Below are 57,671 nucleotides of genomic sequence, written 5' to 3'. Positions count from 1 at the left end.
GATGTGCTTCAACTATCTCATTTTGATCCATAATAAAACGAATAAACGAATCGTGATTTGCTGTTTTCATATGAATAATAACAAATGCTGTATAAGCAAGCCCTAATCTCATTTCATCGATGATTAGGGAATAGGCTGTAATTACACCGCTTTCCTCAAGTTTTTTGATACGATTGCCTACTGCTTGTCCAGTCATATGAATTTGTTTCCCTAAGTCTTTCCATTGAATCCTTGAATTTTCGGTTAGTAACCGAAGGATCTGATAATCCGTTTGATCAAGTTGCATACCATAATCCTTTCACCGTGAAATGATTTGATGTAAAAGCGTTTCATCGAAGCATCGATTAAATTCAAGATGTCCTTTATCATTTTACTATACAGTAACCCTTATCCCAAAGTGGACAAAGGGAACCTGTATTGGTTACTTGGCCGCTGAGTAAACTATATCCAAATCAAAAAAGGAGTCTATTGCCATGAAAATACAACTCATTCGAAATGCGACACTTGTTGTCCAATATGCAGGGAAGAAGTTTTTAATCGACCCTTTTTTGGGAGAAAAAGATGCGTATCCGCCTTTCCCTAATTCGTTACGCCAAGATCGAAACAATCCTTTGGTTGGCTTGCCAACCTCGGTTGACCATATTATCAGCAACTTGGATGCTGTGATAGTCACTCATCTACATTTAGACCATTGGGACGATACGGCTAAAGAGGCGCTGCCAAAAGATATTAAAATGTTTGTACAAAACGAAGAAGACGCAGCAGAAGTCAGAAACGCCGGTTTTCAAAATGTAGAAGTGCTGCAAGAAAATTCAGCCTTTGGAGATATTCGATTAGTTAAAACTAAAGGCGAACACGGCAGAGGAGAAATATTACAACTTGCCGGACATGTGTGCGGTGTTGTCTTTAAGCACCCTAACGAGAAAACATTGTATATTGCTGGAGATACGGTTTGGTATGAAGCTGTTGGGGAAGCCATCGAAACACACAAACCGGAAATCATTGTTGTAAATGGGGGAGATAATCAATTCCTTCAAGGCGGATCTCTAGTAATGGGGAAAGAGGATATCTACCATGTTTATAAAGCCGCCCCTGAGGCGAAAATTATATCTGTCCATATGGAAGCAGTTAATCATTGGACATTATCGAGGGAAGAATTAAATATCTTTACTAACGAAAAAGGAATCTCCTCTAATGTTTTGATTCCAAATGACGGGGAATCCTACACGTTTTAGTGTATCGATGGATTAAAGCCAAAGTTCCTACAAGACCCTAAGAGCCTCTAGGGTCTTTTTTCTTGCCAAAACATGCTTTTTAACCACAAAAGCGGGTTCAGACATTATGGTCTTTATCGCCGCTTCTCCCGCAGCATGCTTAACACAAAAAGAGCCATATAGGTTAACAACGCCTACATGACTCTTATGCTTCCCATCCGAAATTGCAACACAAGCCTCTTTTACTTATGGCATACCTATATAGTCTCAGGTTTCCGGCACCGCGCCGAAGCTTGTACGATGAACGAGTCTATAAAAGCGTCTCTGAAGCCAGCGTAAACCCTTCAATCGCGACATCTTCGTCGACTTCAATCATGATGCAGCGTTTACCTTGGAAATTCACCTGTTTGACATACCTTAAATCCTGCGGGCTAATCGAAATCGTAGCTACCTTGGTTTCGATCTTAATAGATTTGGAAGTATACTTCGGCATGACGCTGGTTGCTTTCATCTCATAGTTCTTATTGTCCACGATGGTTTCGAATGCCCGCTCCACCTTCTCGGTCGTCACGTCCTCTACGCCGCTTGCGGTCAGTACACGCTCGAGATCTTTATAATCCAGCTTCGGAGGTTCTTCCTCCTTCGTCTCTTCGTTCATTTCGATCACCCGGTTGATTTCCTCGTACACCTGGGCAATGGTGGCTGAATCGAGCTGTTCGCCGGCCACTTCCTTGACGATATCTTCGAAAATCGCTCGCTCTTCTAGTGCCGTCACGGATCTTTCCCCGTTCAAGACCTGTTCGACAAAATGCGGATCCGGAAAATTCGATTTTCCCGTACAATACAAAATACGATTCACATCCGAATAATTGTCCGTCACGCTAGGGTACAGGAATCCTTGCTCCGGCGTACTTAACTTGATAATCGGATCTACAATGACATTGTACTTGAACTCCCGCTCCACATAATCGAACAAAAGCGTCTTCCGTTGTTTCTCCGTAGAATTCACGCTGCATAAAATGAACGGATGGGCGAACACCTCGTTCTTCTCGCTCTCCTCCGCTTCATCGTTTCTCGCCTTGGTCGGCAAATAATACTGTCCCCGAACGAACGTGACCACCATATCCCGCTCATATTGGGCATCCTTCAGCATTCGATCCACCAGCATCAGCATCAAGTCCTGCCATTCTTCCGGATCACCCGACACAAGAGCTTGGTGAAGCATGACCTGCGCCGGTTCCTCCGCTGCTTCCTGAAACCTCAATTCGAACAATTTTTGATCCAGTTCGCCGGTCAGCAGTTTTTTGAAATTCCCCATGTATAACTCTTGCTTCTCCCGATCCACCAGCTCGAACGGCAGGCGCTCCCAGTGGTAGATTTCATTCGTTTCCTTTGTAATATAGACATTGAGAATATCGTAAATATTCATTAAATCGTGATCCAGCTTAAATTGCTTGCGTATATTGGCGACTTCTTTTTTGTTCATATCCGATTCGGCAGCTCCTTCAATATAATCTGGCTTATCTAGTATAAATTATTGATCGTAAATTGGTAAGCGATCTTGCGGATTGCCTTGCTGCGCCTTGGGTCCATTCTCCTGCGGCCCTGATCCTCTATTGTTGCATATTTGAATACCCGAGTCGAGGACATTTCCTTGAAATAAACATCTGACTTCATTGTGTGATTTTCCTTTTTCCGGACACGCAGAATTATGGAAAATATCAAAAAAGGAAGACAAGCCGGTTGATTATCGCTCTAAGGGTGGTTCCCTGCTTTTCTTGCACCAAGTTCATCAGGGAAGGTCATGCTCTCGGAAATAAAAAAATGGCGATACGGGATTCGTTCCGTACCACCATTTCATGTTACTCTGTTTAATGCCATTCGCCGCCGAGCACCATTAAATGGACCCCCGATGGCTATCACACACTCCTCATGTGGTCGCTAATGCTGCCGAGCTAGGCGCATGCCTAGCCCGTTACAGCTTACCCGCAGCTTTCACTTTCACAAGCAGCGCATTGCCTGGCAAATACGCAATCGGAATGTCCTCGACGGACACAATCTGTACGGTCTGCGGATTCGCGCCAGCTGCCGTTGCCTCGTTCATGGCGCTTTCCTTCGCATCGCGGATGACGTCGTCATAACTCCAGTCGTCCAGCGAATAGATCCGCTCGGACTCGCCGCTAACCTCTCCCAGCGCTGCGCCGATCGCGTTCGCCGCATCATAGTTGTCCGGCCGGATGATTCGGCTTGCCCCGGCCAGCGTATCCGGTACCAACAGACTGCCGCCGCCGATCAGAATGACATCGACCGGGTCGGCACTCGTTTTCATCCGGTCTATGGCATCCTCCAGAATCTGCTGCATGACGGCATCCACCTTACCGCATACAGCTTCGTCCACGGCATCCGCGTTGGTGCCCGGCCATACGGCACGGCCCAGCTTTACGGCTACGTCCGTCGTCGTCAGCGTATCTCCGCCAAAGATGCGGGCCCGTGTCGTCAGCTTGTAGCCCACGCTGTCCGGGCCAACCGTCACGCCGCCTGCGTCGTCCAGCCGGACGATCGTCCCGCCGCCGAGGCCAATGGACAAAATGTCCGGCATCCGGAAATTCGTGCGAATGCCGCCGATATCCACCGCTGCCGACGACTGGCGCGGGAAGCCTTGCACGAGCACGCCGATATCCGTCGTCGTGCCGCCGATATCGACGACCAGCGCGTCGCTCAGCCCGGATAAATGCGCCGCGCCCCGAATCGAATTCGTCGGTCCACACGCAATCGTCAGAATCGGGTATCGAAGCGCATATTCGCTCTTCATCAACGTGCCGTCATTCTGGCAAATGTACAGCTGGGCATGGATACCGAACCCGTTCAGCGCTTCCTCGAAGCCGCGCACCACGCCCGCAATGACCTGCAGCAGCGCCGCGTTCAGCACGGAGGCATTCTCCCGCTCCAGCAATCCGATGCTGCCGATCTCGCTGGAGTAGGTAACCGGCATGTCCGAACCCAACACCTCGCGCACGATGTCTCCAACGCGCTTCTCCTGCTCACGATTCACTGGGGCAAATACGCCGCATATCGCCACGGCATCAACTTCTCCGCTCATCCGGCGGCACAGTTCGGCGATCTCCTCTTCGTCCAGATTCGCGATCTTGCGGCCGTCATACTCATAGCCGCCAGAGGCGACATAGCTATGCGGCCCAACTGCCGCGCGCAACGATTCGTCCCAGCCAGCGAGCGGCGGAACGGCTGTCGTTGCCGGAGCGCCGATGCGAATCAGGCCGACCCGGCCAAGATGCTTGCGCTCCACGATGGCATTGGTGCAATGCGTGGTGCCGAGCATCGCATAGCGAATGTCTGCTCCATTCACGCCGCTCTCCTGCAGCAGCCGACGCACGGCCTCCACAATGCCTTCGTTCACGTCGGCCGTCGTGTGGACCTTCACCTTGTGCACGCAGCGCAAGTCGGAGTCCAGCAGGGCGGCGTCCGTATTCGTTCCCCCTACGTCAATCCCAATACGGTAAACCTGGTTTGTGTCAGTCGTAGTTACCTGGGTCATTTCGCCGCACCTCCTTTCGAAGCCAACGTCTCGATCGGCACATAATCAAAGTCATAACCGAAGTATCTCGGCCCGGCCGTCTCGATGCCTTTCGGCGTGCGCCATTTGTCATCGCACGGCAAACCTGCTGCCGTTACCCGGGCACCATACTTCAAGTTCTCCGTCGTTACCGGCATACCCGTATCCTGATCCAGCAGCGTAATCAGATCAGGCGTAATGGCGAGCGGTTGATCGTCAACGGTGGCGAGCAGGAACTCATTCTGGAAAAACAGCCGCATCGTTTTTCCCTTGTTCTCGCCGGTACCTTCGAATACGGCTTCACCGCGCGTAAAACCGCCGTCCATGCGGCGACGGATATCCACGGCCTTGCCATGGAACAGGGCATGGCCGTTCAGCTTCGTGAGCAGCTCACGCACAGGATTCAGCTTCTGCTGCTTCGCTTCGAACAGCGTCCGCCCGATCTCATAGGCGAGCGTCAGCGTCCCGCCGATCGCGCTCCGCTTCGCCTGCGCGCCGGATACCGGATAATCGCAGATGGAGGCAGATCCCCCCATCTCCACCGTCAGCGCACGCGCCATCCGTTCTTCCCACACGCCGTCAATCGTATGCATCAGCGCGCTGTTGCCGCGCTCGTCCGCCATCGCCACCGGGCTGCACGGGATGCCTTCCAGATGGAACGTCACCATCTGCGATTCGGGAAACGCACGCCCCATCGCATCGGCATCGACGAGCGGAATTCCGCGCTGCGCCGCCGCAATGACCGGAACGAGCGAGTTGCCGCCGCCGACCTCGATCGGCATGACAGCATCCACCTTGCGCCCAAGCTCTCTCTCCATCAGATCAAGCGGTTTCGTCAGCTGTTCTGCCGAAGGGATTTTCTCCAGCATCACCGTCGGTGCTCCGATCATCGATACCGGCACGATAAGCCCTTCATCGTCCAGCTCTTCGAGAGTGGCGATTCGAACCGGGCCATACTTGCGGATCGCCTCCATGGCCATCAATTTTCCGACATGAGGATCTCCACCGCCGCCCGTGCCAAGCACCGCAGCTCCTATCGCGATATATTCAATGGCTTGTTCGTCCAATGAGGTTAATCTGGTTGCCTTGTTCATGCTTTCATCCCTTCTTTACTACCCATTTGCCTATGATTGCTTGTACGATAAATGCCATCAAGAAGCTGTCCAGCGCCGGAACCTGCGTCACATGGAACCATCCGAGCCCATCCGGGGCCATCGTTGTCATGAACCCGAAGAACGTGGCGATGACCCATACGACGATGGAGCGGGGAATCCAGCTCCGATTGCTGTCCAGCCCGTCAAACGAGAATTTATTTTTGTTCACCAACAAATACTCAGCCGTATATATGCCGCCCAGCGGTGCAACAAGCATCGTAATGTACGTCAGGAACGTCATGAAACGGTCATAAATGCCAAAGCAAGCAAGTGCCGTCGCAATCAACCCTGCAATAATCGTGATCACGGATTTAGGCACCCGTTTGAAGACGACGGAGAAACCCAGCCCCGCGGAATATAAATTGTTCGTATTGGTCGTCCATTGTGCCAGTGTCAGCACGATAATCGCCGGAATACCCAGTCCGAGCGTCAGAAGAATGCCCGTCAGATCGTCGGAATCCATCGCACGCGACAGGAAGATCGCAATGATGGTCATGAAGCTGTTGCCGACAAAGAAACCGATAAACGCGGCGGTAACCGCATGCTTTGGCGTTTTGGCCCAGCGCGCGATGTCAGGGGACAGCGCCGTTCCAAGAATAAAGATACCGATGACCAACGATATCGCCGTCCCCATCGGCAGGGCCTCACCCTCGAACGGTGACCAGACGGTGCTTCCGCCTTCCCCGTTAAGCGCCATGACCAGCGCGATAATAATAAACACAACGAGCAGCGGTACAGACCAGACGCTTAATTTTTCAATCGCCCTGTAGCCCCAGATCGCCGTGGACATCATGAGAAGTCCGCCAATGATCGACAGTACCCAGAGCGACCAATGCCAACCCCATAGCTCGCTTAACGCCGTCTGGAAGTTGGAAGCGAAGAAGCCGACCTGAACGCCGAACCAGCCCAGCGATGAAATGCCGAGAATGACCGAGACGATTAGTGCTCCTTGGTTCCCGAACAGAAACCGGCTGATCATGGCCGTCGACAGGCCCGTTTTGGCTCCCACATATGCGCAGACAGCCCCGATTATGCCCAATATGGCTGAACCGACGATGACCGCCGTAAACGAGTCGCCGATGCTCATGCCAGCGCCGAGCTGCGCACCCAAAAACATCGCGGACAGGTCAATGCCGATCGCAATCCAGACAAATGCCATCGAGAGCCACGATTTCCGCAAATGCTGGGGTACGGGCTCCCGTTCGTAATCTTCTATTTTCGTATCATTGCTCATGTTCCACCCTCTGCTTTCTGTACCATCTTGTTGATTGCCTTAAGCTTCGACAGATCTCCAGAACATCTCAAAGGCATGTTTCAGTTTCCGTTCGAACAGCTCCGGCGATTTATAGTAGTAATATTGCATGCCCAGCCCGTCCATCAAGGTGAGGTACGAATCCACCAGCGTCTCCATCGGGACGATGGCCAATTCGCCGCGATCCAGACCTTCCTGCATGATCTCGCCGATAATGCTGCTCAACAGCGTATCGAAACGCCCAAACGCCTCCTGCATCCGTTCCAGCAAGAAATCCGGCGGAAAAATTAAGTATCGGAACGCAAATGCAGCAAGCTCCTGCTTGTCCCGGTGGAAATCGTATTGGCGAAGCAGCAGCGCATGCAGTTTTTTCTCCGTACTCATTCCTTTGCTGGTTTCTGCCATCGCTTGGATATATTCGTTGTAAGCGCTCATCGATTCTTCGAAGACCGTCATGAACAGATCTTCCTTGCTCTCGAAAAAGGCGTAGATTGCCGGTGTCTTGACGCCGACCTCCTTCGCGATTTCCGATAATGCCGTTCCGTCGTAGCCCTTCTGTCCGAATAACCTCAGCGCAGCTTCTTTCAGCTTCGTTCTGGTCATGTTCATCCCCTTTTCACCAATTAATTAACGTTAATTAAGTAGATTATACAACTTTCTGCATAAAAATCAATCCATTTGATTACTCTGCCAAATGATCTTCCAATCTTTATACGTTTAGCATTCAAGCGGGACCATGTACTAAGGTGGATAAAATCCTCATACCACAAAAAGAGATATCCTTACTCGAAGGATACCTCTTCTGAAAACATGAACCATTCATTCAAACAATCTTTGATGTTTATGAAAAAATCGGTAAAAGAATTGGACATTGTCCAGTTCAAACCATTCTGCAGTTTGCAAAATCTTGGCATCGAGATTGTAGATCTTCGCATGAAGCGTGCCCAGAACAAAGGGGGAGTGCGTAGCAATAATGAATTGACTGTCAAAATAACGCGCCAGATCGTTCATTTGCTCGGCCAGTTTGATTTGATTCGCCGGAGAAAGCGACGTTTCCGGTTCATCCAATAAATACAGTTTCCCGGGAAGCAAATATTCCTCAAAAAACTGCATCGAGCTTTCCCCGTTCGAATACTTCTCCTGAGCGAATTGAATGATATCCATCTTCTTCTTGAATTCATACGACTGCTCCAGCTCTTCTACCTCGGCCTTGCTCTTTCCCTGAACGAGCTGCTCATGCAGCAGCCCCTCGCGAAGCACGTTTTCCTGCTGTATCTTCTTGATTTCATACAATAGATCCTCTGACTTGATGTACCGGCTCCCGTCGGGAAGCTTATATATGGGACGCTCCTGTTCATCATGCCCGAGTTGATAGCTGCTCTCCTCGATAAACCGCTGCGCGTACACGTTGTGACCATAACTTGTCATTCGCTCAGCGCCCGCAATCCCCAATTTGTTGGCGATCAGATTCAGCAAGGTGGATTTGCCGGAGCCATTACTGCCGTATAATACCGTGATTCGATCAAACAGCAGAACTTCCCCTGCCATGTGTCTGAATACATGATCGGGATATATATTCGGGTTGCTGGAAATGTATGGAGAGAGTTTGAAGTTACTTAAATATAGCATCGCCCTTGCTCACCTCATTCCAGCACGGTCCAAATATCTAGGGCCGCCAGACGAATTGCCTCAAACTCATGATTCCGGTACGTTCTTAAACGGTCGGTACAAGCCTGGTTCCACAATAACGATGTTCCCGCAACCTTCAGCAAAGAAAGCCCGATATATTGGGCCGCAAACGACTGCCGATCTCTCAAATGATCCACCAGTTCCAGAATCGTCTCCGGTCTCCAATACGCCTGGTTGGCATTGGCTGCCCGAGCGATCTGTCTGTAGGCGTAATCCAACAGATGCTGGTACGTGTCCGCCATTTGAATCACAGGGTCCAACTGCAGGGCAGCCTGATCCGCCTGGTTCCATTCGACAAGCGCCAAATATAACTTGATCACGGCTGGTTTCATGGTTTCTTTGGACTTAAGAGCATCGATCATGCCCGTATATAAAGGAACTAGCATCCGCCTTGCATTGAGAGGTAACGAGGTCAGCTTGTCAATCAATGCCACCAGACGCTGCCGCTCTGGAAGGTCCCTCTCCGGTGCAGCATTCCATTCGGCTTTCGTCTCCGTGTACACCAATTGTGTGCAAACCTTTATGACCTGCTCATTCACCTTCCCGTCACGGCAAGCCACAATGAGGGTATCCATCGCCGCCTTCCATCTGGTGTTATCCTCCAAATCAAGAATCGCTCGGCAGGCGGAAGACGCTACCTTCTCCTCACTTCCATTCACCCAACGGCTCATGGCTTGGAAAGCCTCTTTGGCCACAACGGGATCGGCGTGCCCTGCAATCTCGATAATCAATTGCAAATACCTTGGCCGAGCCTCCGCCGGAAGTCCGCCAGCATACTGGTTAAGCAGGCTTCTTGCGATATCACGCTGCGGTGAAGCAGCCATGGCACGCATCAGAGTCCAGCTGCGTTCATCATCAAGCCATTGTCTGGCAGCGTGTCCTATGGCGATCATCACGTCTTTGTGTACATTCGGTTTCTCGTATTCACGGATGAGCAGCGCCATGCCCTCACTGCTTTTATAAGCCCCAAGCAATCGGATGGCCTCTTTTCTGACCGTGATTTTCAATTTCTCGCGGTTCAGCAGGTCCGACAACATGGATGTCAACATCACCGGGCTCACCCTGCGCATGCATCTGGGGATCGAGTACATGGCCACCCGAGCACGGTCCCCATCCAGGTTGTCCAATAATACAGGCAGTGCCTTCTCCGGCTCTTCCCATAACGAATAGGCGTAGAGCGCAGCCTCGACGACATGCACTGCCTGAACCTGCAGCAGAATCTCCAGTTGATCGGAGAGATAATCCGGCATGACGGCCAAGCTCCGCATCGCAGCCGCACGTTCATGGAAACTTCGTTTGGCATCCAAGGCCACCCGTTCCAATAGGGAAGCTAGTGCCTTTTGCTGACGCGGCAGCCACCGGTGAAACCCATTATGGGCAGGCACAACATAAATCGTTTTTCCCGATAAATGCTTGCCATCGATGATTGTCCCTGAGATGAACGGGTCTAACCACTCTTGGCGCTTCAGATGCAGATGCATAAATACGTCATGGAAAGAGATGAAGGATGGGTCCCTGTCCAGCAGTTCTCTAACCCTCGCATCCCGGGTTTTATACGGTGCCAGCCAATAATGGACAGCCTGCGGCGATACCGTTTTGGCCTCCAGCAACTCCTCCAGCAGAAGCTGAAGCTTCGGCAACCGATCCACGGCCTTTCCGAACAAATCCGCCATACGCAGGACCACATTTGTGTTTTCTCGCTTGTTCGCTTCTACACCAAAGGCATAAACTTCATCGAACAATGCTTCCAGTGCAGTATTTGGTATGCTATCCCAATCCATCGAGAAGAGCGCAAACTGACCGTCCCGCATCGTCAATCTTCCAAACGTTCTCAAAGCGAATTTGAACAGCTCGCCCTTCGGCTCCAATGCATGTTCACGCAGGATGGCAAACGCCAGCTCCTCCGTGGCGGACCTTGTCCCGTACGAAGTGTCCCTGGCTTCCACCACGCTATCCACCAGCACAGTCAGATCGTTCACATGCTCTTCCTTAAACATGGGAGCAGGACAGTTTGAGAGCTCGGCCATAACAGCCCAGCGCACCGGATCCTGGTCGTTCTTGATTCGAGTCAGGAAGCGCAGCGTCTCATCCATTCCGCTTCGGGATAGAGCTGTACTCCGAACGAGGTGGGCATAGGCCGCAGCACGTTCATCGCTATTAGACACCTGGACGGCTTGCTCCAGCTTCTCCCTGGCGTTACCAATGAAACGGCGCGCCGTCGTTTTGAGCATGTCATCCCGATGATCACGAATGTCGCGCAGCTCCAGCATCCGGGCAGCTTCCTTGTCGCGCAGTCGGTGCGGCAGTACATCCAGCAGCGGCATAGGGAAAATGCGTGTCTTCCGCTCGTCTTCCTTATAAGCGGCATCAAACATTGCTTCGCGATAAGACGGCGCAAGGGTATCCAGCACCTTGGCTAGATGCTCAGGCTGATCTGCGAGCAATGCAGCCAGCGTGGTCCACTGCGCTGCGGTAAACCATTTTCTCTTCTTCAACACGCCTGCCGGAACGCCGTGATTCAGAAGATATTCCCGTGTGTCCACACGTGTCAGCAGCTCGAATACGTCCTCAGGGCTGGCCTGAATCAGAATGCCCAATTGCTGTTTGAGTACGGGATGAATCATATCCGTCGGCCCAAGCTTAAGCGCACATTCCAACACGATTGCCGGTCTTGAAACACTCAGTACCTCAATCGCGGAAGAGAGCGTCCACCATACACTGATCTTTTCCCGATGCGTTGCGTTCTGCAAAGCATTCTTGAAATACGCTCCAACCAAATCGGGGTAGTGCTTCGTTAAGAGCCGCCAATTGCGTAAAGCATACCCTAGCTCCGGGAGCCTACTGCTTACTGTCTCTTCACTGCACACGGCCAATAATAAAGAAGCTTCTTGTGCGCCCCACTGGCCAAGCACGAGCGGCAGCAGCCGTTCCGCCCAATCCTGACGATATGTATTCACGATGCTCCGCAGCAATTGGTGACGGCAATGATACGACATCAGAGCAATTTCGGATTCAATCGAAAAGTCCGGATCTGTCACCACTTCCGGCAGTAATCTAGCCGCCCGTCCTCTGACCCCTGCCTTCGGATGCTTCAGGGCAAACAAAACCGCACGGGCATCCTTCACTACACCTGCTCCGGTCAATGCCAAATGCGCCTCATAGGCGGTGCCGCTTTCGAGGAAGGATAGGAGCAGCGCGGAAAAATCCGCATCTCCTTCATGCTGGCGCCCCAGAAGCGCCATCCTCTTCATCCTGTCCGAGTAACCCAGCGAATCCAGCTCCATGAGCAATTGCTCTTTGTTCATCAGATCATGGTCATATGTCAACATTCCCTCTCCCCTCATGTTCTTATAACCGATCAAAATTTCTCCGCAATCGATTTGCACAAGCTCTCCTGGAAGTATATAACTTCTTCATAAGCGAAGGCTACTCCTTTGAACGGCGGGAAACGCTGCATACAAAAAAAGATGACTCTCAGGGTCCATAAGCGGCCCTTTGAGTCATCCCTATTAGCTCAAGACGATGTTTATCCGATTTAGTTATTCCAGTATTGCTTGGCAATCTGTTGACCTTGATCGATTTTCGCCCATTGCTCGGCTTCGCTTAGCTCGTTACCGCCATCGCAGGACGCAAAGCCGCATTGATGCGAGAGCAGCAGACGATCCTTATCAATGATTTTGGATGCTTCGTCAAGCAGACGGATGACTCGTGCTTCATCATCAAGCGTATTGGTTTTGGATGACAGCAGGCCCAGAACAATCTCCGTTTCCGGTCTGTCCTTGAAAACCTCCAGTGCTTCAATCGAACCCGCACGATCATCATCCCACTCCAGGAAGAAGCGATCATATTTCAACTGCTTCAGGAACAGGTTGGCGATTTTCGCATAAGATCCACCGCCCATGTTGCGAGAATCGTAGTTGCCCCGGCAGTTGTGTGTCCACATTTTCAAGCCGAGGCTGTGACCGAAGTCAATCACGGTATTGTTAATCTCAATAAATTCGGTGGCGAGACCCTGTACTTCCGCTTGATTAATATGCTCCCCTGTAAACGGAGAGTTCGGGTTGTCGTCTGCAAACAGCTCCCACAAGCAATCATCGAATTGCAGGATTTTGCCGCCTGCCGCAGCGAATTCAGCCACGAATTCTTTATAGGCGCTCACAAGGCCCGCTTTGAGCTCCTGTTTGTTCTGATAAACCGCATCCGTACCGCCAATGTTATCCGACCAGGAAAGTTCACCGTAGATATGGGAAGGCGATGGTACGCAAAGTTTCGTTTGCTGGTCGCCAGCCGTTTCTTGCAGCTGTTTGAACAGCTTAATGAAGTGATGATTCTTTCCGCTCAGTTTGCCAGTAATCCGCAGGCCAATATCTTTGCGTGTTTCATATTTCGAGGTTCCGTCCACATCCCGGAAAAAGTAGCCATGGTCCGCGATATAACGTTCAACTCCGCCAAAGCCCCACACAAAATCAAGATGCCACATCGATTTGGAGAATTCGCCGTCCGTAATAACCGACAGGTTATGCTCGATTTCCTTTTTCACGACCTGTTTGATCGCCTCGGTCTCGCACTCGGCATACCCTTCAAAGTTTTCATAGAACGGATACTGGATATCATCACGATGTTCTATTTGCGTTTTATATTTCAGCAGCTCTTCGGGCCGCAACAAACTTCCTACGATCTGAAACTTATCAGTCATGTACATAACCCCCTCGTTGTATAGCGATATCATATCACGACTAGAGGAGTTATAAGGCATACCAAAATCTCATAACTAGTTATAGCTAAAAGCTATAGCAAGAATGACGGCTGAGATTGTCCAAAAGAAAAAACACAGCCAAGTCGGCCATGTTTTCCAAAAAGTTATTTGTTCTCATGGGGCGCAGTTGTTTCTCAAGCCTGTCCATTTAATTCCCTCGTTCATCTGCCTCATCATGATTCTTGCTTCCAAATTCATCAAGCAGCGCACGTACTTCACTTGTTGATTTTGCGTTCATTAAGTTATTTCTGAGTTCACTTGCCCCTCGGAATCCACGGACATAGATTTTGAAGAAGCGGACAAGTGCGCTGAAGGAGCGCCGCATCTGTGCCGAATATTGATCATGGAGATCCAGGTGCAGCCGCAGCAGATCAAGCAATTCCTCACTGCTATGATCCCTCGGCTCCTTCTCAAACGCAAATGGATTATGAAAAATCCCACGCCCAATCATAATGCCATCGACACCGTATTGTTCAGCGAGCTTGAGGCCGGTCTGACGGTCAGGAATATCCCCGTTAATGGTTAGCAGCGTATCGGGCGCCACCTCATCACGAAGCTTCTTAATCTCTGGTATCAGTTCCCAATGCGCGTCGACTTTGCTCATTTCCTCTCTTGTCCGCAGATGAATGGACAGGTTCACAATGTCTTGCTTCAAAATATGGGTCAACCAGTCGCGCCATTCGTCTACAGCCGTGAAACCGAGCCTTGTTTTTACACTGACGGGCAGTCCCCCGGCTTTGGCCGCCTGGATAATATCCGCTGCAATGTCGGGACGGCAGATCAGGCCGCTTCCCTTCCCATTCTCCGCTACATTCGCTACAGGACAACCCATATTAATATCGATGCCTTTAAACCCTTCTTTCGCCATGCCGATACTCATCTGACGAAAAAATTCCGGTTTATCTCCCCAGATATGGGCTACCATCGGCTGTTCATCCTCTGTAAAAGTCAAACGTCCGCGCACACTATGGTTCCCATCCGGGTGACAATAGCTCTCGGAATTCGCAAACTCCGTAAAAAACACATCCGGTCTGGCGGCTTCACTTACGACATGGCGAAACACAACATCCGTCACATCTTCCATGGGCGCCAGTATAAAGAAAGGCCGCGGTAAATCACGCCAAAAATTGTCTTTCATATTAAAAACTCCTCTATACATACCAGGACAAATCTTGATCCCGAAATAGGAAATACAACCTCTTCATGTCCTTGCTTTTTCTTCACTTATAGCATATTTAAGCAGCGTATATCAAACGGCAGTATATGTTAATCGTAGACACTTATTTTATCGCCTTATGCATTGCCGCGACACCGCCGCTATAGCTTTTTACATCTACCTTGGAAAATCCCGCTTCCAAAAACATTTGTTTCAGTACGTTTTTATTGGGGAAATGACGGGCTGATTCTTGCAACCATGAGTATTCATCATAACTTTTGGCAATAAACTTTCCAAGCAAAGGCATGATATGGCGAACATAAAAGAGGGAAGCTTGTCGATAACCGATTAATGTGGGTTGGGATGTTTCTAAACAAACGACTTGTCCGCCTGGCTTCGTTACTCGATACATCTCCCGCAGCACGGTTGAATAGTCGGGTACATTTCTTAAACCAAAACCAATGGTTACATAATCAAATGAATCATCTTCAAAAGGAAGCTCCATGGCATTTCCCTGGATAAGGGTAAGCTGCTTTAAAGCTTGTTGCTCCTGCTTATCTTGTGCTATTTTGAGCATGTTTTGGCTAAAATCCAATCCAATGACTTCTCCATGCGTTCCAACAGCATTTGCTAAAGCAATCGCCCAATCCCCGGTTCCCGTGCACACATCAAGAGCTTTACTACCTTCTTTCACATTCATCCGTTTCATAACATCATGGCGCCATGCGATATGTCTTCTAAAAGTGATAACCGAGTTCATCGAGTCGTATTGATCCGATATCTTTTCGAATACCTGATGAACTCTTTCCGACTTTGTTTGTTCAGACATGCTATTCCCTCTCTTCCACAAGTGCAATATGATTCTTTCAACGAAAATGATTTATGCTCATCACGCACGGCGCCGCAGTTCATAAAAATATTGCACAATCGGATGCTTTAGCTTCATCCTATCTGCCATGTTTACAATCCGCTTTTTGCCAACTCGTCTGTCTACCAAGGCTAGAATATTCAATAAGATATCATCGCTCTCCATGCTTTCTTCAATAGAAGTAGATAAGAACTTATTCGCTGTAGCGACAAAATTGGATTTACTTAATGCAGCCTGTGCTGACAAAAGCTCCTTTGCGAGTACGGATACTTTTCTATTTCTTGCAATGACGTTGAGACGATCCTCTGGAACAGTCCCTTTCGTTTCCTTTCTGACGGCTTCCAATTCATCATCGCTGATCGGAATTTGGATATTAGGATCATTCTTAATTTCCAGCTCCGTCTGATACCATCTTATTGAGCTGGTTTTATCACTCATATGAAGTACGTTCTTTTTATCTAACGAAATATAACAAAGCCCTGCTTTATCAGGTAAATAACGATAACCGGTTGCGCGATATTCAACTCTTCCAGCTAATGCAGGACTGAGAAAACTCTCCAGCTGTTGCTTCAATTTACTCCAGGACATGGTTCCTCCTATGTCTTCGAACCCTGAGGGGCGCGGTATCCATCTGCACATCTCATTCAGTATGAATAAACCTCTGCCAAAAAACAACCCATAACATGTCCCACATATTGAATGGAATATCTGCTTCTCCTCTATATAGAAAAGAAAAAATCTTATCGATCGGAACCACAAAGAGTACCTGCTCAAAGGCTGAGCAGGTACTCTTTAAGACGGTTATATCTGTTCCAGATTCAGGATGCGGTATATTTAGCTGCTAGGGTCAAATCCTAGTATGCTGAATATTTTATAGCAGCGGGTTCTCATGTTTCGCTTTTAGAATCGACCAGCGCCGCTCCACTTCTTTTTCAAATTCGCCGAGCATGTCTTTGTTTTCTTCCTTGAGCAGATGTCTTGATTTGCCCATGTATTTCAGCCAGTCGCTGAGCGGCACCTGTTTTTTCTTCGCTTCAGGATCGTACGTAATATTCGTTTCTCCCTGCTCGACTTCATACAATGGGAAGAAGTTTGAATTCACGGCCGCGCGGACGATGTTCTCCCCATCCTTGTCGCTCGATTTCCAGTTCAGCGGGCATGTGATCAACAGCTTGCCGTAGACGGTACCTACATTCTGGGCGTACCACTGAGCTTTTGCCGCCTTTTTCACAAGATCCTGCGGGAATGCTTCCGTCCCCGTGAATACATACGGAATATGTGCCGCAGCCATCATTTGCACCGTATCCTTGTGATGGAACGCTTTGCCCTGCTGCTGTTTGCCGACACCGGACGTACTGGTCATGTGTCCTAATGGCGTAGAGTACGAAAGCTGGGCACCGGTGTTCATATAGCCTTCATTATCATATTCCAGAATGATCAGGTTATGGCCCCGCAGCGCCGTCCCGATGGCCGAACCCATCCCGATGTCCATGCCGCCGTCGCCGGTCACCATCACAAAAGTGAAATCCTCAGGAACTTCGATTTCCCCGCGGCGTTTCTTCTCAAGGAACGCTTCTACCGTGCCGGATAAAGTCGCCGGTCCGTTCTGGAACAAATTATGAATGAAACTCTGCTTATGCGAGTTATACGGATAACCCGTTGTTGTGATATAAGCACAGCCGGTATGGAACAAAGTAACGACATGGCCTTCAATCCCTTTGAAAAAGAGCTCCAGCGCCGGGAAAATACCACAGCCCGGGCAAGCTCCGTGGCCGGAAGCAAACCGTTTCGGTTTCGCCGCAAGCGCCCGCATCGGCGGCACTTTAACGGATAGTTTACTCGTCTCTTCATCCACCTTTACGGTGATCAATCCAGATTTAAAGCTGTCTCCCTTCATCGGGGCAATGACCGGCTGCAGCCTTTGCTCCTCAGCTCCCGGTGTTTGGCCGTAATAATCAAACGGCACTTTGGCATAACCGAGCTCCATGGCCTCGATCGTCAGGGCAAAAAAAGCTTCCGCGTCATCCGCATAATAGTCTTTCCCGCCAAGACCAAATATGCGGGACAGCACAATAGGCTGCGGACCACGGATTTCCTGCAGGGCCGCTTTGACCTCATGGGTCAGATTGGCCCCGTGTGCACCGTAAGAATCGGCACGTTCGCCAACCAGCAGCGCTTTGACACCTGTCAGCGCCTCGCGGATTTCTCTTGCCGGGAACGGACGGAGAATATTCGGGCTGATTATGCCCGCTTTAATTCCTTTCGCCCGCAGCCGATCCACGACGTCTTTGGAGGATTCGGCCGCCGAATTGAGCAGGAATAAAGCCACCTCTGCATCTTCCATTCGGTACAGATCAAGCGGCGAATAGGATCTTCCGGATAAAGCCGCGTATTCCTCTGCCACTTCCTTGAACACCTCGCCCGCACGGTACATGGCGTTGGACTGTTGGAAGTGGTTATTCATCAAATCGTCGCCATTCATATAAGCCCCAACAACGATCGGGTTGTTCTCGTCCAGTACATGTGGATATTCAGGCGCCTTTTCCCCTACAAACGCCTGAACGGTTTCCCGGTTCGTAAATATGTGTACCCGGCGTTTCTGGTGCGATGTGAAGAATCCGTCATAAGCTACAATGACCGGCAGGCGTACGTCTTCATGTTCCGCGATACGCAGCGCCATGATATTCATGTCATACACGGCCTGCGGTGAACGAGCGGTCAAAATGACCCAGCCGGTATTCAGACCGTAGTAAAGATCCGAATGGTCACCGCGAATATCCAGCGGTCCGCTGACCGCACGCGTCACCAAATTCATGACCATCGGGAAACGTGTGCCCGCCTGCACAGGAAGCTGTTCGATCATATACAAGAAACCATTCGCGCTGGTAGCATTGAATACCCGTGCTCCGGCTGCGGCCGCACCGTAGCAAATCCCCGCCGATCCATGTTCGCCGTCAGCTGGAATCAGCTTGATGTCATGTTCGCCGCGTGTACGCATCATGTCAAGATATTGGGCGATTTCCGTAGAAGGTGTAATCGGAAAATAACCCATAATGTGATAGTTAATCTGGGCAGCCGCCATGGCAGCCATTTCGTTGCCCGATTCGAAGACTGCCGTTTGAGCAGCCGCCGGCTTGTTCTCCGTTGTTGTTTCTTGAATTTGCATATTCATGATCGGACTCCCTCCGCGGTTATATAGGGAAATGATTGCGGCACACGGTGCTGCTCCGCATAATGCGGCTCTTCTAACATGGCAGCTAAAGCGGTGGTCGGACAAGCTTCGATACACTTCAAGCAGCCTTTGCAATACTGATAATCGATACCTCTCATAAACATCTGCATATTCCCGCGCTTATCCGGTTTCTTCTCCCACACGATGCAGAAATCCGGACATACCGTATCGCAGGCGGCACAGTGAATGCAGTCCTCGATCTTGTACTCTGGCAAATATCCCTGCCGGGAGCTGCTAAGATCCTTCAGGACACTGTTCGCCGTAACGTTCAGAATCCCGCCCAGCTCCTGCGTTTCATATCCAAGCATCGGCTGCGGTCTTGCGAAGGAAATTTTGTCTATAAGCTCTGAGCCATTTCCCAAGGAAAGGAACTGAACTTCGTTATATCCTCTGTCAAAAGTCCGCACATTCGGTTCCACGAGGTGGGGCAGCTTTTTCTCAAATGTTGTGCGGATCACCTGCCGCATATCGTCCGGGTTTAGGAAGCTACAAATCCGGAACAAAGCCCCCAGCATGGCCGTATTCACTTTGGTTTTTTCCTCAACGGAAATCTTCAGCGCATCAACTACGGCCAGCGTTCCCTGCGTCATGTTCAGATCAACGGCCACTTCGGAAAGGGCTCGCACCGTATTCACAAGCACCGTTCCATCAGGCTGTAATCCGCTTATGACATCGATCGTCTTATACAATGCTTCATGAAATACACCGACGACATGCGGCTGCTCAATGGGACTGTGATCGCGGATTTCCACCTCGGAATCGCAGAACCTTACGAAACTCTTCACGGGCGACCCTTTTTTCTCCGAACCATAGCTGGAAAAATTCGAACCGTTAAGTCCGGAGCCGGTCACCCCGGCTTCGGCCAGCATTTTTCCCGCCAGATTGGCGCCAAGCCCGCCGATGGATTCGAGACGAATCTCGAAAAATCCCAGTTCATTCTTTTGAGGTAAAATCGACATGTTCTCTCCTCATTTCTTCTTAGGTCATTAATTCCAGTTTAAAAGAAGAAACGGACCGGGTTTGTGATTATACTCACAACTTAAAAAATTGTGATTCCAATCACTATGTCGGTTGTGGGAGCGAAGTATACTGTCTTCGACAGTCCAATTGCGAGGCAATTTTATACTGACCTTAAGGCAAAAAATCACGAAATTGGAGGAGAAAATAATGAATAACAACGCCCAAGAGACCGTAGAGCATCAGCCGTCCATGTTCTGCTTTCAATGTCAGGAAGCATCCAAAGGAACAGGCTGCACCATTGTCGGAGTATGCGGCAAACCGCATGATGTGGCAAACCTGCAGGATTTGCTGATTTATCTGTTAAAAGGTATCTCTTTTCTCAGTCTGGATGTCCGGCTGCCGGAGGAGCTTGAACAGCGCGTATCACTGTTTATGATGGACTCCTTGTTTGCAACGATTACGAACGCCAACTTTGACCGCGAGGTTTTTGTGGGAAGAATCCGGGAAGCGATCGAGCTCCGCGGCGAGGTGCGCACCTATTATAACGAACAATATCCGGAAGGAACCGCCAATCTCCCTGATGCTGCCGTCTGGCAAGCGGATAACGAAGCTTCTTTTGATGAAAAAGCACGTACGGTTGGTGTCCTCTCGACCCGCAATGAAGACATCCGCTCGCTGCGCGAATTGATTACGTACGGCTTGAAGGGGATGGCTGCTTACACGTACCACGCGCTTCATCTGGAGAAGGATGATAACGAATTAAACCGTTTTATGCGCCGTGCACTTGCCGCCACGCTTGACGACAGCCTTGAAGTGCAGGATCTGGTCGCTTTGACGATGGAAACCGGTCAATACGGCGTAAACGCCATGGCGATGCTGGATGAAGCGAACACCTCGGTTTACGGAAATCCGGAAATTACGAAGGTCAATATCGGGGTAGGCAACCAGCCCGGCATTCTGATCAGCGGCCATGATCTGAAGGATTTGGAGGAGCTGCTGAAGCAGACGGAAGGAACCGGCGTGGATGTGTACACGCACAGTGAAATGCTGCCTGCCCACTATTATCCGGCATTCAAGAAATATGAGCATTTTGTAGGCAATTACGGGAATGCCTGGTGGAAGCAGAATAGCGAATTCGCAGCCTTTAACGGCCCGATATTAATGACAACCAACTGTATCGTCCCGCCGAAAGACAGTTATAAAGACCGTATATATACAACAGGCAACACGGGGTTTCCGGGTGTCCGCCATATTCCAGAAGGAACAGACGGTGCTCCCAAAGACTTCTCCGCCCTGATCGAGCAAGCGAAAGGATGCCCCGCTCCAACGGAGCTTGAAACGGGTGAGATCATCGGCGGTTTCGCTCATGCCGCTGTGATGAACGTGGCCGATCAAGTCGTCGATGCCGTGAAATCCGGGGCGATCCGCCGCTTCTTCGTCATGGCCGGCTGCGATGGACGGATGAAATCCCGCAGCTATTACACCGATTTCGCAGCCGAACTCCCAACAGACACGGTCATTCTAACTGCAGGCTGTGCCAAATACAAATACAATAAACTGGATCTAGGCGAAATCGGCGGTATTCCGCGGGTCCTGGACGCTGGTCAATGCAATGATTCTTACTCCCTGGTCGTGATTGCATTGAAGCTGAAGGAAGTATTCGGCCTTGAGGATATTAATGATTTGCCGATTTCCTATAACATTGCCTGGTATGAGCAAAAAGCGGTGATCGTGCTGCTTGCCCTGCTATATCTTGGCGTTAAAAATATTCATCTGGGCCCTACGCTCCCTGCATTCCTGTCGCCTAACGTTGCCAAAGTCCTCGTGGAAAACTTCGGCATCGGCGGCATTACGAATGTGGAAGATGATATGAAGATGTTCCTTGGCGCGTAACTTAGTAGTCGAAGAAAACCTGATAAAGAAAAAAAGGGCATGGGTTATGCAAGCAATGATCTGCTTGGTAACTCATGCCCTTTCAAATTAAATAAGTCGCTTCCACTCAACAAGGAAATCCTTCCACGTCGCTATTTTTCAATTTACCTATCAATGAAACACCTTAATTCTTACCACCATAGCCCTTATAAGTAGCGTAAACGGCATCTGCATATTGATCCGCCAGAATAGGACGGCCATAAGAATCCGTAGCTCCCGGATACCAGTTATCTCCACCGTTGTAGTGTAATAATCCGTTGTAGATATTTCCAAACTTCGTAATCTTCTCATTTAAAATTAACGCACCCAGATATACCTGATCTTGTTCACTGCTATGATTATACGCACGGCCAAATTTTGAGCTGAATTGAGATAAATACGCATTGCGTGTGTTTGGTTCGACCTGCATCAATCCGTCGCCGGCCGATGGACTACCTGGTAAACCTGCGCCAAAGCTGCTTTCCTTTTTGATAACAGCACTTAACAATAAAGCAAAATCTCCGCCTTTCCCATAGGCATTGTCCGCATTCATGACATATGTCCATATATGGCTTGGAACCTCGGCAGGCTTAGTTACTGTAGGAGGTGGTGAACCCGTATAAATCTTGACCGATGACATTTTGTCATTGATCGTGCTGCCAACCCAGGAAGAATCTGAAGTAAAGGTCCACTTGGCTCCTCCAAAATTATCATTCTCATATACTTCAACCGTCCAACCGCTTGGAACCTTAAGAGACGACATCCAGTCATTCGGAATTCCGTTTGCGTTCAACTGAGACAGTGTATAATTGCCTATCCCGAGTGTCACTGCTTTTCCTCCATAGTTTATATCTGCATAGAATGTTACTCCGTTCGTTGTCGGTGGTGTGGTTGGCGGCGTAGTTCCGCCGCTACCGTCTTTCTGCCATAAAGCAGGAACATTGGACGGTTCCCAACCTACGAGAGAAGTATGTGCCTGAAGACAGGTATAAGTGCTTCCACTATAGGTTACTGTGTCATTTACTGCATATGCGGTATTTGGAGCCCACGCTCCTCTAGCGGCTGCGTTTACTGACGGTAAGGCTGCGCAAAAAGTGGATAGAAATACTGCTAAAACTACCAAAAGTGATAAGGGCTTAAAAGATTTATTAGTCATTTTCAAACCTCCTTGTTTTTTTATTTATCTGTAGCGCTCCCATGGGACATGCCACAGGTTTTAACGCACTATTATCTTACTTTATTTCCATATTCTAAATTAATTCCACAAAAACAGAAGAAAGACTATGGAAAAATGAAGGGGGACGGATTCAATAAAAAAACCGAGGAAAAACAGGAGTGGATACCTGAATTTCGCCCGGCTTGTAACACAACTTTAGGCTTTAACACGACTTTATAGGCTTTGAGATGATTTTAATTGCGTTCTACACCTAACGCAATAACAGTGGCAACACTCCACATGTAACGAGTAGACAATGACAACAAATTACAGGAGCCTATTCGCCCCTGCATATCAAAATTCTCCGTTCTATCAACAATTTAGTCATATGTAGATAGATAGTCCGTTCAATAATTGACGGGGTGTATCAAAATTTAACCCACCTTACCACTGCCTATAGACTAGTACCAGTCCCGCGCCAATAATTATTATCATGACGACAACGGGTAATGTTGTTAGGGTAATTCCCGCTATCGCCATACCTCTTCCTTTAGAAGATTTTCTTGCAATAATACCTAAGAAAAAACCTACAACACTAAGTATAAAAGCAAAGAGAATTGTGGCCATAGTACCTGTCGAAGGCATGTAGCTGTACTCGGAATCAAAGCCCAACTTTAACATTCCTACTATGAAGAATAATATTCCAAATATACCGAATATTAACGATACTACAGCTTGTCCTAGTCTATCCTTTGGCTGATTCTTCATGGCGGCTTTTGTTGTTGTACTCGTGTTACCGGAAGGACCATCCGCTCCCCCCGCTTTATTGATTACTGTCCTGTTTACTGGAGGACTAGCCGCCCTAGATTTACTGCTAACGGTCCTGTTAGCTTGGGCGGGCTGTGTCCTATTGGGCTGATTGAATGTAGTAGTTCTAGTGTCCTGTTTCACTTCTTTTGACCCCCTTTTGATATATGTGTGTAGTTATTTAGAACTATTCGACAAAACTTTCCAATATCCTCTTTACAATCGGAGCGACCACGATAGTAATACAGGGTATCGTGAAGAGATATTTCGACAAAAATAGATGGAGAAGTAGTTGCACGGGAATTTTTGGATAGGCTTTAGTTATAAAACAGAAAGAGCCCAAGGGCTTCGCCTTAGGCTTTCCTGATTAACAGTGCGCAACATTCCATATGCCCTATATTTCCATAGGATTAACTCTGTCGCACGTATTTTCCTGAACCTTTGTACTTATTGGTCTTTGTATTCCAGGTGAATATTCCCTCTGCCAGATCCCAGCCACCTTCGATCCTGTGGTTCTTCCAGTACTGATGTACTTTACCTTTTGAATCAATGTAAACTCCCTGATCCCCCATTAATTGAAGAGCTTTACTCAAGGTCCCATGCTGAAGTCGATATACATATAACTGGGTATTCGATGGGAAATAAGAGAATGTAACAGCCACATGTTTCTCATTCTTCGATACGGTAAACACTTGGATCGTCGGTGGTTCAAAGCCTTCATCACTTATAATGCCAGTATTAATTAAAACAACATGTCCCTTTGCGTTAATCAGATAAAAATTACCTGATTCAGTGAGAATAAACGATTCTTTTTTCTTGTCATTGTTAATGTCATCGGTTTTAACGATCTTAACCACTTCATTAGGGTACTTTTCAGCAAGGATATCTTTCGGTTTCATTGCTGCAGCAGAGACATCACCCGTAAATGCAAAGAAAACTGCGAAGCTAAGTAATAATGCCATTGTTGAGAATTTGCCTTTCATATATAAGCCCTCATTTCCGGTGTTATCATATCTTAAATAGATCCTAAGCTAAATAACCATTCATTATTGACTTTAACTCTAGAAGTGCAAGACTTTCATCCTCATAGTTAATAGCGTAAACAAGCAATCTTTTATCTGATCGCCCCTCTACATACCATGACTCCAATGGTGAGTCATCTGTCCGATTGATTCCATCGTGATTAGGATAGAGCAAAATAACAGTCTCTACATGCTCATAGCGAGTCAGATAGGCATACATCTGATAAAAGTCTTCCCTTTTCACACCATGGCGACTATACGAGCTATCAATCACTTTCCACTTTGTATCTATAATCATAGACAGGCCATGGGTTCCAGAGATCAATAAATCAGGCTCTAATTGAAATACACCTCGATCAGTGCTCTCCTTGATTAACAGTTTATACGAACGATCTTTTATAACAACATGAGATGTTAACTTTCGAACCAGATGCGCTATGTAACTTTCAAACAGGTCATTCATCTTAAATAAAATTGAACTCGCCGTTTTATTTCCCATTTGCGGTGTTGGAGCAGACTGTGACAATAAGAGTATGGCAAGTCGATAGCACGCTTCGTATCTACGATTGTTACGATCAAAATAAATAGCCGAACGGAAAATTCTCTGGTCAATGGAATCAGTCACTTCATCTAGATACATCATGGCGTGACCAGCCCGTTTACGAGTATTCAATTGATTCGACTGCCTCATAATCTTTCTTAGTGTAGCTTTCAGAATTCGATTCAGTATGTGGTCAGGATGGAATTCATCGTAAATACAACTTACTGCTGTCGATTTAAGATGAGCACGCTTCATTTGTGAGGTTGTATCAATTCTACCTCGCACAGTGTTCAGTTCATCTTGCTGGGTAATATACGTTCGAAGAACCCCTCGTGTCAGCTCTCTAAGAACCTTCTCTGTAAAAAGCGAGGCAAGAATCTCAAACAAGTTCATTTTCTCATATTCAATTTGCCCAATCTGGCTCTCGTGAATATCTAGGTAACCTGTTCGTTCCAGCATATGCAATAATACCCGTCGTGATTGTGAGGGTTCATTGCTAGATACTTTCGGAAGGATTTCAATAGAGCAAGAAGATAATTGAATGAAGCCAACATAATTAATGAAAGTAACACTCTTCCTTGATATTCGGATCAGATCCTGATCCAAACGATTCATTGATATATAACTGGATAGTTCATCCGCCTGTAATGTAGATAAGGCTTCGCTATCATAATCGGATATGGGAATTGAACCGTAGCATTCCGTTACAGCAAAATGCTTCATTCGACTGCTTCCTGCTTATCAGCATTTCCATTCTGTTTATAAATGCGAGTCAATGCCTTCAGGGTTGGATTCGTTTGTATGACATAACGAGTTTTCTCATACTCTGGCAGTTTAGATGTGTGGACAAACAATTGCTTAGCAGAGACAGTTTTCTTTATAATCAAAAATTCGGTGTCCTTTTCGTTCTTTCCGGCTCCACCTAACACAAGCTCAATAGATTCCCAGTTATCATAAAAATACTCCTGCAACAATGGAATGATTCTTTGTTTCATTACGCTAATATAGAAGTCTAGTGTTGGTTCCTCAGTAATAAAGTAAGCATGTCCAATGACATGATCTCGATCAAATAAATATTCGATTCGGTCGTTCAACGTTTGAAGCAGAAGTCGTACATCCAAGCCTTCAACATCTGATGGCAGCACATTATAAGCGGGCATCATCTCGATAAATTCAAACCGTCTGCGAAGTGCGGTATCAAGCAAGGCGATGGAACGATCTGCCGTATTCATTGTACCAAGAATATGAACATTAGAAGGAACGGTGAATTTGGAGCCTGAATAAGGCAATGTAACGGATATTTCATTTTTTTGCCCTAAGCGCTTATCCGGTTCAATAAGTGTAATTAGTTCACCAAATATTTTAGAGATATTACCACGGTTTATCTCATCAATCACGATAACAAACTGGGATTCTCCAGTCCCCTGTTCATTTCTGCCGGTAATTAACTCTCGAAGGCTCTCAATATTCAAATTTTCCTTTGCCAGCATATAAATCGCCTGCTGTGAAAATATCTTATCAATCAGAATCCGTTCTACTGGAACGATGTCAGCATCATCTTTACTAACCCATAGCCACTCTACGCTGCGAAAGTGATGATAGTCAATGACTCCTTCCTCATCATATTCATATTCGCCAGTGACTTTGCCGATCGCTCGAGCTTTAATGTTACCGTTGGAAACGATAACGATATCGCCAATATCAATTCCATGTTTGAATCGATCAACCGCATCTACACCAAATTTCCTTTCATCATTAGCAAAGTCAAAATATTTTTCACGAATTTCGTCCTTATTGCTGCACAGACTATAATCAACATGGTTTCCCCAGCCCATAGCTATCTGATTGTTCTGTATGCAATAATCATAAATATCATCATTGGCATCTTTCGTGTTACCCAACGATATTTTATGAAAATTCGTAGTGCTTAGATCAAAATCATATGTATGCCTTCTATTGGTTACTACAGCTCTTGCTGCATTACAAATACGCTTGAACACGCCATCCCGAACCTCATACCCTTCGGATTCCTTCACAAAACGAATACCTTCTACGAAGTCTTCGTAGCTATACGACTGATGAAATGTACAAAACACGACTTGATTGCTTTCAATGTACCGGTTATACATTTGAACAGCCTCATCACGTCTTGCCGGATCAGTAATTAAATCAGAATCTACATCTGGATTAAGAATTTTTAATGCTTGAGTAATAACATTGTAGGTCTTTCCTGTACCCGGAGGGCCATAAAGAATCCGGTTTTTTGCTACAGTTTTATTCATATCGTCAGACTTACCTCCAAGCCATTCATTATTATCCGTTGACTTTATCTTCTTTAAAAGTTCAAATAAAACTTCATCACTATCTTTTTGCCAAGGCATTCCGCTTGGACGATCATCTTTATAGTGAACCATGGTTATATCCGAAATTCTAGCACTGGAAAAGTGACGTTGAAGCATTCTCATACCAGCTTGCTTAGCGGCATCCAATCTGCCATTAATATCTGCTGATTCAACCTCCTTGTGATGATCTAAAAGCTTAACTCCATAATGGTTCTCACTATATTTAAAGGTCAAGATGTAATAGCGAGTCTCTTTTCCTTTAACATATACTTGATTTGCAACACTGTTCTTAATCCTTTGGTTTATCTCATCTATTGTCATTCCTCTATTACCTCTTTCAAGTGCGATATAATAGCTATAAATAATATAAAGACTATCCTTGCGATAGGTCGGTCACGAAAATTGGGCATTGGCTTTACATCCTGAACAGTTATTTCCCCTTCCCAGAACTCCCCGCCCTTTCCACATGCTCAGCTCGAATCTTCGGATCAGTGATGTTCGCCCCGATCAATGATTGATAGATCTTCTGAATATCAGCTTCCGATAAAACGGTATCCACCTTCTCCGCTTGAATCCGATTCATTTTGCGCTGAATATATTCGGAAAGCTCAACATCGTACACAATCAGTTCGTCCGATTGGATTTTTCTTAGTTCTGGATCTACGCTGAACCTACAGCGCATCGTAAAGGAAACCAGTGAGATGAACCGGCTCTTTTGGTAGTCAGGGAGCAAACTTTTAATCGCTTGAATATGGCCATAATTTTGCATAAAGGGATTATACATTTTAAACCGGTTACTGACCGTCCATGACTTATTCTCTCTTGTTCCCTTAATCTCTCCCGTGTAGTTCTTCGTCTCGATGACAAACAACCCTTGCGGCGTGATCACTACATGGTCGATCTGCGAATAACCCGTTCGGGACTTCGAATTCGTCACCATTAAATCATTTACATATCTACATCCTTTGGGGAGTTGGTCTAGTTGAATATTAATCTTATGCTCACCCAGCTCACCAATTCGAGTAGGCTGAACCTTGGGTTTGGCGTTGTTTCCTGATGTTTTAGCTTTATTCGTATGTTGAGCCGGCTTTTTCTTTGGCTTATCAGAGGATTTGAACAAGGACTTAAATTTTTCAAACATAAGAGAGCTCCGTTCTACATGTAATGATGATTCATCCGATCCATCTCTTAAGAGGCGATGACTCCTCTGCATACTCCATTCAGTAGAGTTAATTACTAGCTGCGTTCTCCCCTTTATTTTAGAATGCCTCCCTAATCATACTACAAAGTTATTGACCCATCGTATATTTATACATTAACTTACTTATATAAGTCATTTCCCTAAATATGGAATGTGGATCTGGAGGCGAGTATCTTTGGTACCTACAGACAGAACGATCAGTACGGAGCTATTACGTTACTTGGAGAAGGAGAAACTCAGCATTTCCTCTTTTGCAATTAAATCGGGAATCAATTCGGGAACCCTCAGCCGCTTTATCAATGGGAACCAGCCCCTTTCCGTTTCAAGTCTTGATTTAATTACGAAAGCCATGAATCTGGAAGAAGGCTATTTTTATTCTCTATATGTAAATGAGTCAACTCCGAACTGGAGGCGACTTGGCCCCTTTATCATGCGATGTGCCGAGCTAGGGAAACTCTACTGCATCGATCAGGCTGTTGATTTGATCATCGATAACCCAGCTTATTCATCCCTACTCTTTGATAGCGCTGAAGCACTATTTCACAAGGGTAATCGGGAGGCTGCTCTGATCCTATACAAAAAAGTCGCCGAAAGTGAAAAACACCAGCATGCTGAAAGATTAGGTTTATGTCAATACAGAATATTTACTTGCTCCCTAAACTCGGATCAGGAACATAATCTGAACTGTACCATACAATTTGAAGCTTATGTTAAGCGACTTCCTGAAGGGGTACAATTAGATGCTTTAAAAGATTTAACTAACACGTTGTTGTCCTTAAGTAAAAGGAATAAAGCAAAGTACTATGCTCAGGAAATGGGACGCATCTCTAGAATGCTGTACGCACAAAAACATAATAAAAACAGACCTCACAGGAAGCCTATAGAGCCAGCCAAACCGTTGTTTGGGTATATTTTATACTCCGATCTGCTGTTAGGCTCCATAGCTGCAGATAACGATGATTATGATCAAGCCCTTAATTATTTATCCTGTTATGAGGATCAAAGCTGGATTATAGAATCCGATGAAGCTGCCGAACGTACCAAAGAACAATTCAGGGAATGGGCTAGAGGCAACCGTTATCTATATGAACTAATGAAAGGCAACATAGAAGTACTTGAATCATACATCGAGTATATCTCTTCCAGGGAGAACGAAATACTAAGAGCTTTATTTAAAATCATCCAAGCCGCTAACACGTATCATTTTGAATTTGATGAATATCTCGATAGATTTGAGAATCTGATTAAGGATCATCTCATGCGACGAGAATCAGTTGGTAGTTATACCGAACATATAATGGATGACCGCTTTGCTAATTTCCTTACCGATGTTGGTATGTATTACATACGGAAGGATAATATTCAAAAAGGCTCAAAATATATACTGGATAGTTTAGAATTCTCTTATACCAACAATAATGCAATCAACATCGTAAGATGCTGTACAACCATTGAGCATATACAATCTAAGCTGGATCATGACGATCTAGAAAGATATGCTGCAATACGAGATAAGTTAAAAGTTAGCGGTACTCTTATCCATCCGTAGATTCGCAGGAGTTCTTGTGTTATGGTAGCTAAACTGCAGCCGTGTGCTCCCACGATGAATTTAACATCTATTCCCGAGTTGATTGATCTGTTATAGAAAAATAGAGAACGGAGAAAGAACCTAGGCTAATGATTGTTGTATAGCCTAGGTTCTTCATGTTAAGTCCTCGATTTTGACGGTACCGACTTCCGTTAATTCTTAATTTAATATGACATGTACTTAATTACTTAAGATTTCGAATCTTTCATCAAACGTTGGATAAAACGTATAGAATACCGGCACAGCATGTTCATCGTAGTCGTCATGATTCCACAATACGGTTAACCATTCTTCAAAACAAGGTAAAGTTTTTACAATGACCTTTGAATTTTGACTGATAAACCCTAATCTGTACTCGTTATTAGGGATTCCTTCCTGCACATAGGAAAACCCAGTGGTCATTAGAGTTCTCAACAGCATCAAACATAGTAAAGGAAATAAGACGATTGGAATCAATGAGCTCATCTGTCTCTCGAATGTATATTTTATCTGGGAGATCCGGAAGAATCACATGACTTTTACTTATTGCCCCACAAGGCGAGTTCTCACTAATCCCGCCGATAGGTTCACAATCAAGTAAAAAAATCCCATTAGAGAATTCACTTAGAAAAGTACAAAACGATAGTGGTAGTTTCACCCCTAATCTATCTTCAAAATCTCTAATATCTCGATGTTCTGCAAGCTCATATCTATCTACATCAGAATACCTTTCTTGAAAACATTTCATGAACTCTCTGACATTCATCGAAATCATCCCTCATATTTTTAATTTACACGACAACCATGTATCCAAAAATGATCAATGAAGATAACGGCTAGCTTTATTTCTCAAAAACAGAATGGTATGTTTTATTGGGTAACTCTAGTTGGCTAGATATCTGAAGAATGAACTCATCCGCTTTCTTAATCAGGTTCATTAGATGTGTGGGCTGCATTTTGCTGATGAGGGAGTTCTCCTGTGATAAAAAGGATATGGATTGTATAAATATCAACGGCTCCACATTCATCTCCGAGTCTTTGGGGAACATCCGCAGTATTTCTTCTAGCAACATATTTGAAATAGGCTGCATTCTCTCCTTCTTTATATATAAAGCAGTTAGCATGGATTCTAATGCCCTGTTGCATAGTAATAAACAGACGTGATGCATGTTTTTGTCAAAGAAATGCAAAGATAAATTCATATATTCTTGAGAGCAGCTGGCATGAAGAACAATCATATCCTGGTAAAAGCCGCCTGCTTCCCCATGTTGGGAGGATGTATTCACATTCAGGTCAGTATCTCTTGTTACCGTCGATTTCATAATTAGCTTCACTCCCATTTTTCACTAAGAACATACTCTATTTATTCAATTCAGTATTTTCCAGTATCTGTATTGTATCATCCAAACAGTTTTGTAGGCAATAGCCTACGGAAATTCCCTTATAGAACCGCATAAGATGAATTTAACTATCTATATAAGGGGTTATAACGTGGCTAATCATAATGATAAATCCATAGAGTTACTAGCCTTCGGCAGAGCTCTCCGAAATATTCGCAAAGAAAAAAAGCTCACTCAAGATGAGCTGAGCCTCTATTCCCGTGTCGACCGATCTTATATTAGTGAGCTAGAGAACGGAGAAAAAGCGCCTACTCTGCTAACAATTACTGCATTAGCAAGGGCGCTTCATGTTAAGGCTTCGGTTTTGATCGAGACGTATGAGAGGGAATTGGAGAATTAGAATGATCCTCTCAAGCTGGGGAATTTTTTAGACTAGAGGATTTTCTGAATTTCTCTCATGAGATAAGTGTAGGACATAGCTCTCGGATAAAATGCGTTCGGGTGATGGTAACGAATAATGACATTTTGGTGTCAGCCCACCTTATCCGTCAATTACTATTTCTTCTAGGGGAGAGTATGAATTGACAAGTCTGTCGTAGGCAAAGAAAACCTAGGAAATGTCAGGATTCTGCAATAATCAGAATATTGTATATGGAAAAGTTGAGAAGTATGGCTTCGTATCGCATCTAGATACAATCCTTATTACATTGAAGCAGAAAAGAAACCATCCTTTAACCAATAGAGCCCATGTAAAGACTTATCAACACTTCATTTTATATGGGAGACTCATTTTTAAACCTGAGGCCCCCACTTTTGAGACTATTAAGGCAAATCTTAACCCCCTGAAAAACAGAGGGGTTCTCGATTTACCAAAAATATGCAGGGAACCGGAACAGTAATGTATGCTGGGCCCTGAGGATAGATCTAGCTATAAAACCAGATTATTGGTGCAAATAACTTACCGCGAATTCAATTCAAGTTCAAAATCTCGAGAGTATTTATAGTTAATTAATTGTTCATCAGGAGTCTCTATCCAAGCACGTTCTTTATGAGAATATTCGCTAATTTTACGGGAACCATAACCCTCAAAAATATAATTCACTCTTTCCAATGTAACCATTTCTTCTTTCTCAAACACGTTAGGATTATAATTTTGTGTTGCCTTAATAGTCATTTTTACCCATCCCTCATCGTTCAATAAAGACTCCTCAATTTCTATAACGTCCATATGTTGCAGATGAGCAAGTATTATCTCATGATCTTTGGGAACCGGCCCGAATTTAATGCGAGCATAAGCAGCTCCACTTATTGATGCAGTATACTTTTTGAAGTAAAGGAAATCCGAGTACCATAGAAGCTTCATTAACTTAGTTTTGTTAACTCCCCATTTTGAAAAGAACAGAACCATATTTAAGAATTTATCTAGATTGAAATCTCTATAACCAGTGAATTCAGTAAAAGCAAATGGCTTGTGAATCGATTCAATTATTTCTTCATCATCTTGCATTATTTCTACAAATGGTGTGCTAATTCGGCCTTCTTGTTCATCGCTCCAATTTCTTAATACGTTCTCAACCTTCTTTAATTCCCTAGGAGATAAATTCTCTTTATTTTTATTAAAATATTCAAATATAGATCGAGGATTTTCTTTCAATTCTTTATAAATGGTTATATGTTTATCACTTGGCAACTCTCCAGTTTCGTGTCTTGCTATACTTGCGGAACCTATTCCTAAAATCTTTGCAAAGGGGCGAATCCCCAAATCTTTGTATTGAAGTCTAACATTTCTAATTTGTTCAGAAGTTAATCCGGAAGTTGCTTTTATATAAGCGTCATTTATGGCTTTTAATTGTTCATTCATATATTTTTCATCAGATATTTCAGATCCACATTCTTTGCAAACAAGCATTATTACTTCTACATCAATTAATTTTCCATGAATTCTAATTGTTTGTCGCTCTTTTTTTTCCTCAGCATTGCAATCCTTACCGCAGTCATCACAATACGTTAGGAATTCCCTTGACATAAGTTTCTCGCTCCTTACTATTAAGTTTTGTTTAAGCCTTTAATCAAGTTTTTAGAGTGTTAATAAGTTTTGGTGCAATCCTTGAGGTCAGGTTGCCTATGTGTTACTCACCCGTCCATAGGGGAAGTAATCAAAAATTCAATCCATTTTGGTTCTAAACAACATTCATTTATGATATAAAAGTGCCTAAAGGGAGCCGGAGCAAGATGCTCCCTTTATGTACTTTAATTTCCTAAGATTTTTTTGTTTATTTCGGCCTTCGGGCCATACTCACAAGGATGAAACGACATCGAAACGCATTTCTTAGTATTGCTGTAATCCTTAATCTTAATTTTGATATAGGCCCAAACACCATTAGGCATTTCTTTCTGAAATGCATAAATCAGTTCACCAGAACCATCTCTATCTAATTCAGGATGTTTCTCTTCATCGTCCTTAGTTAAAGTCATCATAACTTTCCATGCTTTACCCACATCAGGAGGCATCCCTAAATCGATAAAATCTTGTCTCCAGTTTCGACCTTTACGAAATATAAACTTCCGCGTGTCCTCATGAATCATGAGTGGTATTGCTTCCTTAAGCATATCTTCGCTATTCACATATCTTCACCTCCTTTAATAATATTATACACAATTTGTGATATCATGATAACACTTTTTTACGAAAAAGTTATATCATGATTACACTTCTCCGTTTTTATAAGCTAAAGGCATTATAATCAAGGTAATTAAGATGAAATATGGAAAGGAGGATGTTTGTTCATCATTAAGAGTAGGCTTTATGGGATCGGGGTCTAAGTAATTTTGCCAGTGTAGATGAAGTTGGCCGTGGCTGTTTATTTGGAGTGTTTGTTGCTACTGTTATTTGCCTCCCTTTTCTTTGGCTTATCAGCGGATTTGAACAAGGACTTTAATTTTTCAAACATAAGAGAGCTCCGTTCTACATGTAATGATGATTCATCCGATCCGTTTCTTCCTTTTCCAGGCATTCAACTTGTTCTCAAGTGCAATACCGTTAATTAATTGAATGTTTAATCGCTCAGCGTCTCTTCTAGCGTCCTTGGTAAAATTACTGGTCGTGACCACCCAGGCATCATAACAACCGTGCACTTGCTTTCCTGCCTTCAATCGAAGAACAATATCATTACCAACATTCTGCTTCCACCGTTTACACTGTACTGCAATTTTATATCCCTCTTTACCGCGAAGAATGAGATCAACCTCGCTATCCCCCGATCCACCAACTCGTTCAACGGCATATCCTTGATCTTTATAGTACAACTCCATCAGTCTTTCAAAATCCGGTCCGGATAGATTATGGACATCTCTAGTGATAAGCTGAGCGTCTGTAAGTTTTGTCAGTGCCTTCGTTTGATGTGATCGTGATTTCATATTGTTTGAAGTTGTGGTAGAGGCTGCTCTGGTTGCGGGATGTTTCATGGATTTCTTATTTGCTCGTCTATTTCTAGTCCATGCAGCGCCCACCCATTGGGCAACGACCAACCCCAAAATAAACACACCTACAAATACACCCCAATGTAATTTAGGATTAATAAAATATAACGAGAGGGCTGCAATCGTAAACAAACCTCTTAATACATAAGCAAGCTGTTGCCCTTCGGCTTTATAAGTTTTCGCCATGCGTTTTAACTTCTCCTTATATCATTTCACCTGAACCATGAACTCCTAGCACCCGCTTAGCTAAATCCACCTGCTCATGATCCAGTTCCACCCTTACCGTACCAGCGCGTCTCTCCTCACGCCACTTTATCAGATCTTCTTCCGTCTCTAATTTCAGTTCCGCTATCTCTGCGGCCCGGTCGAAAATATACTTCGATGTATACAGAGCCGTGTAGATTCCTCGTCCACCTGAAACAATCGGTTTATCCCGTTTCATCCACCTGTCGATCGTAAATTTCACATACAGCTTTTCCTCAGATCCCCGTCTCGCGGGACGCTCCATAATTTCTCTGCGGCGCAGTACCTTCCAATCGGTAACTCGTCCATACCAGTGAATACCTGTTTCTCCGGTAGAAGCGAACTTTCCCTTCGATTGATAGAGGGCAATATATTCGATCTGCGTTAGAATCTTGTGGTCCGTCACATTTTCAAGAGGGATATGGTAAAAGTTTAATTCCAGTGCCTGTTCCAGCTGGGAAGGTTCTTTTAGTGAACCTACCAATACATTTTTGCCAGCCATTTTGTCCTGGTAGTAACTCTTCGTACCTCGAGGTCTCGTCGAGCGTTCGTACGCTTTTTCCGGGCTGTCCTTAATGAGCTCATCCAAGAATTCCTCCATCAGCTCCGTTGAGTTGGGTAGAAACGGGAAGGCTCCTACATTGACGAGCTCAATACTCTTATAAAAACGATGCTCCCGAAATTTCGCCTCATCATGATATGGAAAGAGTACATACGCTCCAAACATACTCCGTTCATACTCTTGCTCTTGCTTGTCTGAATAAACGATTGCGTCCCGATACCGATGCATCGTGTTGATATCGTCTTCCTCCGGACCTGGCTGCTTGTATTTATCATAATAAGGGGTTCCCTCGTATGCAGGATTTATCCGATATTTCGCGTCAAAAATATACTTATACTCCACCGTAGCATCGTTCTTCTTTAGCGTCAGCACATTGTCCGGCTTCTGACCGAGCGTAGCGCTTCGATCCCCTTTGGGAAGCGCGTTGTAATAGAGTGTAAATATTTCCCCGTTACTCGGGTTCCTGTACACCATCCTAGCGCTGGCCGACTTGTCCAACGTCACAAAAATTCCAGAGCGCTGAACCTTGATGATATCTTGCTTGAGAAGCTCATATTTCTGACTGAGGAGATCATGGATTTTCAAGAAGCACCAGTATTCGTACAGCTGCGCTAAGTCTTTCATCGAGAGACGGAACAAGTCGCTTTGGATCGATAACCCTTTCATGAGCATCAAATAATTACGATATACTTCCCGATATCCAGGTGCCATTTGTAATACTAAAGATACGGAAAGCTGCTTCATCCCACCAACGTTTAGAAAATCCAGCCTTAACAATCGCTGTAGCTGATTCTGCATAGAGCTCATCCGCTTCATTAGGAGGGGATCCTGCATCCGAGCACTTCCGGATAGTCTTGATTTCAATTCCTTTAATTTTTTTGATATGCGCTCCAGCACCCACCGTACAAACCGATTTTCCATCGTGTCATATTGGATTCGACGTTTCATCTCCAAAGCTTGGGTAGGGTATAAGGTTTGACCGTTAACTGGAATAAAACCAATCTTATCGTCTTGTCTAAGTAAATGAGGATGTTTGGTCAGGTACGCTATGTTTTCTTTACCTGTCTTCTTAACTCTTGCTGCCTCGACCCTCCTCATCTCTTTCTCTAGCTTGTAGTTAGGAGAAGTCTGTATTCGCTCCACCGCTTGAACAAGCTGTTCAAACACATGCTGGAGAATTGCAAAAAATTCCGTAAGACTTTGATGTTTCGTTTCTTTTAATCCGGTTAAATGATACGTCTTGCGAAGAAAGTCAAAAGACAAATTATAAATCTGCCGATTCACATCGTTTAGTATCATTTGATAATCTTCTTTGTAATCCATTTTGGAAGGAAAAATCTCCAGTTGTAGCTGAAAAACAATCTGCCCGTTTAGCCGGAGCCCCAGATCGGATAAACCAACCTCGTTCTGAAAGTTCAAGATTCCCGACAGGATAGATTGGCCAAGTGGCTTAATCGCTTGTCTTACGCTAGCATTCTCATGATGGAAGGTTAGAGCCAGTGGCTGCTTCTTCTCCACAACGAGCTCATACGACTGCGTTTCGAAAAATAGCGGCCAGCTCTTCTCCCCCACCTCCCACGGGGTGAGCGCTCCTGTTTCCGTTGAGAACACCGAAATCTGCTCGATCTTTAAATCACCCGAAAGGGAATGAACCTGTAAGCTTGTATCCATCCATTCCCCATCTTTCCTGTGATGAAGTTGCATAGACTCCACTGTAGGATGATATGGTTTGCCTTGAATGTAAAGATTGAAGAGGTTGGTCTCGACTCGCAGCAGTTCCACGCTCTGGTTAAGAGAGCCAGTAAGAGGTGAATCCATCTTCTTCTAACCTCCGTAGCATAAAGGCGATTTTCCGAGCGCTTAAAGGATGTTTAGCCTTGTTCTCCTCTTCGTTGTCATTCCATTTTAGATAGATCTCCGACGCATCATCCATAAGTTCTGATACTGACAACGTTCTCCCTAGTGCCCCTTGTAGTAATTTAAGGAGTACCCGCTTCACTGATAGGCTACTGCCTTGAACGCGAGGAAGGATCTTCTGTAGGAGCTGAAGATCAAAGGCCTCATCATTCGATAGCAGCTCATGACGCTGATTGTATACCATATAAAAACAGATTGAATCCCGGATCCGAAATCCGACATGAGAATGGATCTCTTCTAAGATGTTGTTGATCTTCACAAGCATTTCCGTCGTAGCATGAACTAAATCCGTATACTCGGAATACACGTCAACCAGTTGCAGATACTCGCTTCGTAAGAACGAGTTATGCACGGCCAAAGGCGTCCCCTCATCTTGCAGTTCTAAGCTCGGATATTGCTGCAAATCAATATAATTAAACTCGATCGTATTCGCGCGATCCAGTACCTTCTTGCTAAAAGGATGCGTCGTCTCATCCATGTTCACCGTTCCAATCAGATACACATTATCTGGAATGGACAAGTCCCCATATACCGATTGATCCTCCGGTAGCAAGGACTCCCGGTTAATGAGCTTGGTCGTCACGATCCGCTCTTGTTTCCATTCCTGTGTCTCAATCACGCTAAGCACATCGCTGAAATAGTACTCCACTCGCGCTAGGTTCATTTCATCCAGACAGACAAAATAAGGCTTGTGCTGATTCTCAGGCCGTGAAGCTTCAACAAGAACTTCTGCTAAGCGTCCTGGTCGGAACACTCCCGACAAGTCTTTATATCCTAGCAAATCAGAAGGATCGCTCCAGTCAGGCCGAACCGGAATCAGCGTAAATTGTCCATTGTCTCCTGTAGCACCTAGTGCTTCAGCAAAAAGCTTAACAAGCTTGGTTTTTCCGGTACCCGATACTCCCGCCAAAATAACGAAAGGCTTGGTTTTTAGAGAGAGGTACAGGTTCTCGATAAGGCCGTGCGGATAATGGAATCCTCGGTGGGAGATGTATGATTGGATTTGCTCGATTTGTTCTGGCACAGTTAATGAACTCAAGGACGGGTTCTCCTTCTCTTCTTTCGATGGTATCACTTCATCTACGCCTTTATTGTTAATGACATGGTCCACATATATTTTATAGTTAGAGATCACATTCTCTAGATCGGCCAGTAATTGATCGTCATTTGGGATGGTATCTCGATCATAGCGGATATACGCTACGGTAGAGACTTGGTAATCGCGGCCGAGACCACTTCTCGTGGTAAGGTTAATGCCTTCATCCTTCTGCATACCTTCAAGTGGAAGGAGTTCACGGAGCTCATTGACCTTCTGTTCTAGGTAGTGGTACCCTTCTTTCTTTCCGAGCTCATCTTTGGGTACAGTAACCCCTTGGTTTAATGTAAGATAGACAGATTCCATGTCCTCTGAAAATAAATAAACGATATATTCGCCGTGCTGTGTTGTATCCGTTATCCGCTTATCCATCACCGCGATCCAAGGAATGTTGGCCCAGTTCCCCATACCAACAGAACCTTGAATTTTGTATTTAGGATCTATAAAAGAGAATGATCTTATTTGCTCAGGAATTGTCTGTCTGAACAGAGTACCTAATGGGTGACCTGCAAATGTTTGGTTTCTAGCTGTTATGTAACTGTTCATGATTTCAGACAGAGCATTTTGAAGGGAGAATGCTAGCTTCCCTAGCTTATCGTTATAGTTCTGTAGCTCCGTCAGAGCATACTCCTTTAACTCTCGCAAGACGTGGTCATCTATTTTGTCTGCTATATCAGGACGAAACGTTACCGTTTGCTGATTTTGATCAACTTCTAAGATGGCCGATAGCGCCTCCAATGGTGTTTTAAGCAAGGTTATGGTTTGAGATAAGGTAAAATCATCCCAGTGGCTTGCCTTGCCAGGGGGAGGTGAATCTACTCTCTCACCTAGCTTACTATTCTCTTGAAAGTATGCCAAAAACCGCTCAGCAATCATGCCGAGCGGGAAATAGAGCGAATGGGTCTGTTGGTAATGTTCGATAAGTGAAAGAACTAGGACCATTTTGTAGGATTTTTGTTTGGTGCGAAATATGGATGAGAGTTGTTCTGGTAGCATTAGGACCTCCAGGGATTTAGCAAGGTTATAACTATTTCAAAAGAAATTAATTCTAAACAGTGGCATAGACTAAGAGGTGCTATTGACATCAGTAGTACAAATATCAAGGGAACTAATATCTTATAGTTAATATCGGTCATGAAAAAGCTTGGTTTAATATAAAAAGCTAAACCTTAAGGGAATTAAGCTGAATTGATTGCTACTTAATACAAATCAATACCAATGCCCCTATAAATCAAAATTTTAATTATTATACGAAGCAGCCAACTATGTAAGTAATGTAATGGATATTTTATAAAGATACAGAAGTATTTTACATCCTGATGATTAAAATATCTGCTTAATTCTGTAATCAGACTGATATTAAGCGTTGTCGTGGACATCGATTAAAAACACCCGTTCCTGGAAACCACCTCGAGCTTCCACCTTCTTCTCTCTCAAGATCTCTAATTCTTCCCATGTTGCACCATGTACGACGACCAACGCCCGAATAACCTCAAGCATATCTGCAAGCTCTTCCAACGATTCTTTTGAACTTTGAGCGGCAAAGTATTCCTCAGACTCTTCCTTGAGCTTTACGACCAATTCTTTCGTATACTCTTCTTCATCCAAGATTCGTGTGCGAAATTCTTTACCTCTAGATTCAATTACTTGGGGAATAAGATCTCGAACTAGCTTATTGTAAACCGGCATAGTATCTCATCCTTTACATGGTTAATTTCGACCATTGTATCATACCGAAGGAAGTGTAGAGTAGATGCTCATTTCCTTACAGGTCCCACTGGAATCGGTTCAATCTTTCGTCTCCAACAGGATCCTGCTTCCATGTTAACCTAATTCATTTAAATTAAAAATGGTGACCCAATTTCACAAAATACAACGACAATAGTCTCTCAATCTTTATTAAATAAACACGTTGAACGGGGAATTGGTCTGTAAGATGATCATCATTTTCGTAATCCGGTCCCATTCTTTCGGCTTGCGAGCATTATCGCTTCTTCAAATACACTTACAGCCTTCGCATCCATTCGTCTCGTCCCATGTCTCGAATGCCGTAATCCGGGTTCCTTCTGGCAACACGTTAATAGAGCCGTCATATATAGCATCACGATAGATAAAAGGAACTTCATTAAACTGTCTCCCTATCATTTAAAGTTAGTGTAGAAATAAAAAGACCCAGAACCAATTGTCCGAAATTCACTTCAAATTGCCCAGTTGGATGATCATGAAGATACCACCAGTATCTACGCATAATGACATCTTGTTTCAACATGCTCATTATTTAAAGACATATCTTTAAAAAATCGAACGATACAACTCGGAAGGATTGGATGCTACTCTACCTGATAGATGAATCAGCACATCGTCTACGCGGTTCAGAAGCTTCTGAAGCTGCGAGGAGTCTATGTGTTGAAAAATATAATTGAAATTTTTCGGCGGATTGATGGAAATAGTTAAAAAAGCTGATCGGACTCCGATCAGCTTTTTTAGAATTAATACCAAAGATTATAAAATCGATTAAATGCTAATTATTTTAGTAAAAACTTGAAATAAGCTGCCTTCTCTCTGCCTTATATATAAAGCGTTTAACATGGATTCTAGTGTCCTGTTGCATAGCAATAAACTGATATGGAGCATGTTTTTGTCCAAGAAATGAGATGAATTCATATATTCATGACATCCTAGGGTATTAGAGATACAATGAAAGGAGCTAGGACCCGTATAGCTGTTAGCTTCCAATATTAATGGTAGAAGATATGTATTATAATATGATTCAAATTGATAGAAATTAAAAAAATACTTACCCATATCATCTCTTCTATAGATACTGTCTTTCCTGGATTGAAGCGAAGGGGTAAGTGAAATACTGCAGAATTTCTAATGCATACATCATAATTCACTTGCTATCTATCCAATAAGCCAAAGAAAGAGCAGAAGCTCCATCATTGTTGATCTTCTGCTCTTGTTATTATTAGATCATCCCTTTACGATCTCCAACAACTTTTCGTAATTGTTAACTACATCGTACTTCAAATAATCTGAGTTTAGTTTGGCAAAATGCCTCCGTGCACACTCAATCTTCACCTTCTCAACTTCACGCAGTTCCATAGAATCCATAGAACCTTTCGTCTCAGCAATAAAGTAAATGTGCTTAACGTCGCCTTCTTTGAACACAATCGCCCAGTCAGGGTTGTAGTTGCCGACTGGAGTAGGGATGTAAAATCCGCGAGGAAGCTTAGCATAAATGTTCACTTCTTTGCTCGTATCCAACTCTTTGGCGAATGCCCGCTCGATCTTGGAATCCGTCACAACATAATCGTAAATATGTTTATCAACGGGAATGGCGTTTTGTCCTAGTTGTCCCTTAAGTGTGTTCTTAGTAAAAACATCCGTTTGAAACGTATCATTAACCACATCGTAAGTAATGGACTCAATGATGGTCGTCGCCTTCTGTTCGTTAATCAGCTTGGAAACCCGAATGATAAATTCCTCTGGATTCTTCTGAAATAACATAAAAGTAGACTGCTTAACGCCTTTCAAAATGGCGACAATCGTTTTCCGAGTCAAACGCGTCTCATCCATTAACTTACCAATCAAGTCATACTTGATCTTTGATGTTGCAGCCCTGTGTACATACTCCGTTTGTGTTTCCCGCTGTTCGAACGCCTCTCCTTGCTTCAGTTGCTCTCGGGACTCAACTTGATTCATCTCCCCATGTTTAATGGAGTAACGGATGGAGGGCACCTGCAAGTTTATATCTAATGTTAAGACACACTTCCGTACTAGTTCTTCCGAATCAAACTGAACAGTATAAACCGATTTCTTATTAATCCGATTCCACAATTCCTTGAACTCTTTCTTGTGGAAGTTATCGTTTACCGTGATGGTTGAAATCGTATTCTTCCGATCATCATTCGTCATATTTGACTTGCCTTCGACATATATGGATTTTACCAACTCGATAAGCGCCTCTTGATATGCACTCAATTCATCAGGCAGTTTTACATGCTGCCCTTCCATAGCGGCGAAGTAATCATCTGTCAGATGGAAGTCGCTATCGACATAGTCATTCTTTATGAATGCAAATTGTAGCTTACTTGCCAGTCTCTCATCGATTTTCATCTGTTCACCACATGCATTGGTAAGCACTTTGTCTAGGAAGAAACTAGTATTCACTTTGCGTGGTCGATCCGACAATGTATCAGCAATTTCGTTTTGAAGCTGCTTAGCAAATTGCTCATAGGATTCGCTTGCAACGACAGTTAAGGAGTTAATCTCATGTACATCAATGCCAGGAATGCTGGAATCGATCCGTTCACCGTACTGATTCACGCACAACCTTAGTCCACGCCCGACTTCCTGCCGTTTCTTGATCGTTGAGTCGCTATGCTTGAGCGTGCAAATCTGGAATACGTTTGGATTGTCCCAACCTTCCTTCAACGCCGAGTGGGAGAAGATAAACCGGGTTGGTTCCTCAAAACTGAGAAGACGCTCCTTATCCCGCATAATCAAATCGTAAGCGTCGGCATCATCTGAATCAGTTTCTTTTGCAGACACTTTCGAATCAACAAGTCGGCTGCTCTTCTTGTCGATGGAGAAATAACCTTTATGCGTACCGCGTACTTGAATTGAAGTCAGGTACTGAATATATGGGTCATCCTCAAACAACGAAAGTTGTTCATTCAGAAGTTCCATATACTCTTCTTCAAATATTTCAGCGTAAACTCCGTTCAGTTCTGTGTTGTCCTTATCATATTGCCTGTACTTCGCGACTTCATCGATGAAGAAGAGAGAGAGCACCTTTATTCCTCTATGGAATAGGATCCGCTCCTTATCGAAGTGTGACTTGATCGTTTCCCGAATTTGAATTCGGCGGAAGTGATTCTCATTGACATCACCTTGTACGTCTCCTGCGTATAAAGTAACCCCATTGGTGAAGCTGATACTGTTATTCTGTCCGTTGATTTCGGATATTTTGTAACCTTTATATTGCTCCAGATGATCGGATAATTGATACAGATCATCGCCGGTTACTCTTTTTTTGGAAACTTTGCTAAGGCCGGATTTTGTCCTCGTTTCGTACTCAAGCCGGGCTATGGGAGCCCGCTTGGTGCTGACATCAATACCTTCGAGATATACATAGCTGTTGGTTCCGCTCGTTCCTTTAACCGAAATACCCTTAACGCTAATCTTCTTTACCAGCTTCATATTGTACGCATCCAGAGCATCAAGACGATAGACCTTGTTATAGTCCTCTTTATGAGTGGCTGAATAACGCAACGTAAACAACGGTTTGAACAACTTTAACGACTCTTTTGTTTTCGGACCTTCAACGGATTGTGGCTCATCGATAATCAAGATGGGATTCGTACTGGCGATAACATCAATAGGTTTCCGGCTATTGAAGTCATCCAGTTCGTTGTAGATGCGTCGAGCATCTTGCCCTCTAGCAGCGAACGCTTGCGAGTTAATGATCATCACGTTGATACCCGCATCACTTGCGAACTTCTCGATATGATGCAATTGTTTTGAGTTATAAACGAAATAGCGAGCCTTTGAGCCATACTCTGACATGAAATGGTCTTCCGTAATCTGGAACGTCTTGAGCACGCCTTCCCGAATCGCAATGGAAGGGACAACGATGATGAATTTGCTCCACCCATACTTTTTATAGAGCTCAAACATGGTACGGATATAGGTATAGGTCTTACCTGTACCAGTCTCCATCTCGACCGTCAGATTGAATTTCCCCTCAAGCCGTTCCGACAATTTCAAGCCGTTTTGGAGTTGTGTCGTTTGAATGTTTCTCAGTACTTCTTGATCGATAAGCTTGACAGGATTATTCTTAACCCCATAATCCGATTCATAATTTGTTGTTGATTGAAATAAATCCACTTGATACTCCGTCTTCTGCCGCCGTCCTTTATCAAGAGTGAAACGAGAGAATTCGTTCGGTTGCCCATTAAAGACGTCGGTGATGCTTTTAACTGCATCTTCTTGAAACTGCTGGTGTTTGAATTTAATCTTCATCCCTCTCACCTCCTTTAGACCACTTGAATTTCTGTGCTTGGAGAGAGCAGCTTAAACAGTACTTCTACATTGATTCGAGCTGAATCATCTTTGAATGAACTGTCACGGAATACAACGCGAAGAGGTTGATCCTCTGCGACCTTTTTGATGACCGACTCCGATATCTCTTCATCAAAGCAAGCAATTAAGGAATTACCCGCAACATAATGAACTGTCTTGCCCGCAATCTCTTTTGATTCCATTGGCAAGGAAAGCTCCAGTCCACATTCAAGCATCACTTGGATCAATAAGTCCTCGCTGGTACGGTCTTCCTTGATGTTAGAAGAAACATCTTCTAGATTCATCTGACCCAGTTTGTCTGGTGTGTAGTATACGTCTTTCATATTGCTGGAGTCTACGCGGTACACCCGAAAACCATAATCAATATCCGCTCCGGTTTCTTCTTTGATTTTCTTCGCAGAACGGCGAATGCGTTCTTTACCTAGTTCACAAATATTCGGAAACTGACTATTTGATTTATTTATTTCTGGTATCTGAATTAGAATATATCTCCTTTTCCCTCCATCCTTCGAATTTAGATTCATTATTGCTTGGGCAGATGTTGCTGATCCAGAAAAGAAATCTAAATAAATACCTTCCTTATCGTCTAAATTATTCAATGAGAAACTAAAAAAATATTCTATTAACCTCATCGGCTTGGGAAATCCAAAAGGATCCCGACCATCGAATAACTCTTTCATCTCTTTTGTAGCTTCTTGGTTAAATGGTCCGGTCAGTATTGAAAGTGGTTTAATCTTCCTTACATTTCCGTTTTCATCCTTCAAGTATTGTTTCATTCGAACACTGTATTTTCCACTTGATTTGTTAATTACTACTTCATCGTTCTCATAAGCTTTGTACAGCCGTTCCTTAGACCAAATCCATTGCTTTTCTGGCCAAATCTCGACTCCGTTGTGAATTAAAGGATATACTAAATTAGGTCGGTCATCCTTACTATTAGTTGCAAGGGGTTGCGTAATGTATCCCCCTCTTGTTTCATATTTTGAGTCCTTATTTTTTTCATATTCCTTCATAGCTTCTTCATCAAGTGGAACTTCAATATTTAGAAGAGGATTTTTTGAATAGCATAATACATATTCATGAATGTTTGAAAATCCTTTTGTCAAGGCTCCCGCATTGTACTTATTCTTCCAAATTACTTTTTCTATAAAGTTGTTAGCCCCAAAAATCTCATCACATATTTTTTTTAAATTATCTGCCTCATTATCATCAATGCTAATAAAGATTATTCCATCTTCTCTTAGTAGATTTCTTGCAACTTTAATACGTGAGTACATCATTGTTAGCCAATCACTATGAAAACGTCCGTTCGATTCACTATTTTGAATCAATCTATTACCATTTGAATCATATTGTCCTGATTCTTCCAAGTATTCCTCTACTGACTCCTTGAAATCGTCATTATAAATAAAGTCTCTTCCCGTATTATAAGGTGGGTCAATAAATATACACTTTATTTTATTGAGATATGATTCTTGCAGGAGTTTTAATACTTCAAGATTATCACCCTCGATGTATATGTTTCGAGTATTATCCCAATCAACACTATCTTCTTTGACTGGTCTTAACGTTTTGTCCAGAGGAGTATTCGCATTAAGAATGGCTTCCTTCTTACCCGGCCATGTCAATTGATATTTCTCTTTGTTGTCACCTTCAACAAGAAAATCGGATAGCTCCTGCTTCAATAAATCAAAATCGACTGCTCGCTTGACCTTTCCATATTCATCTCGAGCCTCTGTAATTACGTTTGGAAACAGTTCAGCAATCTTGTCTATATTGACTTGTGTTAAATCGACCGATTTCATTGTCAGATGGTTCATTGTTTAACCTCCAGTACCTTATTTAAGAAGTTGTTTCAATTCTTTCCGCATATGTTGCAAATCTATATTCATTTCAACTCAAACTCTGGCGTTACTTTATGCATCTCCTCATGTAGAGCAAATAGAAAATTACGACCACTCGTCAAATCTTCTTTCCACCGAAGCACATCAATGTCTGATAAATCAATCTTGATAGTAGTTCAATATGCCGAATTCATCTGGTTGAGTTTGAAAATATTTTTAATCTTAGAGTGCATCAACCTGAAATGACTCCACCGAACTTTCCAGTCGCATGCGCAAGTTAATTCACATGAGCAGCTGAAATCCTCATTTTTTCACGATCCATTTGTTCCCTTTACGCTCGTGTCATATATTACTTCATATAAACGCAAATGACTAGGCAGGATGTACTTAAATGGAGCGCATATGCCGAGTGATCCTCGATAACTCTATAAAAATATCATTATACCCAATAACATTCGTTCTGTCTGTGTTGTCACAGAACTTGGAAACAGGCTGTATCCCCTTTAGGAAATTTACCGATTTCTTCCGCTTTGTAATACTTTTGAACATGTTTGCATGAACGGCTATGGCCAGACTATCTAATAGTTCAAAGTAATCAAAATCAAACATACAAGGAGAGTAGGAGTGTTCGATCAGACGCATCCAACTTGGACCATTGATTGAATACATACTTTGGTCTAATAGTTGATCAATATTATTGATGCCTTCCTTCTATCTCACCTCTTCTTCGTCAGACTATCACATTCAAACAACATCTTGAATTCGACATTTATACTTGAAACTCCTTTTACGAGCAGGTCTTTTTACCCATATAGTTTCAATCAGATACCTACGAAAAATATAACGAGCTGCCACTTCTATCGGTAATTTCCACGATAAGAAATAACAGCTCCAATGTCTTCATCCGTTGCAAAATATATCAGTCTACTCTTACCCCTCGTCACTGCTTCTAATTTTCACATAGTAGAACTGCAAGGACAGGTACAAGGCACTTCATGTATTCAAGAGAATCAATAAATCTCATGAGTCTAATTTAGAAGCAGACCATGAGTTTTAACGATTTTAAATAGCTCAGTTGATACTGAGGCTTGGTCTGGGAATCGCCATGTCTAAGCCTTTTCAGGTAGGTAAGGCGATTGATTCCTATTACTCTGCCTCTATTTTTTCAATTACAGTGATGAACTGCACGAACTCTTTACCATGGATTGCCCATGGTATACTCTGGGTATAGATTGTTGGATAATAACGTGAAATATCTGTTATTAAGGAATATCTTGATGTTGCTGATGCTAGCACTCGCTTTTATCTGTGTAATTAACTCCCTTTTCTAAAGCACGCTTTGTTCCTATCACAGGTTTACTTTTATAATTAAGGAGGACAGGTTAATTAATTCATTCATCTCTCTCCAGTTTCCACAATACCATTACACATCAGTAAATAATGAAGGGGATTAAGGATTGATCTAATTCTTCTTTGATGTTTAATTTTTGGAATTATATGAGTACAGCATTTTCTGTTGCTTCTCTTCGATTCGAAAGATGAAATAAAAATGTTATCTATATTATCTGCCAATAGACGTTTTGGAAATTGAAAAGTGATAGGCTATTTGATATTCTGGCCCGTAGCAACTCTAATTACTTCTCTTGGTGAGACGAGTTATTAATTCATGTCGTATCTTATATTCGTTAAATCTATTCCTGATTTCGGTAGAGTAATTATCAGGTAATTGACTTAGACATTGATTGTGTTTGAGAATTAGCCATGTATACTTTAGATTTTTTGATGATATACCGCTATTATTAATTTGCTCCACTTGCTGTTCAATAAATTCCTTATGAGATTTGAAGAAATTTTCTACCGAAAGGTACTCATTGTGATTTGCAGTTATGTATTTTAAGTAATCCACGTAATATATACCATCGTTATCCATAGTAATTTGAGAATGATTTTCGTATGTCGAATTATAGATATCAAAAACAATAGGATCAATGATAATCCTTGGATAATTTGCAGTCTTTGATTCTAATTGGTAGGCATAATTTAATCCCTTGCCAAAAATAAAATTTTTGTCGACATAAAGTTTATCATATGTTACGCCTCCACGTACTAAAATTGAATTTATTATTAGTTGTGCCTGTATTCTTGCAATTTCGTTAAAAATATTGTTTAAAATTACATGAGAATCAAATCCCCGAGTTGAAGTAGTTTGTGTAGTAGCTAAAACAACCAAATCGGAAAATGTAGCTCTTTTCATATTTTTCTTTAAATCACTTGAGATAAAGTTCAGCTTGTTAACAATATCATAAATGTCCAATGCATCTTGGGTCCTGTTAACCAATTCTGCAAACCCTAAGATATCAAAAAATACTGTTAAATGATTTTGATATTTAATGTTTCCTTTATTCATTTTTCCCCTCCGAACCTTTTCATTGAGAGCGCTTCCTACGATAAATTGCAGGCTCATAGACACAGTGGATTTTTCCTTGTGATATAATGAATAATACCATCGCTATCGAAATGAATGGCATTTGTTTTCACTATCTATCTATTTACAACGGTAAAATATTCATATCATTAGAAAGTTTTGATAGTCTTTCGTCAAGGTTTTCCTTTGTTTCCTTTTCAAATGAACTTATAATTTCATAAGTTACTGTACTTCTTTATTTTCTTGGTGATTGATTGACAATCAACTACTTGGATTATTTTTTTCTTTATTGAGTTCTTGATTACTGTTAAAGGAAATGGCGATTGTCGAAATATCTTAATCTCAAAAATAATATCCCTTGTGTCAAGTTCTAATAATCCATCTAACTCAATTATTGTTCCTGACCTACCAATAAATTCTTATATGTCGTTGTACCTGCTTCTGATACTGCTTTTCAATATTTTTAAAGACTAGTTCTTCAGCGATTAATGCAAAATGGACAGGTTTTTGGTTATCCTTTTTCAATTCCAAGTTAATTGTCTGTTCCGTTGTATCGCTACCTTTCTTCTCTTCTGTCCCAGCTTCTTGTTTAGAATCTGTTGGTTCGGAAGTATTAAGAATTGTCTCCATTTTGTCAGTCTCTATCTCTTTTGTTTTACTTTCTAATACTTCATCTTTAGAAATGAATTCCTTCCTATAATCAAAATAGTCCTTGTCCCCTCTAATAATAGCCGCTAAATTTTGTAGGAAAGCAGTTGCGATGATAAATATTGCGGCAAAATAACACCATGCGTTATTTGAGAAGAGACTCAATCCCAGCAATAATAATAAACATGCTAATCTTAATGAATGTTCTTTTAAAGCGCTTTTCAAGGATATGAATGAAAAGACAAATCCAAGTAATATAGAGATAGCGGATACAAATTGTTTTATTTGTTTATTGATAATTTCTCTAATTCAATGAATAGCTCTTTATGATTTTGATAATCTTGTTTTATAAGAGTTTTTCTTGCTTCTAATAGTCGAATAACTTTGCTTGCCTGTTCTTCATATCCTGTTTCTCTTTCAGTCCCAATTATAACTTGTCCACGTTTATCTAAAAGCTGTCCTAGTACTTCATCAATACTTTTCAGATTCTTCCAGTCCTGACCTTGTTGATTAGGTGTATCTATAGCTAAGAAATTAAATGGACTTACTATTCGATTTAAGTTATACAAATATAGGGAAACGTGATAAGCATAAATTATTCGTGGCTTTTCACTTCCCGTTTTTGTAAGCTCCTGTACAAAATCTTTAAGTTTTAATGTGTGTAGAGGTACATTCAAATCATCTAGTACCTTTTCATAAATTGCTTTAAAACTGGTTAATATCTGTTTTCTCCTTTTGGGTGAATTTAGCTCTTTAATTTTTTCCTCAATAAGTTTAGCCTTACGTTCCTCTTCTAGTATCGAATTTACTATCTTATCCCTTTCAAACTTTCCAGTCAGAACAAGTTCTTGTTTACCTTCATTTCGATAAATATTGGCTATTGAAGCTGACTCTTTACTATGCTCTACTTTTTTCTTTAAAATAACATATCTTTTATTTAGTTCATTTTTTTCTACTGATAATTGAACCAAAGCAGATTCCATTTCCTTTACTTCATTTCTTATTTGTTTGATTAGTTCGTTTCCTGATTGAATATCCTTGACAATCCCTAATCTATCAAACATTGTATTTTTGTGAACCGTGCCACATGTTGGGCAGATAATATCCTCTTCTTGATTCAATGCAAATTCATGGTCTTTATCAAGTTCTTTTATGTATGACCTAACAGTAGTTAATTGAAGATTCCTTTCATATAGGATATTTTTCAATACAGAAGTTTCGTCTTCAATTTTTATTTTTCTTCGTTCTAATTCTTCTAATTCTGAAAATATAGCCTTCAATTGGCTTTTATCTACATTAATTTCTTCTTGATTACTATCTATTACATATTTTTGAGTTTGTATTGCTTTAAGGAGTTCATTGAAATATTTAAGCTTAACATTATATTCTTGAACCACATTTTTAATTATTAGTTGATTTTGTTTCTCTTTGTAGTATTCTTCGCCTTGATAACCAACTACATATTTATTTGTATTTTCTTTCCAATTTCTAATGTATTTCATGTTGCTAAAACTTTCGCCAATTTTTGACCATCCTAAATCCTGATCAATGTACTGAAATCTAAACAACAATGGAGGAGTAAGAGGAATCTTAACTCCCGCGGTGGTTAGACAATCCATACTCACTTCAAATTCTTGCATAAGAGCCGCGCAATAATCGTGGAAATGTTCGGTTTCCGCTAAGACAATTGGTGATGATTCTTCTATCATTCTAAAAAACTTAATGAATTTCTTCTCTCGAATAATACAGTACTTAATATCACCATAGTCAAAATACAATATGTACCTTTGCACCAACTTTTTCCAATCATCTTCAAAAATCATTTCGCAACCAAACGAGTAAAAAATGCTTTTTATTAGTGATGATTTTCCTGTTTTATTTTCACCAATCAATAAATTAAGACCCGCTTCAAAACTTACCTCTCTTGACGACTCTTCAACATCACTTATTACTATCAGCTTTTTTATCAGAAGTCTTTTCATTTTTTTCCCCTTCGTGTAAAAGCCTTAATTTACGTATTAATCTCTTAAATTCCTGTATCTTCCGATATGAGTCTTTCATAAAATATTGCCTCCACTAGAGGAAGATTAAATTCATTATCACCCTCGATAATTTGTTTGCAGCCCTTTCCTATTTCATGCAATAAATAAGAAGTATCGTCAATTTTTTCGTAATTTCTCATTAGAATATCATCTACTGTCTCTAAAATTTTTAAATTAGTGTCTTGATAGAATAATTTGCTAATGTCTAGTATTTTTAACTTATGTTCTTTTAATGTTCTAACAAGCAATCGTCTTTTTTGTATAGACAATCCTAACTCATTTAGGAATTCTTCATATTCTTTAAAGTGAGTTTGAGAGGAAATCTTTTTAACAGAAGATTTTAGTGCAGAGAAAACATCTGACGATATTCCTTTCTTTTCGACTAACTTGCTGTAGCTTATTGGCATATCGATTTGCGTTTTGCTCTTCTTTCGCACATCTTCAATGATGTCCTTTAGAATCTTATTACTATTAGAAGTATACAAATCATCATTTTCAAGCATTCTAAAGAACTCGCCCGCTACAACTCTTTCATAGTTTTCCAGAGGAAGTTCTCCGTCATAGATATAAGTCTCCTGAACGAATCTATCAAACACTGTATCAAATACATTTGAATCCATATCTTGAAACTCACTTTTTATTAAATTTTTAATTTTTGAATAAAGGTCAAAATCTACAACTTTCAATTGCTTCTCATCTTCAATAACAGATTGCCATGTCTTAATTTCTTCATCAATACCAACGTTGGAAACAAAATGGCACTTACTACACTCGCTATTAAATTTCATAAAGTTATAGAATAGGAAGCCTAAAAAACTGTTCTTTAACTGCCCACTTCTTTTGACAGTTGTCTTGGTAAGGTAGGGAAGTGTCCACTTATTGTATTTAGCAGTGGTTTTTATCTGAAAGAACTCAGCACAATTTGGATTTGATGGGTCTGAAACTTTTGCCATATCATCATGAAACTCGCAAAAAATCAAAAACTGTGAATTCTTCTTATATTCAGTAATCATATGAAACACAATCCAATGGGCTTGATAATCAAACCTGTTAAAACTATTCGAACCTGCTTGTTCTCTTAATTCTAAAGCAAGTATGTTTTGCACTTAAAGTTCCTCCCATCGGGGGTGATTCAAGCCATTAGGTACTATTCTACAATATTTTACAACATCCTCCCCATGATTTGGAAACAAAATAACTATTGGTGTAGGTGGGGAAAGTTGTGCTTCATCCTCAGATACTGCAAATCATTTGTAGCCCCGTCACGGTCGCCATATGGCGAGGGATTGATTTCACGTTGTAAAGCTGTACTTGAGCACGTTTGATGTAATGTAGGAAACCTAAACCCACATGTATTTTCCTTTCCTCCACCCTATTAAGGGGAATAATGTTTCCTTACCCACCAATTCCACATAAAAAATATTTGAAAATCAGGGCGCCAGCCCGGAGATTTTCAGACTTTATCTTCATGAAGGATGAGGTATGCCCAAAATTACATTTTCATGCTAAGAAGAGCTCCAACTCCAAGAGTAACGTCCGGGGCGACTAAAAGGGGAACAAAATGCCATCAGAACTCTATCAAAGGTACCCAACCAACCCGGTTTATACTGGAGCGCAGGTTCACAGAGTGGATACAACCCGGATCTAGTCGAAGAGATAAAAAAAGAGCGGGACTTCTCCCGCTCCGTTGTTATATACGCCAATACACCTCAACTACTAGTCTTTCATAACCAACACCGCCACACTCTCCACATGCACCGTATGCGGGAACATATCCACCGGCGTGACCTCCACCGTGCGATACCCGCCATCCTCCAACACCCGCAAATCCCTTGCCAGCGTAGACGGATTACAACTCACATATACCACGCGCTCCGGTTTCATCTCAAGAATCGTCTCTAGCAGGCGCGGATCGCACCCTTTACGTGGCGGATCGACCACGATGACATCCGCCTCGATGCCCTGCTCTTTCCAACGCGGAATCACATCCTCAGACGCGCCGACCTCGAACTCCACATGCTTCATACCATTAAGCTCCGCATTCGCACGCGCATCCTCGATCGCTTCCTTCACGATCTCGACCCCATACACCTTCTTGGCATGTTGGGCCAAGAACAGGGATATCGTACCGATGCCGCAATAGGCGTCGATCACGGTCTCTTCCCCGGTCAATCCCGCATACTCAACCGTCTTACCATACAGCACTTCGGTCTGAGCCGGGTTCACTTGGTAGAAGGAACGTGCAGAAATCGCAAACTTCACATCTCCGATATAATCATGGATAACCTCACGCCCCCACAGGACACGAGTCACATCACCGAAAATCACGTTCGTCTTGCGTGTATTCACGTTCTGGCAGATGCTCACCACAGCCGGGAGTTCCTCACGGATCGCAGCGATCCACTCGTTCACGCGCGGTATCCGCTCGCCGTTCGTGACGAGTACAATCATCATCTCCCGGGTAGCAAAACCCATCTTAACCACCACATGGCGAAGCAGGCCTTGGCCTGTCTCTTCATTGTAGGCGGTGATGCCTAGCTTCCGCCCGATGGCTTTAACGCGGCTTACGACCTCGTCGTTCTGTTCGTGCTGGATGAGGCATGTCTCCATGTCCACGATCCGGTGGCTGCCGCGGGCATAGAAGCCGCCGACCAGGCCGCCTTCCGTTACGCCGATCGGCACCTGGGATTTGTTGCGGTAGCGCCAAGGCTCGCTCATACCGAGTGTCGGCCGCACGAGGATCCCCTCTTGATCTGATTCAAGGCCGGACACGGTAGGATTCGCCCCATTGGTTTCAGAATTCTCAATGTCCCCTCCACCATCTGTGGCACTCTGCTCATCGCCCGCACGCATCGCTCCATCATCTTCCGCCTCACGCATCACCCGCAGCTTCCCAATCCGCTCCAGATTGTCCACCACCAGCTGGCGCTTCCACTCCAGCTGACCGGCATAATTCATATGCTGCAGCTGGCAGCCGCCGCATTGGTCGTAGATCGGGCAGGGGGCCGCGATGCGGTTTGGGCTCTGTTCAACCAGCTCCAGTAGCTTGGCGTAGCCATACTGCTTCTTGGTTTTGAGCACCTTCACCCGTGCCTTCTCGCCTGGCAGGGCGCCCTGAACGAACAGGGCGTAGCCGTCGGCACGGCCGACCCCTTCTCCGTCATGGTTCATTCCTATAATATCGATCACGACCTCGTCGTTCTTGGCCACCGGCAGGTCCAGGAGGGCCGCTGAAGCCGCCGAAGCCGCCGAAGCCGACGGCTTGCCGCTGCGGCGCGTGTCGCTTCCCTTGCGGTTCTTCTTCATGATGTGCTGTTCACTTCTTTCCGTTCAACTTGTCCCTTACCACTCTATATTCCCCATCGGAGACCCATCCATAATCGAAATGGATGATCTTCCGTTAACCTTCATTCGCTTAAACAACAAAAAGCTCCCCCAAGGGAGCTTAGCGCACAAGCTCACGTCCATCATTATACGGGAGCCTCGTATGTTATTCAATCCATTCAGCGTGCAAATCCAATCATTTACTTACAACAACCCGGAGCCTAAGCGGCGATATCCTCGGCCTGTTCCATCATTTAAAATGCCCCATCTCAGCCAAAAATCCTTAAATGCTGCGGCAGGACACGGAACGTGCCCGGCAGGACGCCGCCGAACTCACCATCCAGGTTCAGCTGAACCGGTCCCGGAGAGACGACCTCCATATAGTCGGTGCGGAAATGCACGACCCGCTTGTCGTTGATATGCTCGCCGCGCAGGGCGAGCGTAGCTACACGCACGAACTCCGCCAGATTGCACTTGCGCAGCGCAATGACGTCGAACAAGCCGTCGTCGATGCTCGCGCCCGGCGCGATTTTGTCGAAGCCGCCAACCGAGTTGCTGTTCGCAATGAGGAACACCATGAATTCGTCATGGATCGCCGGATGACCGCTGGCGTTGATGATGAGCTCCTGCGGCGCGAGGCTGACCATTTTCTCGATCCCCTTCAAATAATACGCCAGCTGCCCGATCATCGTCTTCAGCTTGCTTGGCACCTCATACGTGAGCTCGGTCAGCGTACCGCCGCCCGCGATATTAATGAAGTAACGATCATTCGCTTTGCCCACGTCAATCGGACGCGTCTCGCCCCGAATGACCAGATCGCAGTACTCCTCCCAGTTCTTCGAGATGCCGAGCGCCCGCGCAAAATCGTTCGTGGTCCCCAGCGGGAAAATACCGAGCGGAGGGAGATTATCCCTGCCGGCCATCCCGTTGATGACCTCATTGAGCGTACCGTCTCCGCCGGCTGCGATCACAAGATCGTATCCGCGTTCGACGGCATCCGCCGCTTCACGGGTCGCATCCCCCTCTCCGGTCGTTGCATGACAGGAGGTTTCGATGCCAGCACTGTCCAGACGGTGCAATATATCAGCAAGCCGACGCTTCATTTCCTCCCGGCCGGAGGTTGGGTTATAGATTAACCTTGCATTTCTCATTAACGATACGCCACCTACTTATGATTTCAAGGATAGAAGAAGAAGTTTGGCCTGCGACTCCATCCACTGCGGCAGCAGCGGGTGCGGAAGCAAGGTTCTGCCGGAATATCGGCATTCCAGCCCCTCGAGCCGATCAGGTATCACCTTCTCCGTAAAATACCCCTCACTCAAAAAAAGCGGAGCTACGATCACATCGCAGCCGCGCTCCATCCATGCTGTCACCTTGTCCCGAACATTGCCGGGACTGAGTAAAGCATAATCCGCGCTTGTTCCGCTTATCTCGCTAACTCGCTGTGCCAAAGAGTTAATACCCTTTTCCCAGCGGCTGCGAAACAGATCATGCCGGCTGCCGTGTCCGACAAGAAGAATAACCTCCTTCGCAGGGTTCACGGACAGCTCTTTTACCTTATCCCATACCATGGCCGCAATCTCGGGGGCGTCGTCCATCGGCGTGCCAAAATGAACCCGGGACCGGACCCGAAACGGCGCCAGGTCCGTCTCCATGTCCGGAACGGCCTTCGCTCCTATAGCATAAGCTATTTCGTCGACATGTGTGCTGCCGGACGAGACAAATAGAGGAATGACCACAATGTCGGTGACACCCTGGTCTTCCAAGGCCGTGATGCCGTCCTGAATCAGACGGCCCTCTACCAGTTCCAGGTACGAAGAGACGACCGGTATATCCATACGGGACGCCAGACTGTGGACGGCTTCGTCCACAAGCGACACCCATTTCTGTTCACGCGAACCATGACTAATAACCAGCACACCCGGCTTCGTCATAAGTTTAACGTCCTAAACGCTCCAGCGTCATTTTATAACCGTCATTGCCGTAGTTCAGGCAACGCTTCACGCGCGATATCGTTGCGGTGCTGGCTCCCGTTTCTGCTTCAATCTGGTTGTATGTGCATCCCTTGCCCAGCATGCGCGCCACTTCCAGCCGCTGCGACAAGGACTGAATTTCGTTAACGGTGCAGAGATCATCGAAGAATACATAGCACTCTTCCACACTGCCCAGGGTTAATATCGCTTCGAATAATTGATCGATGCTTTTATCATTTAGCTTCTTTAATTGCACTGGATGATCATCCCCTATTGTTACTGTGTATAACA

43 protein-coding genes (1 of these 43 cut by a window edge) are annotated in these 57,671 nt (G+C 44.1%); 4 read left to right on the top strand and 39 right to left on the bottom strand.

What is annotated here, in order from left to right; all coding sequences use genetic code 11:
* A protein-coding gene (locus tag BJP58_RS25225) for an Lrp/AsnC family transcriptional regulator (protein WP_194541056.1) crosses the window boundary here: on the bottom strand, positions 1-286 show its 5' portion. It extends 164 nt beyond the left edge of the window; only the first 286 of its 450 coding nucleotides appear in the window; the start codon lies at positions 284-286; its stop codon lies beyond the left edge, outside the window.
* 187 nt (positions 287-473) lie between these two features.
* Here BJP58_RS25225 and BJP58_RS25220 point away from each other — a divergent pair, with 187 nt between their 5' ends.
* Positions 474-1,235 carry an MBL fold metallo-hydrolase gene (locus tag BJP58_RS25220; protein ID WP_194541055.1) on the top strand — a complete coding sequence of 254 codons (762 nt, stop codon included), beginning with the start codon at positions 474-476 and terminating at the stop codon, positions 1,233-1,235.
* A 289-nt stretch (positions 1,236-1,524) separates the two neighbouring features.
* On the opposite strand, the gene BJP58_RS25215 is transcribed toward BJP58_RS25220, so the two are convergent.
* The 14 genes from BJP58_RS25215 to BJP58_RS25150 all read right to left on the bottom strand — a co-directional run bounded on the left by BJP58_RS25215 (position 1,525) and on the right by BJP58_RS25150 (position 19,851).
* Positions 1,525-2,700, bottom strand: coding sequence for a DUF4317 domain-containing protein (locus BJP58_RS25215; protein WP_194541054.1), 1,176 nt, complete (start codon positions 2,698-2,700; stop codon positions 1,525-1,527).
* Between the two features lie 38 nt (positions 2,701-2,738).
* Positions 2,739-2,891, bottom strand: a complete 153-nt coding sequence (locus BJP58_RS25210) for a hypothetical protein (RefSeq protein ID WP_194541053.1) — start codon at positions 2,889-2,891, stop codon at positions 2,739-2,741.
* Positions 2,892-3,189: 298 nt separating this feature from the next.
* Complete coding sequence (locus BJP58_RS25205) at positions 3,190-4,767, bottom strand: ROK family protein (protein ID WP_194541052.1); 1,578 nt, start codon at positions 4,765-4,767, stop codon at positions 3,190-3,192.
* Entirely contained in the window at positions 4,764-5,879 is a 1,116-nt protein-coding gene (locus BJP58_RS25200; RefSeq protein ID WP_194541051.1) for an S-methyl thiohydantoin desulfurase family protein, read from the bottom strand. Before BJP58_RS25200 ends, BJP58_RS25205 begins: the two co-directional genes overlap by 4 nt.
* Positions 5,880-5,883: 4 nt before the next feature.
* Positions 5,884-7,173: a cytosine permease gene (locus BJP58_RS25195; RefSeq protein ID WP_194541050.1), complete on the bottom strand. Its 1,290-nt coding sequence runs from the start codon at positions 7,171-7,173 to the stop codon at positions 5,884-5,886.
* A 39-nt stretch (positions 7,174-7,212) separates the two neighbouring features.
* Positions 7,213-7,794 carry a TetR/AcrR family transcriptional regulator gene (locus BJP58_RS25190; protein WP_194541049.1) on the bottom strand — a complete coding sequence of 194 codons (582 nt, stop codon included), beginning with the start codon at positions 7,792-7,794 and terminating at the stop codon, positions 7,213-7,215.
* Between the two features lie 216 nt (positions 7,795-8,010).
* Positions 8,011-8,739 carry an AAA family ATPase gene (locus tag BJP58_RS25185; RefSeq protein ID WP_233354756.1) on the bottom strand — a complete coding sequence of 243 codons (729 nt, stop codon included), beginning with the start codon at positions 8,737-8,739 and terminating at the stop codon, positions 8,011-8,013.
* A 95-nt stretch (positions 8,740-8,834) separates the two neighbouring features.
* Positions 8,835-12,209, bottom strand: coding sequence for a HEAT repeat domain-containing protein (locus BJP58_RS25180; protein WP_233354755.1), 3,375 nt, complete (start codon positions 12,207-12,209; stop codon positions 8,835-8,837).
* 206 nt (positions 12,210-12,415) lie between these two features.
* Positions 12,416-13,576, bottom strand: coding sequence for a cobalamin-independent methionine synthase II family protein (locus BJP58_RS25175; protein WP_194541047.1), 1,161 nt, complete (start codon positions 13,574-13,576; stop codon positions 12,416-12,418).
* A gap of 208 nt (positions 13,577-13,784) precedes the next feature.
* Positions 13,785-14,774: a tRNA dihydrouridine synthase gene (locus tag BJP58_RS25170; RefSeq protein WP_194541046.1), complete on the bottom strand. Its 990-nt coding sequence runs from the start codon at positions 14,772-14,774 to the stop codon at positions 13,785-13,787.
* A 142-nt stretch (positions 14,775-14,916) separates the two neighbouring features.
* Entirely contained in the window at positions 14,917-15,621 is a 705-nt protein-coding gene (locus BJP58_RS25165; RefSeq protein ID WP_194541045.1) for a demethylmenaquinone methyltransferase, read from the bottom strand.
* Positions 15,622-15,681: 60 nt separating this feature from the next.
* The gene (locus tag BJP58_RS25160) at positions 15,682-16,248 is read right to left on the bottom strand and encodes an SF0329 family protein (protein ID WP_194541044.1); all 567 of its coding nucleotides are present in this window, start codon (positions 16,246-16,248) and stop codon (positions 15,682-15,684) included.
* A 283-nt stretch (positions 16,249-16,531) separates the two neighbouring features.
* Positions 16,532-18,832, bottom strand: a complete 2,301-nt coding sequence (locus tag BJP58_RS25155; protein WP_194541043.1) for a thiamine pyrophosphate-dependent enzyme — start codon at positions 18,830-18,832, stop codon at positions 16,532-16,534.
* Complete coding sequence (locus BJP58_RS25150; protein ID WP_194541042.1) at positions 18,829-19,851, bottom strand: 2-oxoacid:acceptor oxidoreductase family protein; 1,023 nt, start codon at positions 19,849-19,851, stop codon at positions 18,829-18,831. The genes BJP58_RS25155 and BJP58_RS25150 overlap by 4 nt, the downstream gene beginning before the upstream one ends.
* 208 nt (positions 19,852-20,059) lie before the next feature.
* Between BJP58_RS25150 and hcp the strand changes: the two genes are divergently transcribed.
* On the top strand, positions 20,060-21,745 hold the full coding sequence (hcp, locus tag BJP58_RS25145; RefSeq protein WP_194541041.1) for a hydroxylamine reductase: 1,686 nt from the start codon (positions 20,060-20,062) through the stop codon (positions 21,743-21,745).
* A 163-nt stretch (positions 21,746-21,908) separates the two neighbouring features.
* On the opposite strand, the gene BJP58_RS25140 is transcribed toward hcp, so the two are convergent.
* The 6 genes from BJP58_RS25140 to BJP58_RS25115 all read right to left on the bottom strand — a co-directional run bounded on the left by BJP58_RS25140 (position 21,909) and on the right by BJP58_RS25115 (position 28,772).
* Entirely contained in the window at positions 21,909-22,919 is a 1,011-nt protein-coding gene (locus tag BJP58_RS25140; RefSeq protein WP_194541040.1) for a carbohydrate-binding protein, read from the bottom strand.
* 444 nt (positions 22,920-23,363) lie between these two features.
* On the bottom strand, positions 23,364-23,870 hold the full coding sequence (locus BJP58_RS25135) for a DUF4190 domain-containing protein (protein WP_194541039.1): 507 nt from the start codon (positions 23,868-23,870) through the stop codon (positions 23,364-23,366).
* A gap of 266 nt (positions 23,871-24,136) precedes the next feature.
* Entirely contained in the window at positions 24,137-24,709 is a 573-nt protein-coding gene (locus BJP58_RS25130; protein ID WP_194541038.1) for a hypothetical protein, read from the bottom strand.
* A gap of 43 nt (positions 24,710-24,752) precedes the next feature.
* Positions 24,753-26,012, bottom strand: a complete 1,260-nt coding sequence (locus BJP58_RS25125; protein WP_194541037.1) for an McrC family protein — start codon at positions 26,010-26,012, stop codon at positions 24,753-24,755.
* Positions 26,009-27,952 (bottom strand): AAA family ATPase, encoded by a 1,944-nt coding sequence (locus BJP58_RS25120; RefSeq protein ID WP_194541036.1) that lies wholly within the window; start codon positions 27,950-27,952, stop codon positions 26,009-26,011. The genes BJP58_RS25125 and BJP58_RS25120 overlap by 4 nt, the downstream gene beginning before the upstream one ends.
* Positions 27,953-28,061: 109 nt before the next feature.
* Positions 28,062-28,772 (bottom strand): nuclease-related domain-containing protein, encoded by a 711-nt coding sequence (locus BJP58_RS25115; protein WP_194541035.1) that lies wholly within the window; start codon positions 28,770-28,772, stop codon positions 28,062-28,064.
* A 280-nt stretch (positions 28,773-29,052) separates the two neighbouring features.
* Between BJP58_RS25115 and BJP58_RS25110 the strand changes: the two genes are divergently transcribed.
* Positions 29,053-30,381, top strand: coding sequence for a helix-turn-helix domain-containing protein (locus tag BJP58_RS25110; protein WP_233354754.1), 1,329 nt, complete (start codon positions 29,053-29,055; stop codon positions 30,379-30,381).
* 400 nt (positions 30,382-30,781) lie between these two features.
* On the opposite strand, the gene BJP58_RS25105 is transcribed toward BJP58_RS25110, so the two are convergent.
* Positions 30,782-31,147: an SMI1/KNR4 family protein gene (locus BJP58_RS25105; RefSeq protein ID WP_194541033.1), complete on the bottom strand. Its 366-nt coding sequence runs from the start codon at positions 31,145-31,147 to the stop codon at positions 30,782-30,784.
* A 94-nt stretch (positions 31,148-31,241) separates the two neighbouring features.
* Complete coding sequence (locus BJP58_RS25100; protein WP_194541032.1) at positions 31,242-31,721, bottom strand: hypothetical protein; 480 nt, start codon at positions 31,719-31,721, stop codon at positions 31,242-31,244.
* 169 nt (positions 31,722-31,890) lie between these two features.
* Between BJP58_RS25100 and BJP58_RS25095 the strand changes: the two genes are divergently transcribed.
* Positions 31,891-32,139 (top strand): helix-turn-helix domain-containing protein, encoded by a 249-nt coding sequence (locus BJP58_RS25095; RefSeq protein WP_194541031.1) that lies wholly within the window; start codon positions 31,891-31,893, stop codon positions 32,137-32,139.
* Positions 32,140-32,697: 558 nt separating this feature from the next.
* Here the strand turns inward: BJP58_RS25095 and BJP58_RS25090 are convergent.
* The 16 genes from BJP58_RS25090 to BJP58_RS25015 all read right to left on the bottom strand — a co-directional run bounded on the left by BJP58_RS25090 (position 32,698) and on the right by BJP58_RS25015 (position 57,636).
* On the bottom strand, positions 32,698-33,765 hold the full coding sequence (locus BJP58_RS25090; protein WP_194541030.1) for a type II TA system antitoxin MqsA family protein: 1,068 nt from the start codon (positions 33,763-33,765) through the stop codon (positions 32,698-32,700).
* Between the two features lie 224 nt (positions 33,766-33,989).
* Positions 33,990-34,364 (bottom strand): hypothetical protein, encoded by a 375-nt coding sequence (locus BJP58_RS25085; RefSeq protein WP_194541029.1) that lies wholly within the window; start codon positions 34,362-34,364, stop codon positions 33,990-33,992.
* A gap of 357 nt (positions 34,365-34,721) precedes the next feature.
* Positions 34,722-35,405, bottom strand: a complete 684-nt coding sequence (locus BJP58_RS25080) for a restriction endonuclease (protein WP_194541028.1) — start codon at positions 35,403-35,405, stop codon at positions 34,722-34,724.
* Positions 35,406-35,421: 16 nt separating this feature from the next.
* Positions 35,422-37,842, bottom strand: coding sequence for a restriction endonuclease-like protein (locus BJP58_RS25075; RefSeq protein WP_194541027.1), 2,421 nt, complete (start codon positions 37,840-37,842; stop codon positions 35,422-35,424).
* Positions 37,814-40,033 carry an MrcB family domain-containing protein gene (locus BJP58_RS25070; protein WP_194541026.1) on the bottom strand — a complete coding sequence of 740 codons (2,220 nt, stop codon included), beginning with the start codon at positions 40,031-40,033 and terminating at the stop codon, positions 37,814-37,816. Before BJP58_RS25070 ends, BJP58_RS25075 begins: the two co-directional genes overlap by 29 nt.
* A 363-nt stretch (positions 40,034-40,396) precedes the next feature.
* On the bottom strand, positions 40,397-40,726 hold the full coding sequence (locus BJP58_RS25065; protein WP_194541025.1) for a nucleoside triphosphate pyrophosphohydrolase: 330 nt from the start codon (positions 40,724-40,726) through the stop codon (positions 40,397-40,399).
* A 1,284-nt stretch (positions 40,727-42,010) separates the two neighbouring features.
* On the bottom strand, positions 42,011-45,064 hold the full coding sequence (locus tag BJP58_RS25060; RefSeq protein ID WP_194541024.1) for a type III restriction-modification system endonuclease: 3,054 nt from the start codon (positions 45,062-45,064) through the stop codon (positions 42,011-42,013).
* 14 nt (positions 45,065-45,078) lie between these two features.
* Positions 45,079-46,944 carry a site-specific DNA-methyltransferase gene (locus tag BJP58_RS25055; RefSeq protein ID WP_194541023.1) on the bottom strand — a complete coding sequence of 622 codons (1,866 nt, stop codon included), beginning with the start codon at positions 46,942-46,944 and terminating at the stop codon, positions 45,079-45,081.
* 1,654 nt (positions 46,945-48,598) lie between these two features.
* Positions 48,599-49,375: a hypothetical protein gene (locus BJP58_RS25050; RefSeq protein WP_194541022.1), complete on the bottom strand. Its 777-nt coding sequence runs from the start codon at positions 49,373-49,375 to the stop codon at positions 48,599-48,601.
* 423 nt (positions 49,376-49,798) lie between these two features.
* Positions 49,799-50,266 carry a hypothetical protein gene (locus BJP58_RS25045; RefSeq protein WP_194541021.1) on the bottom strand — a complete coding sequence of 156 codons (468 nt, stop codon included), beginning with the start codon at positions 50,264-50,266 and terminating at the stop codon, positions 49,799-49,801.
* Between the two features lie 56 nt (positions 50,267-50,322).
* The gene (locus BJP58_RS25040; protein ID WP_194541020.1) at positions 50,323-52,023 is read right to left on the bottom strand and encodes a hypothetical protein; all 1,701 of its coding nucleotides are present in this window, start codon (positions 52,021-52,023) and stop codon (positions 50,323-50,325) included.
* 44 nt (positions 52,024-52,067) lie between these two features.
* On the bottom strand, positions 52,068-53,189 hold the full coding sequence (locus tag BJP58_RS25035; protein WP_194541019.1) for a dsDNA nuclease domain-containing protein: 1,122 nt from the start codon (positions 53,187-53,189) through the stop codon (positions 52,068-52,070).
* Between the two features lie 610 nt (positions 53,190-53,799).
* On the bottom strand, positions 53,800-55,389 hold the full coding sequence (gene rlmD / locus BJP58_RS25030; protein WP_194541018.1) for a 23S rRNA (uracil(1939)-C(5))-methyltransferase RlmD: 1,590 nt from the start codon (positions 55,387-55,389) through the stop codon (positions 53,800-53,802).
* 287 nt (positions 55,390-55,676) lie between these two features.
* Positions 55,677-56,558 (bottom strand): diacylglycerol kinase, encoded by an 882-nt coding sequence (locus BJP58_RS25025; RefSeq protein ID WP_009592325.1) that lies wholly within the window; start codon positions 56,556-56,558, stop codon positions 55,677-55,679.
* An 18-nt stretch (positions 56,559-56,576) separates the two neighbouring features.
* Positions 56,577-57,341, bottom strand: a complete 765-nt coding sequence (locus BJP58_RS25020) for a sirohydrochlorin chelatase (protein WP_194541017.1) — start codon at positions 57,339-57,341, stop codon at positions 56,577-56,579.
* A gap of 4 nt (positions 57,342-57,345) precedes the next feature.
* Positions 57,346-57,636 carry a YerC/YecD family TrpR-related protein gene (locus tag BJP58_RS25015; protein ID WP_053489879.1) on the bottom strand — a complete coding sequence of 97 codons (291 nt, stop codon included), beginning with the start codon at positions 57,634-57,636 and terminating at the stop codon, positions 57,346-57,348.
* Positions 57,637-57,671: the final 35 nt, after the last annotated feature.

The organism is Paenibacillus sp. JZ16 (assembly GCF_015326965.1).
Lineage (GTDB): Bacteria > Bacillota > Bacilli > Paenibacillales > Paenibacillaceae > Paenibacillus_AQ.
The sequence above is the reverse complement of the archived record's forward strand: the minus strand, read 5'-3'. Positions and strand labels throughout refer to the sequence as shown.

Bases quoted from the DNA above. Each gene is read 5' to 3' on its own strand.
- BJP58_RS25090 (WP_194541030.1), bottom strand. From the start codon at position 33,765: ATGTCAAGGGAATTCCTAACGTATTGTGATGACTGCGGTAAGGATTGC.
- BJP58_RS25160 (WP_194541044.1), bottom strand. From the start codon at position 16,248: ATGTCCTGGAGTAAATTGAAGCAACAGCTGGAGAGTTTTCTCAGTCCT.
- BJP58_RS25185 (WP_233354756.1), bottom strand. From the start codon at position 8,739: ATGGCAGGGGAAGTTCTGCTGTTTGATCGAATCACGGTATTATACGGC.
- BJP58_RS25075 (WP_194541027.1), bottom strand. From the start codon at position 37,842: ATGGATTCACCTCTTACTGGCTCTCTTAACCAGAGCGTGGAACTGCTG.
- BJP58_RS25140 (WP_194541040.1), bottom strand. From the start codon at position 22,919: ATGACTAATAAATCTTTTAAGCCCTTATCACTTTTGGTAGTTTTAGCA.
- hcp (WP_194541041.1), top strand. From the start codon at position 20,060: ATGAATAACAACGCCCAAGAGACCGTAGAGCATCAGCCGTCCATGTTC.
- BJP58_RS25210 (WP_194541053.1), bottom strand. From the start codon at position 2,891: ATGAAGTCAGATGTTTATTTCAAGGAAATGTCCTCGACTCGGGTATTC.
- BJP58_RS25040 (WP_194541020.1), bottom strand. From the start codon at position 52,023: ATGAAAAGACTTCTGATAAAAAAGCTGATAGTAATAAGTGATGTTGAA.
- BJP58_RS25120 (WP_194541036.1), bottom strand. From the start codon at position 27,952: ATGACAATAGATGAGATAAACCAAAGGATTAAGAACAGTGTTGCAAAT.
- BJP58_RS25125 (WP_194541037.1), bottom strand. From the start codon at position 26,012: ATGAAGCATTTTGCTGTAACGGAATGCTACGGTTCAATTCCCATATCC.
- BJP58_RS25155 (WP_194541043.1), bottom strand. From the start codon at position 18,832: ATGAATATGCAAATTCAAGAAACAACAACGGAGAACAAGCCGGCGGCT.
- BJP58_RS25050 (WP_194541022.1), bottom strand. From the start codon at position 49,375: ATGAATAAAGGAAACATTAAATATCAAAATCATTTAACAGTATTTTTT.
- BJP58_RS25020 (WP_194541017.1), bottom strand. From the start codon at position 57,341: ATGACGAAGCCGGGTGTGCTGGTTATTAGTCATGGTTCGCGTGAACAG.
- BJP58_RS25065 (WP_194541025.1), bottom strand. From the start codon at position 40,726: ATGCCGGTTTACAATAAGCTAGTTCGAGATCTTATTCCCCAAGTAATT.
- BJP58_RS25195 (WP_194541050.1), bottom strand. From the start codon at position 7,173: ATGAGCAATGATACGAAAATAGAAGATTACGAACGGGAGCCCGTACCC.
- BJP58_RS25115 (WP_194541035.1), bottom strand. From the start codon at position 28,772: ATGTTTGAAAAATTTAAGTCCTTGTTCAAATCCTCTGATAAGCCAAAG.
- BJP58_RS25105 (WP_194541033.1), bottom strand. From the start codon at position 31,147: ATGAAATGTTTTCAAGAAAGGTATTCTGATGTAGATAGATATGAGCTT.
- BJP58_RS25180 (WP_233354755.1), bottom strand. From the start codon at position 12,209: ATGTTGACATATGACCATGATCTGATGAACAAAGAGCAATTGCTCATG.
- BJP58_RS25080 (WP_194541028.1), bottom strand. From the start codon at position 35,405: ATGGCGAAAACTTATAAAGCCGAAGGGCAACAGCTTGCTTATGTATTA.
- BJP58_RS25175 (WP_194541047.1), bottom strand. From the start codon at position 13,576: ATGACTGATAAGTTTCAGATCGTAGGAAGTTTGTTGCGGCCCGAAGAG.
- BJP58_RS25170 (WP_194541046.1), bottom strand. From the start codon at position 14,774: ATGAAAGACAATTTTTGGCGTGATTTACCGCGGCCTTTCTTTATACTG.
- BJP58_RS25055 (WP_194541023.1), bottom strand. From the start codon at position 46,944: ATGAACCATCTGACAATGAAATCGGTCGATTTAACACAAGTCAATATA.
- BJP58_RS25190 (WP_194541049.1), bottom strand. From the start codon at position 7,794: ATGACCAGAACGAAGCTGAAAGAAGCTGCGCTGAGGTTATTCGGACAG.
- BJP58_RS25150 (WP_194541042.1), bottom strand. From the start codon at position 19,851: ATGTCGATTTTACCTCAAAAGAATGAACTGGGATTTTTCGAGATTCGT.
- BJP58_RS25060 (WP_194541024.1), bottom strand. From the start codon at position 45,064: ATGAAGATTAAATTCAAACACCAGCAGTTTCAAGAAGATGCAGTTAAA.
- BJP58_RS25100 (WP_194541032.1), bottom strand. From the start codon at position 31,721: ATGAAATCGACGGTAACAAGAGATACTGACCTGAATGTGAATACATCC.
- BJP58_RS25025 (WP_009592325.1), bottom strand. From the start codon at position 56,558: ATGAGAAATGCAAGGTTAATCTATAACCCAACCTCCGGCCGGGAGGAA.
- rlmD (WP_194541018.1), bottom strand. From the start codon at position 55,389: ATGAAGAAGAACCGCAAGGGAAGCGACACGCGCCGCAGCGGCAAGCCG.
- BJP58_RS25070 (WP_194541026.1), bottom strand. From the start codon at position 40,033: ATGCTACCAGAACAACTCTCATCCATATTTCGCACCAAACAAAAATCC.
- BJP58_RS25200 (WP_194541051.1), bottom strand. From the start codon at position 5,879: ATGAACAAGGCAACCAGATTAACCTCATTGGACGAACAAGCCATTGAA.
- BJP58_RS25215 (WP_194541054.1), bottom strand. From the start codon at position 2,700: ATGAACAAAAAAGAAGTCGCCAATATACGCAAGCAATTTAAGCTGGAT.
- BJP58_RS25220 (WP_194541055.1), top strand. From the start codon at position 474: ATGAAAATACAACTCATTCGAAATGCGACACTTGTTGTCCAATATGCA.
- BJP58_RS25165 (WP_194541045.1), bottom strand. From the start codon at position 15,621: ATGTCTGAACAAACAAAGTCGGAAAGAGTTCATCAGGTATTCGAAAAG.
- BJP58_RS25130 (WP_194541038.1), bottom strand. From the start codon at position 24,709: ATGAAAGGCAAATTCTCAACAATGGCATTATTACTTAGCTTCGCAGTT.
- BJP58_RS25205 (WP_194541052.1), bottom strand. From the start codon at position 4,767: ATGACCCAGGTAACTACGACTGACACAAACCAGGTTTACCGTATTGGG.